Origin of the sequence: Kitasatospora sp. NPDC059812, from assembly GCF_042732075.1 — a bacterium.
Lineage (GTDB): Bacteria > Actinomycetota > Actinomycetes > Streptomycetales > Streptomycetaceae > Kitasatospora.
Genome location: NZ_JBHWIO010000005.1, coordinates 27,033 through 73,387, shown reverse-complemented (window position 1 = coordinate 73,387; position 46,355 = coordinate 27,033). Strand labels below are relative to the sequence as shown.

General features: G+C 73.8%; 47 protein-coding genes. 21 read left to right on the top strand and 26 right to left on the bottom strand.

What is annotated here, in order from left to right:
* Positions 1-103: 103 nt before the first annotated feature.
* Both ACFV6D_RS04100 and ACFV6D_RS04095 read right to left on the bottom strand, forming a co-directional pair.
* Positions 104-1,780 (bottom strand): RICIN domain-containing protein, encoded by a 1,677-nt coding sequence (locus ACFV6D_RS04100; RefSeq protein WP_380558249.1) that lies wholly within the window; start codon positions 1,778-1,780, stop codon positions 104-106.
* 232 nt (positions 1,781-2,012) lie between these two features.
* Entirely contained in the window at positions 2,013-2,252 is a 240-nt protein-coding gene (locus tag ACFV6D_RS04095) for a chaplin (protein ID WP_380491029.1), read from the bottom strand.
* Positions 2,253-2,483: 231 nt separating this feature from the next.
* Here ACFV6D_RS04095 and ACFV6D_RS04090 point away from each other — a divergent pair, with 231 nt between their 5' ends.
* The 3 genes from ACFV6D_RS04090 to ACFV6D_RS04080 all read left to right on the top strand — a co-directional run bounded on the left by ACFV6D_RS04090 (position 2,484) and on the right by ACFV6D_RS04080 (position 3,739).
* The gene (locus tag ACFV6D_RS04090) at positions 2,484-2,735 is read left to right on the top strand and encodes a chaplin (RefSeq protein ID WP_380375483.1); all 252 of its coding nucleotides are present in this window, start codon (positions 2,484-2,486) and stop codon (positions 2,733-2,735) included.
* Positions 2,736-2,970: 235 nt separating this feature from the next.
* A complete protein-coding gene (locus ACFV6D_RS04085; RefSeq protein WP_380558246.1) occupies positions 2,971-3,240 on the top strand; it encodes a chaplin in 270 nt (89 codons plus the stop codon).
* A gap of 118 nt (positions 3,241-3,358) precedes the next feature.
* The gene (locus ACFV6D_RS04080) at positions 3,359-3,739 is read left to right on the top strand and encodes a hypothetical protein (RefSeq protein ID WP_350878444.1); all 381 of its coding nucleotides are present in this window, start codon (positions 3,359-3,361) and stop codon (positions 3,737-3,739) included.
* A gap of 79 nt (positions 3,740-3,818) precedes the next feature.
* On the opposite strand, the gene ACFV6D_RS04075 is transcribed toward ACFV6D_RS04080, so the two are convergent.
* Positions 3,819-4,475: a hypothetical protein gene (locus ACFV6D_RS04075; protein ID WP_380491035.1), complete on the bottom strand. Its 657-nt coding sequence runs from the start codon at positions 4,473-4,475 to the stop codon at positions 3,819-3,821.
* Between the two features lie 302 nt (positions 4,476-4,777).
* Here ACFV6D_RS04075 and ACFV6D_RS04070 point away from each other — a divergent pair, with 302 nt between their 5' ends.
* The 3 genes from ACFV6D_RS04070 to ACFV6D_RS04060 all read left to right on the top strand — a co-directional run bounded on the left by ACFV6D_RS04070 (position 4,778) and on the right by ACFV6D_RS04060 (position 6,065).
* On the top strand, positions 4,778-5,122 hold the full coding sequence (locus ACFV6D_RS04070; RefSeq protein ID WP_031063477.1) for a hypothetical protein: 345 nt from the start codon (positions 4,778-4,780) through the stop codon (positions 5,120-5,122).
* 77 nt (positions 5,123-5,199) lie between these two features.
* Positions 5,200-5,544, top strand: a complete 345-nt coding sequence (locus tag ACFV6D_RS04065) for a rodlet layer protein (RefSeq protein ID WP_380431020.1) — start codon at positions 5,200-5,202, stop codon at positions 5,542-5,544.
* A gap of 254 nt (positions 5,545-5,798) precedes the next feature.
* Positions 5,799-6,065 (top strand): hypothetical protein, encoded by a 267-nt coding sequence (locus ACFV6D_RS04060; protein WP_380491037.1) that lies wholly within the window; start codon positions 5,799-5,801, stop codon positions 6,063-6,065.
* Between the two features lie 92 nt (positions 6,066-6,157).
* Here the strand turns inward: ACFV6D_RS04060 and hemB are convergent, their stop codons facing one another.
* From hemB to ACFV6D_RS04025, 7 genes are all read right to left on the bottom strand, one after another.
* Positions 6,158-7,138: a porphobilinogen synthase gene (gene hemB / locus ACFV6D_RS04055; RefSeq protein WP_380338110.1), complete on the bottom strand. Its 981-nt coding sequence runs from the start codon at positions 7,136-7,138 to the stop codon at positions 6,158-6,160.
* Between the two features lie 67 nt (positions 7,139-7,205).
* Positions 7,206-8,855, bottom strand: a complete 1,650-nt coding sequence (locus tag ACFV6D_RS04050; protein WP_063348857.1) for a bifunctional uroporphyrinogen-III C-methyltransferase/uroporphyrinogen-III synthase — start codon at positions 8,853-8,855, stop codon at positions 7,206-7,208.
* Complete coding sequence (gene hemC, locus ACFV6D_RS04045; RefSeq protein WP_063348856.1) at positions 8,852-9,862, bottom strand: hydroxymethylbilane synthase; 1,011 nt, start codon at positions 9,860-9,862, stop codon at positions 8,852-8,854. Before hemC ends, ACFV6D_RS04050 begins: the two co-directional genes overlap by 4 nt.
* Positions 9,863-9,903: 41 nt before the next feature.
* The gene (locus ACFV6D_RS04040) at positions 9,904-11,241 is read right to left on the bottom strand and encodes a glutamyl-tRNA reductase (protein ID WP_063348855.1); all 1,338 of its coding nucleotides are present in this window, start codon (positions 11,239-11,241) and stop codon (positions 9,904-9,906) included.
* Positions 11,242-11,341: 100 nt separating this feature from the next.
* Entirely contained in the window at positions 11,342-12,229 is an 888-nt protein-coding gene (locus tag ACFV6D_RS04035) for a redox-sensing transcriptional repressor Rex (RefSeq protein ID WP_363375013.1), read from the bottom strand.
* Between the two features lie 107 nt (positions 12,230-12,336).
* Complete coding sequence (locus ACFV6D_RS04030) at positions 12,337-13,083, bottom strand: 3'-5' exonuclease (protein WP_063348854.1); 747 nt, start codon at positions 13,081-13,083, stop codon at positions 12,337-12,339.
* Positions 13,084-13,246: 163 nt separating this feature from the next.
* The gene (locus ACFV6D_RS04025) at positions 13,247-13,531 is read right to left on the bottom strand and encodes a glutaredoxin family protein (RefSeq protein WP_063348853.1); all 285 of its coding nucleotides are present in this window, start codon (positions 13,529-13,531) and stop codon (positions 13,247-13,249) included.
* Positions 13,532-13,650: 119 nt separating this feature from the next.
* Between ACFV6D_RS04025 and ACFV6D_RS04020 the strand changes: the two genes are divergently transcribed.
* The 3 genes from ACFV6D_RS04020 (at position 13,651) to ACFV6D_RS04010 (ending at position 17,669) form a co-directional block, all read left to right on the top strand.
* Positions 13,651-14,685, top strand: coding sequence for an HAD-IB family hydrolase (locus ACFV6D_RS04020; protein ID WP_380558243.1), 1,035 nt, complete (start codon positions 13,651-13,653; stop codon positions 14,683-14,685).
* A 569-nt stretch (positions 14,686-15,254) separates the two neighbouring features.
* Positions 15,255-16,076, top strand: a complete 822-nt coding sequence (locus tag ACFV6D_RS04015; RefSeq protein WP_063351307.1) for an ECF subfamily RNA polymerase sigma factor, BldN family — start codon at positions 15,255-15,257, stop codon at positions 16,074-16,076.
* A 270-nt stretch (positions 16,077-16,346) separates the two neighbouring features.
* Entirely contained in the window at positions 16,347-17,669 is a 1,323-nt protein-coding gene (locus ACFV6D_RS04010; protein WP_380558240.1) for a DUF5667 domain-containing protein, read from the top strand.
* 129 nt (positions 17,670-17,798) lie between these two features.
* On the opposite strand, the gene ACFV6D_RS04005 is transcribed toward ACFV6D_RS04010, so the two are convergent.
* The 5 genes from ACFV6D_RS04005 to ACFV6D_RS03985 form a co-directional block, all read right to left on the bottom strand.
* Positions 17,799-18,818, bottom strand: a complete 1,020-nt coding sequence (locus ACFV6D_RS04005) for a lysophospholipid acyltransferase family protein (protein WP_063348850.1) — start codon at positions 18,816-18,818, stop codon at positions 17,799-17,801.
* 7 nt (positions 18,819-18,825) lie between these two features.
* Positions 18,826-19,938 (bottom strand): NAD-dependent epimerase/dehydratase family protein, encoded by a 1,113-nt coding sequence (locus tag ACFV6D_RS04000; RefSeq protein ID WP_063351306.1) that lies wholly within the window; start codon positions 19,936-19,938, stop codon positions 18,826-18,828.
* A 219-nt stretch (positions 19,939-20,157) separates the two neighbouring features.
* A complete protein-coding gene (locus ACFV6D_RS03995) occupies positions 20,158-20,256 on the bottom strand; it encodes a 30S ribosomal protein bS22 (RefSeq protein ID WP_003948845.1) in 99 nt (32 codons plus the stop codon).
* Between the two features lie 189 nt (positions 20,257-20,445).
* Positions 20,446-20,655: a helix-turn-helix domain-containing protein gene (locus tag ACFV6D_RS03990; protein ID WP_063351305.1), complete on the bottom strand. Its 210-nt coding sequence runs from the start codon at positions 20,653-20,655 to the stop codon at positions 20,446-20,448.
* 226 nt (positions 20,656-20,881) lie between these two features.
* Positions 20,882-22,078, bottom strand: a complete 1,197-nt coding sequence (locus ACFV6D_RS03985; RefSeq protein ID WP_063348849.1) for an acetoin utilization protein AcuC — start codon at positions 22,076-22,078, stop codon at positions 20,882-20,884.
* Positions 22,079-22,198: 120 nt separating this feature from the next.
* Here ACFV6D_RS03985 and ACFV6D_RS03980 point away from each other — a divergent pair, with 120 nt between their 5' ends.
* Positions 22,199-22,714, top strand: coding sequence for a DUF11 domain-containing protein (locus ACFV6D_RS03980; RefSeq protein ID WP_063348848.1), 516 nt, complete (start codon positions 22,199-22,201; stop codon positions 22,712-22,714).
* 28 nt (positions 22,715-22,742) lie between these two features.
* On the opposite strand, the gene ACFV6D_RS03975 is transcribed toward ACFV6D_RS03980, so the two are convergent.
* The 3 genes from ACFV6D_RS03975 to proC form a co-directional block, all read right to left on the bottom strand.
* Positions 22,743-23,939 (bottom strand): MFS transporter, encoded by a 1,197-nt coding sequence (locus ACFV6D_RS03975; RefSeq protein WP_063348847.1) that lies wholly within the window; start codon positions 23,937-23,939, stop codon positions 22,743-22,745.
* 237 nt (positions 23,940-24,176) lie between these two features.
* On the bottom strand, positions 24,177-24,827 hold the full coding sequence (locus ACFV6D_RS03970; protein ID WP_363374871.1) for an HAD family hydrolase: 651 nt from the start codon (positions 24,825-24,827) through the stop codon (positions 24,177-24,179).
* A gap of 22 nt (positions 24,828-24,849) precedes the next feature.
* Positions 24,850-25,677 carry a pyrroline-5-carboxylate reductase gene (proC, locus tag ACFV6D_RS03965; protein ID WP_063348845.1) on the bottom strand — a complete coding sequence of 276 codons (828 nt, stop codon included), beginning with the start codon at positions 25,675-25,677 and terminating at the stop codon, positions 24,850-24,852.
* 165 nt (positions 25,678-25,842) lie between these two features.
* Between proC and ACFV6D_RS03960 the strand changes: the two genes are divergently transcribed.
* Together ACFV6D_RS03960 and ACFV6D_RS03955 are read left to right on the top strand one after the other, a co-directional pair.
* Positions 25,843-26,292 carry a hypothetical protein gene (locus ACFV6D_RS03960; protein ID WP_159398487.1) on the top strand — a complete coding sequence of 150 codons (450 nt, stop codon included), beginning with the start codon at positions 25,843-25,845 and terminating at the stop codon, positions 26,290-26,292.
* Between the two features lie 142 nt (positions 26,293-26,434).
* A complete protein-coding gene (locus tag ACFV6D_RS03955; protein ID WP_380558237.1) occupies positions 26,435-27,817 on the top strand; it encodes a hypothetical protein in 1,383 nt (460 codons plus the stop codon).
* 3 nt (positions 27,818-27,820) lie between these two features.
* On the opposite strand, the gene ACFV6D_RS03950 is transcribed toward ACFV6D_RS03955, so the two are convergent.
* The 6 genes from ACFV6D_RS03950 to ACFV6D_RS03925 form a co-directional block, all read right to left on the bottom strand.
* Positions 27,821-28,351, bottom strand: coding sequence for a hypothetical protein (locus ACFV6D_RS03950; protein ID WP_380558234.1), 531 nt, complete (start codon positions 28,349-28,351; stop codon positions 27,821-27,823).
* 79 nt (positions 28,352-28,430) lie between these two features.
* Positions 28,431-30,275, bottom strand: a complete 1,845-nt coding sequence (gene ilvD, locus ACFV6D_RS03945) for a dihydroxy-acid dehydratase (protein WP_063348841.1) — start codon at positions 30,273-30,275, stop codon at positions 28,431-28,433.
* A 163-nt stretch (positions 30,276-30,438) separates the two neighbouring features.
* Positions 30,439-31,206: a class I SAM-dependent methyltransferase gene (locus ACFV6D_RS03940; protein WP_380558231.1), complete on the bottom strand. Its 768-nt coding sequence runs from the start codon at positions 31,204-31,206 to the stop codon at positions 30,439-30,441.
* A 46-nt stretch (positions 31,207-31,252) separates the two neighbouring features.
* Positions 31,253-32,080, bottom strand: a complete 828-nt coding sequence (locus ACFV6D_RS03935; RefSeq protein WP_079136295.1) for a sugar phosphate isomerase/epimerase — start codon at positions 32,078-32,080, stop codon at positions 31,253-31,255.
* Positions 32,081-32,673: 593 nt separating this feature from the next.
* Positions 32,674-33,636, bottom strand: a complete 963-nt coding sequence (locus ACFV6D_RS03930; protein ID WP_380375902.1) for a Ppx/GppA family phosphatase — start codon at positions 33,634-33,636, stop codon at positions 32,674-32,676.
* A gap of 97 nt (positions 33,637-33,733) precedes the next feature.
* On the bottom strand, positions 33,734-34,585 hold the full coding sequence (locus ACFV6D_RS03925; protein WP_380558228.1) for a glycerophosphodiester phosphodiesterase: 852 nt from the start codon (positions 34,583-34,585) through the stop codon (positions 33,734-33,736).
* Positions 34,586-34,852: 267 nt separating this feature from the next.
* Between ACFV6D_RS03925 and ACFV6D_RS03920 the strand changes: the two genes are divergently transcribed.
* Positions 34,853-35,689, top strand: coding sequence for a hypothetical protein (locus ACFV6D_RS03920; RefSeq protein WP_063348837.1), 837 nt, complete (start codon positions 34,853-34,855; stop codon positions 35,687-35,689).
* Between the two features lie 66 nt (positions 35,690-35,755).
* On the opposite strand, the gene ACFV6D_RS03915 is transcribed toward ACFV6D_RS03920, so the two are convergent.
* Both ACFV6D_RS03915 and ACFV6D_RS03910 read right to left on the bottom strand, forming a co-directional pair.
* On the bottom strand, positions 35,756-36,925 hold the full coding sequence (locus ACFV6D_RS03915; protein WP_380426389.1) for an NADH-quinone oxidoreductase subunit D: 1,170 nt from the start codon (positions 36,923-36,925) through the stop codon (positions 35,756-35,758).
* Positions 36,922-37,938, bottom strand: coding sequence for an SAM-dependent methyltransferase (locus ACFV6D_RS03910; protein WP_380558225.1), 1,017 nt, complete (start codon positions 37,936-37,938; stop codon positions 36,922-36,924). Before ACFV6D_RS03910 ends, ACFV6D_RS03915 begins: the two co-directional genes overlap by 4 nt.
* A gap of 128 nt (positions 37,939-38,066) precedes the next feature.
* Here ACFV6D_RS03910 and ACFV6D_RS03905 point away from each other — a divergent pair, with 128 nt between their 5' ends.
* The 8 genes from ACFV6D_RS03905 (at position 38,067) to ACFV6D_RS03870 (ending at position 46,232) form a co-directional block, all read left to right on the top strand.
* The gene (locus ACFV6D_RS03905) at positions 38,067-39,293 is read left to right on the top strand and encodes a sensor histidine kinase (protein ID WP_380375895.1); all 1,227 of its coding nucleotides are present in this window, start codon (positions 38,067-38,069) and stop codon (positions 39,291-39,293) included.
* Between the two features lie 37 nt (positions 39,294-39,330).
* Positions 39,331-40,020, top strand: a complete 690-nt coding sequence (locus ACFV6D_RS03900) for a response regulator transcription factor (protein WP_063348833.1) — start codon at positions 39,331-39,333, stop codon at positions 40,018-40,020.
* 258 nt (positions 40,021-40,278) lie between these two features.
* Complete coding sequence (locus tag ACFV6D_RS03895; RefSeq protein WP_380558358.1) at positions 40,279-41,142, top strand: Rossmann-like and DUF2520 domain-containing protein; 864 nt, start codon at positions 40,279-40,281, stop codon at positions 41,140-41,142.
* A 150-nt stretch (positions 41,143-41,292) separates the two neighbouring features.
* The gene (panC, locus tag ACFV6D_RS03890; protein ID WP_380558222.1) at positions 41,293-42,198 is read left to right on the top strand and encodes a pantoate--beta-alanine ligase; all 906 of its coding nucleotides are present in this window, start codon (positions 41,293-41,295) and stop codon (positions 42,196-42,198) included.
* Between the two features lie 103 nt (positions 42,199-42,301).
* On the top strand, positions 42,302-42,751 hold the full coding sequence (gene panD, locus ACFV6D_RS03885) for an aspartate 1-decarboxylase (RefSeq protein ID WP_380490810.1): 450 nt from the start codon (positions 42,302-42,304) through the stop codon (positions 42,749-42,751).
* Positions 42,752-42,767: 16 nt separating this feature from the next.
* Positions 42,768-44,441 (top strand): L-aspartate oxidase, encoded by a 1,674-nt coding sequence (locus ACFV6D_RS03880; protein ID WP_380558219.1) that lies wholly within the window; start codon positions 42,768-42,770, stop codon positions 44,439-44,441.
* Positions 44,442-44,445: 4 nt separating this feature from the next.
* A complete protein-coding gene (gene nadC, locus ACFV6D_RS03875; protein WP_063348830.1) occupies positions 44,446-45,417 on the top strand; it encodes a carboxylating nicotinate-nucleotide diphosphorylase in 972 nt (323 codons plus the stop codon).
* A 29-nt stretch (positions 45,418-45,446) separates the two neighbouring features.
* Positions 45,447-46,232, top strand: coding sequence for a type III pantothenate kinase (locus ACFV6D_RS03870; protein WP_063348829.1), 786 nt, complete (start codon positions 45,447-45,449; stop codon positions 46,230-46,232).
* The last annotated feature ends 123 nt before the right edge of the window (positions 46,233-46,355 follow it).

Genomic DNA, 46,355 nt, shown 5'->3' with positions numbered 1-46,355 from the left:
CGCGCCCCCCCAGGTCCGCCCCCCCCGCCGCCGCCCCCGCGGCGCCGCCCCCGCCGCCCGCCGCCCCCCCCGGCCCCCCCCCCCCCCGGCCCGGGGCCGGGGATCAGCCGTGGAGGTAGACGATGCCGAGTTTGGTGAGCTGCCAGAGCTGGCCGGCGGCGCCGGTGTCGGTGGCGAGTTCGACGGCGGGGTTGCCCTTGGCGTCGAAGGTGGTGCCGGGGGCGATCACCTTGGTCGGGTCCTGGGAGTCGGCGATCTTGTAGCGGCCGCCGCCGGCCGGCTTGAGGACCCAGTGCTGGTTGCCGCCGCCGTTGCAGCGCCACTGCTGGATGCGGGTGCCGGCGGCGGTGGAGGCGGCGTTGGCGTCCAGGCACATGTCCCGGTTGCCGCTGAAGTCGAGCTCGTAGCTGCCGCCGGCCTTGGCCTCCAGGACGAAGGACTGGTTGAGCCCGCCGGTGGCCGGATAGGTGATGGCGGCCCGGCCGTTGGTGGAGTCGCCGTAGGTGCCGCCGCCGGTGAGGTCGAGCGCGTTGCCGCTGGCCGCGTTGGTGAGCTGGTACCAGGAGCCGTCCTCGGGGACGTCCGCGAACGGCTGCCCGGGGGTGAGCGGCTGGATGGAGGTGGTGTTCTGCTGGTTGAGCGTGCAGTAGGCCTGCGCCAGTTCGGGCTTGGCAAAGAACTGGCCGAGGCAGACGCCCTCGCCGCGGTAGCCGGCCACCCTCAGGTGGTACGACTGGCGGACCATGTTCATGCACAGCCCGGGGATGCCGATCTGCGAGTCGCAGCCGTTGCGGGCCCACTCGGCGAGGTTGATGACGTCCCCGTTGCTGTACTCGTACGGGGAGCTGGTCCACTCCGCGCAGACCTCGTGGCCGAAGGCGACCCGCCGCTGGTCGAGGTAGCGCACGCCGGGCACCTGCTCGGCGGCGCCGCGCAGCGCGTCGCTGAAGGTCGGCACCACCCAGTTGTGGCCCCAGGCGAGGTCCTCGGGGAAGGCCGGGCAGCCGTCGGCGACCTTGCCGAGGTAGTCGTTGCGCCGGATGTCCGGAGTGATCGGATTGAAGTACGACTGGTAGACCAGCTGGTACGAGGAGTCGGCGTAGCCCGCCTTCCGCATGGTCTGCCGGATGTTCTGGAGCGCCGCGACGACCTTGGGCTGGACCCGCTTGGCGCGCTGGACGATCTCGTCGCTGCCGATGGTGTCGCGGCAGCCCTGGTCCTTGGGGATCGGGAAGTACTGCGCGAGGCAGTGCATCATGATCCCGCTGAAGTCGAAGTCGTCGTTGGCGCCGATCGTGACGACGACCATCTTCACGTCGTACTTGCCCGCCGCGTCGGCGAGTTTGACGTCCTGTTTGGGCTCGCCGAAGTCGCCGCTGCCGGAGCCGGTGACCTTGGCGAGTTCGGGGTCGCTGACCAGGTCGCCGGTCTGGGCGCCGGAGCAGGCGAGGTCGATCGGGGTGACGCCGGGGATGTCGGTGACGAAGATCTCCGACTTGGGGTGCCGGTGGCAGTAGTTGGTGGGGCTGTCGGTCTCCGGGAAGTAGCCGTCGTTGGTGTCGGTGCCGGCGCCCTCCCCGGAGATGGCGCTGTCGCCGAGGGCGACGATGGCGGCCGGGCGGGTGGCGCCGGCCGCGGGGGCCGGGTCGGCGAGGGCGGCGGGGGCGCCGGCCAGGCCGAGGGTGGCGACGAGGGCGCCGGTGGCGAGCAGCGCGCCGTACGGGGAGCGGCGCGCCACCGTCCGGGGCCGCCGCGCCGCTGTCAGTCGGGACCTGATCACACGCGACTCCTTGCGGGGGGTGGGGGGCCGCCCGGCCGGGCGCCGAGCGGCGCGGAGCAAGAAAGGTGAGCAGGTCTCATATTCTAGGTACTGACAAGTAACGCAACAAGGCTTGTGACACCGCCGGAACCTGACGCCCCGACACGCCCCCGGACATGCGGAGAGCCGCCGCCCCGCGCCCCAGGAGGGAAGCGCGGAACAGCGGCTCGTACCGGCCGAACCGGGAGCAGGATCAGCCCGCGTTGGCGCAGTGGTTGCCGAACGCCGGGTTGAGCAGGCCGATGACGTCGATGGTGTTGCCGCACAGGTTGACCGGGATGTGAACCGGAACCTGAACCTGGTTGCCCGAGATGACACCGGGGGAACCCGCGGCGACACCCTCGGCGCCGGAGCTGGCCATCGCGGTGCCGGCGCCGGCGGCCACGATGCCCACCACGGCCGCGCCGACGGCGGCGGTCTTCTTGATGCTCATACGAGCCTCCTGACTGTTCATACAGAGATGCACGGGGAGTGCGACATCAAGAACGACACCCACCCGGGCCGGTTGCGACAGTGGACGCACTGTCACCCATCCGGCCCAACGGAGACGGCGACCGGCATTCGGGTGATCAGCGGACCGGACCGTTTCCCCTCGCACGGTGCCTCGTTCTCTCTGGCGGAACACGATCCACCCGGCCCCCTTCACACGAATCGAGTACCGCCCATGCGCAAGCTCGCCCACGGCGTCGTCGGCACCGCGGCCGGCGCCGCCCTGCTCGCCGCCGGCGCCGGCGTCGCGTCCGCCCACCACCTGCACGGCGCGTCCGCCGAGGGTGTCGCGGCCGGCTCGGCCGGCGCGGTCTCGGGCAACTCGGTGGAGGTGCCCGTGCACATTCCGCTCAACGTGTGCGGCAACTCGATCGACGTGGTGGGCCTCCTGAACCCGGCGTTCGGCAATAACTGCCTCAGCGCCTGACCGGGAATTCCCCTGGTCGCACCTCTGCCCGAACCGCTCCCGGCCGTGCGGGAATTGTTCGCGAGGTGCTGGAACAACGCGGCGGCCGCGTCGACGCCCGAGCCATGGGCGAAACACGCCGGTGTGCGCCGCCGGAGCGACAATCACGGCAATCCCCAGAAACCAGCGGGTGAGTATTCGTGCTCGCCCGGCTCCCGACATTTCCCATCCGTCGGGCAGAAAACGGAGGAAAGACATGCGCAACTTCAAGAAGGCCGCCGTCCTGTCCCTGGCCGCCACCGGTCTGGTCCTCGGTGCCGCCGGCGGTGCGTTCGCCAGCTCCGGCGCCGAGGGCGTGGCCGCCGGCTCCCCCGGTGTCGTCTCCGGCAACCAGGTCCAGATCCCGGTGCACATCCCGATCAACCTGTGCGGCAACTCCATCAACGTCGTCGGCCTGCTGAACCCGGCCTTCGGCAACACCTGCGCCAACGTGGAGCTCCCCCCGCCGCCCGCGGACGACTGCTGATCCCCGATCGGCACCCGTTCCGGCCGTACTGCCCCCCGACCAGCCGGCCGGGGGGCAGTTCGGCATCCCCGGGCGGCCGGTGGCCGTCCGGCCCCCGATCCACCGAAGGGTGATCCGCATGGTTTCGAAGAAGAGCGGGGCCTGCCTGGTCGTCGCCGTCGGCGCCACGATGCTGCTCGGCGCGGGTTCGGCGCAGGCCGCCACCACGACCGGTTCGGCCCCCGCGTCGGGCCCGGCCAAGCTGGCGAAGACCGACGTCGGTCAGGCGCTGAACGGGACGACCTCCGGCCTCGGCTACGGGCTCGCGCCGGTCAAGGACCTGCGCCTGGACCCGTGGGCGAACTCCTCGGCCGACGTGCTCAACAACGGCGCGACCGTCAAGCCCGACCAGGGCCTGGCCCCGGTCGGCACCGGCGGGCTGACCGGCCCGCTGAGCGCGGGCGGCGGCATCCGGGACCTCCCGCTGGTCGGCGGGCTGACCGGCGTGCTGCCGGGCTGAGCCGCCCGGCGCAGACGGGAGCCCGGCACCCCGGTCGCGTCCGGGGTGCCGGGCTCCACCGTGCCCGGAGCCGCTGGGCTCAGAGCTGGGTCAGGTCGGTTAGGCCGGTCTGCTGCACCACGCCGGTGGTGGTCGCGGTGGTGGTCGCGGCCAGGTCGCCCACCTTGTCGGTGACCGAGATCGGGTGGTCGTCGTCGCCGAGGCTGGCGGTGGCCCCGGGGACGGCCTGCACGGTGCCGGTGACCAGTCGCGGGTCCACCTCGCCCACCTTGAGCCGGCCGTCGGCCAGCTGGCCGGTGCCGTCCTGGACGAGGGCGAGCGGCTTGCCGACGGCGAGGCCGGGGGTGTCGGCGTGCAGTGGCGCGGCCGGGGCCTCCAGCAGCACCTGGCCGAGGTCGGCGCCCTGGTCGACCAGGGGGAGCGGCAGCTGGGCCTTGGCGCTCGGGCCGACCTTCCCGGTCTGCAGCTCGGGGACCAGCCGGTCCGGGATGAGCTCGGTGCTGGTGGTGCGGCCGGGCGCCGGCGGCAGGAGCAGCGAGGTCGGGATGCCGGCCGTGACGCGGCTGCCGAGCGGGGTGAGCGGCACGTCCGCCGGGACCTGCTGGGTGGCCAGCTTGTCCTCCAGGGCACCGACCTGGTCGGGGCTGGCCTGGGCGGCACTGGCCGCTCCCTGGGAGGCGAGCATGCCCGCACCGACCGCCAACAGCATCGCGCCGGCCCGCTTGGAGAACTTCATGCTTTTCACCGTTCTGCCTGTCCGTACTGGAGATCCCTGAAGGGAGGGGCTGCGGGGCGCAGCCGGAAAGCAATCTGCCTCAACGAGTGACCGTTGGTACGGATTGCGGCGGTTAACCGGTTCGGCCTAATAATCCGACCGGAAACCACCCTACGACGCGCCTCCCGGACTCTTTTCAAAAATCCCCGTAACCTTCCGTGCCGTCATTCTTTGATCTGGACGTCAGTGACTGCAGACCGGGTCTGAGCGTTCTACGCGTTGTACGCACGGAAACCAAGAGCATTTCAGAGAGGGATCTCCCCATGATCCAGAAGTCCTTCGCCGCCGCCGGCCTGGCCGTCGCCGCGCTGGCCGCCGCCGCCGCGCCCGCTTCGGCGATCGGTGACGCGGACGGCGCCGCAGCCTCCATCGAGGGCAACGGCGGCACCAACTTCACCGGCACGGTCGGGAACAACAGCCCGAACTTCCACTTCCTGGACAACGCGAACGTCTGCCTCCCCGAGATCCACAACATCGCGGTGGGTGTGCTCGGCGTGGCCGTCCCGGTCGAGGTCCCGATCGCCAACAGCGGTGGCAAGCAGTACTGCACCCAGGGCCAGGGCACCCAGAGCCACGGCGACGCGGGCGTGTCCCACCTGGTCGGCTGACCGTTCCCCCAGCTGCACTCCCCCTGAACCACCCTTCGAATCGCTCCCCGATTCACCCCTCGAGAGGAAAACCGGAAATGATCAAGAAGTCCCTCGCCGCCGCCGGCCTGGCCGCCGCCGCCATCGCGATGTCCGCCGGCTCGGCCTCCGCCATCGTCGACGCGGACGGCGCCGCCACCTCCGTCCAGGGCAACGGTGGCACCAACCAGACCGGCACCCACGGCAACGGCAGCCCGAACTTCCACACCCTGGACAACGCGAACATCTGCCTGCCGGAGATCCACAACATCGCCGTCGCCGTGGTCGGCGTCGCGGTTCCGGTCGAGGTGCCGATCCTGAACAGCACCCCGAAGCAGATCTGCAACGTCGGCCAGAACACCCAGTCCTCGGGCGACGCGGGCGTTTCGCACCTGATCGGCTGATCAAGGGGCACGGCACGGACGGAGGGCCCGGGGAGGTACGTCTCCCCGGGCCCTCCGGGCGCTACGGGCGCTACGAGCGCCACGGGTGCTCAAGGCGCCACGGGCGAGGTGTCCGGCCGACCGCCGAACAGGTGCGGACCGGCCGGGTGAGCGGGCGTTCGGACCGGCGCGTGGGGCGCCGACCCGCACGGCCGGATGTGATCACGTGTCAGAGGCAGCGCCCGCCGGGGCGCTCCGAAAGAGAGGGCATTTCCATGAAGAGCAAGCTGGCCAAGGCCGCACTGACCGCCACCGCCGCGCTGGCGCTCGCGGGTGCCGCCACCCCGGCGTTCGCGCACGTCGGCTTCGCGGGCGGCGGCGAGTTCGTCGCCTCGGGCGACCAGCCGTTCGCGGCCGGTGCGGGCTTCGGCGTCGGCCACACCAGCGACGTCATCGCCGGCGGCTTCGGCGGCGGCGCCGCCACCTCCACCGACGTGATCGGCGGCGGCGAGGGCTTCGCGCACATCAACGGCTGGAAGTAGGACCCGGAAGGCCGGGCCGCCCCCACGGGGAGCGGCCCGGCCTTCTCGTTGCCCTGCGCCTGCTACTTGAACGCCCTGCCTTGCGGCACCGGCTACTTGAGCATCGCGGCGGCCTCGACCGCCCAGTAGGTGAGGATCTGCTCGGCCCCGGCCCGGCGGATCGAGGTGAGCGTCTCCATGATCATCCGCTCCCGGTCGATCCAGCCGTTCGCCGCGGCCGCCTCGACCATCGCGTACTCGCCGGACACCTGGTACGCGGCGACCGGCACCGGGGAGGCGTCGGCGACCTGGCGCAGGATGTCCAGGTAGGCCATGGCCGGCTTGACCATCACCAGGTCGGCGCCCTCGGCGAGGTCCTGCTCCAGCTCGCGCAGCGCCTCACGGGCGTTGGCCGGGTCCTGCTGGTAGCTCTTGCGGTCGCCCTTGAGCGAGGAGCCGACCGCCTCACGGAACGGGCCGAAGAACGCCGAGGCGTACTTGGCGGTGTAGGCGAGGATGCCCACGTCCTGGTGCCCGGCCTCGTCCAACGCCCGCCGGATCACGCCGATCTGGCCGTCCATCATGCCGGACGGGCCGACCAGGTGGACGCCCGCGTCCGCCTGCACCCGGGCCATCTCGGCGTAGCGCTCCAGGGTGGCGTCGTTGTCCACGCTGCCGTCGGCGGCCAGCACGCCGCAGTGGCCGTGGTCGGTGTACTCGTCCAGGCAGAGGTCGGACATGACCACCAGGGCGTCGCCGACCTCGGCGACCACGTCGCGGATCGCCTGCTGGAGGATGCCGTCCGGGTTGGTGCCCTCGCTGCCGGTGGCATCCTGCACGGCCGGCACGCCGAACAGCATCAGGCCGCCCAGGCCCGCCTCGGCCGCCTCCACCGCGGCCTTGCGCAGGGTGTCCCGGCTGTGCTGGACCACGCCCGGCATGGAGGTGACCGGGACGGGCCCGCTGACGCCCTCGCGGACGAACAGCGGCAGGATCAGCTCCGCCGGGTGCAGCCGGGTCTCGGCGACCAGGCGGCGCATCGCCGGACTCTGGCGCAGCCGGCGCGGGCGTACGTACGGGAATTCAGCGGACACGGCTTCTCTCTCCGAACGGTTGTGCAGTGCCGGGGGCGACGGATCGCCGCCCCCGGTCCCGAGGGTGTCAGCGGGCCTTGCGGCGCGAACCCGGACGGCGCTCGCTGGGCCGGTAGACCGGCTCGCCGGCGGCCGTGGCGGTGTCGCGGCGCTTGGCCCCGAAGTCTGCCAGCGCCTGGGCCAGCGCGGCCGCCGACGGCGCCGGGGCCATCACGTCGACCCGCAGGCCGTGCTCCTCGGCGGTCTTGGCGGTGGCCGGGCCGATGCAGGCGATGACCGTGACGTTGTGCGGCTTGCCCGCGATGCCGACCAGGTTCCGCACGGTCGAGGACGAGGTGAAGAGCACCGCGTCGAAGCCGCCGCCCTTGATCGCCTCACGGGTCTCGGCCGGCGGCGGCGAGGCGCGCACCGTCCGGTACGCCGTCACGTCGTCGACCTCCCAGCCCAGCTCGACCAGGCCGGCCACCAGGGTCTCGGTGGCGATGTCGGCGCGCGGCAGCAGCACCCGGTCGATCGGGTCGAACACCGGGTCGTACGGCGGCCAGTCCTCCAGCAGGCCGGCCGCGGACTGCTCGCCGGAGGGCACCAGGTCCGGCTTCACGCCGAAGTCCACCAGGGCCTGCGCGGTGGTCTCGCCGACCGCCGCGACCTTGATCCCGGCGAACGCGCGGGCGTCCAGGCCGTACTCCTCGAACTTCTCCCGGACCGCCCGGACCGCGTTCACCGAGGTGAAGGCGATCCACTCGTAGCGGCCGGTGACCAGGCCCTTGATGGCCCGCTCCATCTGCTGCGGGGTGCGCGGCGGCTCGACCGCGATGGTCGGCACCTCCTGCGGCACCGCGCCGTACGAGCGCAGCTGCTCGGACAGGCCGGTGGCCTGCTCCTTGGTGCGCGGCACGAGCACGTTCCAGCCGAACAGCGGCTTGGTCTCGAACCACGAGTGCGAGGACCGGTGGGCGACCTGCTCGCCCACCACGGCTATCACCGAGGTCGCCGGGTCCACCGGGGCGGAGACCGGCGAGGGCAGCACCCGGGCGGCCTTCAGGTCGGCGGCGATGCCGGACAGGGTGGAAGTGAAGGTCCGCTGGCGGGTGGTGGTGCCGGAGAGCGTGGCGCTCAGCGCCGACTCCGGCTTGCGGCCGTTGGCGACCAGGGCGCCCGCGGTGGCCGGCAGCTGGCCCAGGGTGGTCCGGACCACCAGGGTGGTCTCCGGCGCGCCCAGGTCCACCGGGCTGCCGGCCAGCAGCGCGGTGCCGTCCACGAAGCGCACGTCGGTGCCGGCCGCGCCGCGCAGCGGGACGCCCGCGTACGCCGGGACGCCGACCGACTGGGCGACGCCCGGGATCACCTCGAAGGGGATGCCGTCGCCGGCGCAGCTGAGCATCTCCTCGGCGGCGCAGCCGTCCAGGCCCGGGTCGCCGTCGACGGTGCGGACCACGTGCTTGCCGGCCCGCACGGCCTCGGCGACCAGCCGGGCCAGGTTGAAGTCCGCGCCCTCGGCGACCGGGGTGTGCACCTGCACACCGGCCGGGCAGTGGGTGCGCACGGCGACCGCGGTCAGCGGGTCGGCGACCAGGATGTCGGCCGAGGACAGCACCTCGACCGCGCGCAGGGTCAGCAGCCCCGGGTCCCCGGGGCCCGCGCCCAGGAAGGTGCACCGTCCGGTGGCGGACTGGCCGCCCGGGAACGGGGTTTCGGTGGCGGCGGTGGGGCTCATCGGGCTCGCTCCCCCATCAGGGTGGCCGCGCCCGCGTCGAGCAGCCGGGCGGCCAGCGCGCGGCCGAGGGCCGTCGCGTGCTGCTCGGCGGTCTCGTCGAGGACGATCGGACCGTTGGCGGACATCTTCAGCAGGGCGGCGCCGTCGGGGTCGCCGACCACGCCCTCCAGCCGCAGTTCGTTCGGTCGGACCCAGGTGGCCAGCGCGGCCACCGGAGCCGAGCAGCCGGCCTCCAGGGTGGCCAGCAGGGCCCGCTCGGCGACCACGGCGACCCTCGTGGGGGCGTGGTCCAGGGCGGCGAGCGCGGCGGTCAGGTCGGTGTCGGCGCTGGTGCACTCGATCGCGAGCGCGCCCTGGCCGGGGGCCGGGACCATCAGCTCCGGGTCGAGGTGCTGGGAGATCTCGGCGCTGCGGCCGAGCCGGTTGAGGCCGGCCGTGGCCAGCACCACCGCGTCCAGCTCGCCGCTGGTCACGTAGCCGATCCGGGTGTCCACGTTGCCGCGGATCGCGACGGTCTCCAGCGCGGCGCCGCGGGCGGTGGCCCAGGCGTTCAGCTGGGCCATCCGGCGCGGCGAGCCGGTGCCGATCCGGGCCGGGCGGCCGGCGCCGGCCAGCTTCTCCACCAGCTCGTCCAGGGTCAGGCCCTCGGCGGCGACCAGGGCGTCCCGGGCGTCCTCGCGCTCGGGGACGGCGGCCAGCGCCAGGCCCTCCGGCTCGGCGGTGGGCAGGTCCTTGAGCGAGTGCACGGCGAAGTCGATCCGGCCCTCCAGCAGCGCGTCCCGCAGGGCGGAGACGAACACGCCGGTGCCGCCGATCTGCGCCAGCGCCTCCCGGGAGGTGTCGCCGTAGGTGGTGATCTCGACCAGCTCGACGGGGCGCCCGGTGACCCGGGTGACCTCGCGGGCCACCATGCCCGACTGGGCCATGGCGAGCGCGCTGCGCCGGGTGCCGAGCCGCAGGGTCGCGGTGGCGGCCGGAGTCTGCTCCGTGATCGGTTGACCATTCATGAGGTGATCGTCCCGGTGGTACTCGTGGGATGGCTGACGGTTCATCTGGCGCCCCCGCCCGAGGGCTGGGGGCCGCCGACGGGTGTGCCCGACACGGCGTGCACGGCCGCCGGGTCGAGGTCGAACAGCTCGCGCAGCGCGTCCGCGTAGGAGGCGCCGCCGGGCTCGGCGGCCAGCTGCTTCACCCGGACGGTCGGGGCGTGCAGCAGCTTGTCGACGACGCGGCGGACGGTCTGGGTGATCTCCGCGCGGGAGCGCTCGTCCAGGTCGGGCAGCCGGGAGTCCAGCCGGCCCAGCTCGGCGGAGACCACGCCGGAGGCCATCGCCCGCAGCGCGACCACGGTCGGCGCGATCCGGGCGGCCCGCTGGGCGGCGCCGAAGGCGGCCACCTCGTCGGCGACGATCCGGCCGACCTGGTCCACGTCACCGGCGCCGGGGGTGGCGGCGTGCGCGTGGGAGAGGCTCTCCAGGTCCACCAGCAGGGCGCCGGGCAGCTCGTGCACGGCGTGGTCGACGTCGCGCGGCATGGCCAGGTCGAGCAGGGCGAGCGGCTGGTCGGCGGTGCGGGCGGCGACCGCGGCGGCCACGTCCCCGGCCTTGACCACCACACCGGCCGCGCCGGTGCAGGAGATCACCAGGTCGACGTCGGCCAGCGCCTCCGGCACCTTGGCCAGGTCCAGGGTGCGGGCCACGCCGGAGCCGAGGATCTCGACCAGGCGCTCGGCGCGGGCCGGCGTCCGGTTGGCGATCAGCACGTCGGTGACGCCGGAGCGGACCAGGGTGGCGGCGGCCAGCGAGCTCATCGAGCCCGCGCCGACCACCAGCGCCCGCTTGCCGGCGATCTCGCCCGCGCCCGCCGCGACCTGCTCCAGGCCGAAGGTCACCAGCGACTGGCCGGCCTTGTCGATGCCGGTCTCGCTGTGCGCCCGCTTGCCGACCCGCAGCGCCTGCTGGAACAGCTCGTTCAGGCCGCGCCCGGCGGTGTGCTCCTCCTGCGCGGTGGCCAGCGCGTCGCGCAGCTGGCCGAGGATCTGGCCCTCGCCGACCACCATCGAGTCCAGGCCGCAGGCCACCGAGAACAGGTGGTGGACGGCGCGGTCCTCGTAGTGGACGTAGAGGTGGGAGGTCAGCTCCTCCAGGTCCACCCCGCTGTGGTGGGCGAGCAGCAGCGACAGCTCGGCGACGCCGGCGTGGAACTTGTCCACGTCCGCGTACAGCTCGATCCGGTTGCAGGTGTTCAGCAGCGCGGCCTCGGCGACGGTCGCGGTGGCGGCCGCGTCGTGCAGCAGCCGGGTCGGCACCTCACCGGTCAGCGCGGCGCGCTCCAGCACGCCGACCGGCGCCGTGCGATGGCTCAGTCCAACGACGAGAAGACTCACGCCCGCCCCCAGGTCCCACGGTTGTCCGTACTCATGCGGCCGCCCCGCACCACTCGGCGGGTGCTCCGCACGAGCTGCGCCCTGCGACTGACTCGCTCGCTCATGCGGGCATCACCGCGGGGAGATCGCCCTCCCCGCCCTTGCCGGACTGGCCCTGCTCGGCCTGGTCCTTGGCCGCGGTCTCGGCGGTGCCGCGGCCCTTGCCGTTGCCCCCCGCCGCGCGGCGCAGCTTGGCGGCCGCCGCCCGGACCGGGCCCGGGGCGCGGTCCAGCACCGACTCGGTGCGGTCCGGCTCCTCGCCGGCCTTGCGCTGCTCGTGGAAGGCCAGGATCTGCAGCTCGATGGAGAGGTCGACCTTGCGCACGTCCACGCCGTCCGGGACGGTCAGCACGGTCGGGGCGAAGTTGAGGATGCTGGTGACGCCGGCCTCCACCAGCCGGTCGCAGACCTGCTGGGCGGCACCGGGCGGGGTGGTGATCACACCGATCGAGACGTGCTGGCTCTCGACGATCGACTCCAGCTCGTCCATGTGCCGCACCGGCAGGCCGGCCGCGCTGCCGCCGACCACGTTCGGGTCGGCGTCCAGCAGGGCGGCCACCCGGAAGCCGCGGGAGGCGAAGCCGCCGTAGTTGGCGAGGGCGTGGCCGAGGTTCCCGATGCCGACGATGACGACCGGCCAGTCCTGGGTCAGGCCCAGCTCGCGGGAGATCTGGTAGACGAGGTACTCGACGTCGTAGCCGACGCCGCGGGTGCCGTAGGAGCCCAGGTAGGAGAAGTCCTTGCGCAGCTTCGCCGAGTTCACGCCGGCGGCGGCGGCCAGCTCCTCGGAGGAGACCGTCGGCACCGAACGCTCGGAGAGCGCGGTGAGCGCGCGCAGGTAGAGGGGGAGGCGGGCGACGGTCGCCTCCGGGATGCCCCGGGCACGCGAGGGTCGGCGCGCGGCGCCCTGGTCGGGCGTCTGCGAACTGCTCTGTGGTGATCGGCCGATTGCCACGGTGCTCCTGTGGGTGAAGCTGGGCTTTGGCAGCCAGGCTATGCGTTTGTGAACGTGTGCACAAAGATGGTGTCCGTTTTGTCCCCACACAGTGATGCGCATCACGCCGTCGAACCCATAGCACCGCGCTCGGTCAGGAGGACGGCCGGGGCGGGCACCCCGGGCAGCCACGGGCCGTACGGCGCCTCCCGGCGCACCAGCGGGACGGGCGTGCCGGACGAACGGGAGCGGGCCCGGCCCAGCCGCGGCCAGGGCACCCGGGCCGCCTCGCGCAGCGGGCCCGCCCAGTCGTCCGGCGGGCAGGACGGGACGCCGACGCAGTGCCGCAGCAGCTCGGCGGTCACCCGGGCGTCGCCCAGCGCGGTGTGCGCCGGGTACCAGCCCAGGCCCGCCGCCTCCACGCAGGCCGCCAGGCCGTGGCCGCGGGCCTGCGGCAGGTGGGCGCGGGCCAGCCGCATCGTGCACAGCAGCGGCACGGGCGGCAGCGCGACCCCGATCCGGGCGAACTCGCGATCCAGGAATCCGTGGTCGCAGCTGACGTGGTGACCCACCAGCACCCGGCCGGCCAGCAGCTCCAGCAGCCGCGGGGCGATCTCCCGGAAGCGCGGGGCGCCCTCGACGTCCGCCTGGTGTATCCGGTGCACATGGGTCGGACCGACCGGGCCCAGCGGGTCGAGCAGGGTGGCGAACTCCGCCTCCGGTCGCAGCCGCTCGTCCAGCAGGACCACCGCGATCTCGACCACCCGGTGCCGCCACGGGCTGCGGCCGGTCGCCTCCACGTCCACCACGGCGAAGCCCCGGGCGCCCGGCGGGGCTTCGGGCGTCCCAGGGGTCGGGCCGGGAAGCATGGCGGCACTCCTCGTGTGCTCAGCCCCCCCTGGGCGCAAACGCGTTCGATCGTAAGCCGACCAACCGGCCCCGGCTCAAGCCGGACCGGGGTGTCCTTGACAACGATTCGGCGAACCGCCCCCGCCGAGCGGCGGGGGCGGCGACGGTGGCGCGCGGGAGCGGTCAGCCGCCGAGGGCGGCGCGCAGGCGGCGTTCGTCGACCCGCCAGAAGTCGTGCTGGCGGCCGTCGATCAGGGTCACCGGGATCTGCTCCCAGTAGCGCCGGTACAACTCCTCGTCCTGGGTGATGTCCTTCTCCTCGAAGGTCGCGCCCAGCTCGCCCGCCACCCGGACGATCACCTCCCGGGCGTCGTCGCACAGGTGGCAGCCGGGCTTGCCGACCAGGGTCACGGTGCGGTCGGCCGGCGCGGGCTTCGGGCTCTTGTCACGTCGCAGCAGTGGGCTCACCCGGCCATTGTCCGCCCGCCCGGCGGCCGCCCCACCGGCGCCCGGGACCGCCCGGTGTTCACCGCGCGGGCACGGCGCCGTCACGGCCGCCGCGCGCCCGGCTGGCTATGCTCGATGACATGGCCGTGCTCCGAAGGCTCACCCAGGCGAAGCGTTCCACCACCGAGCGGAGCGCCCTGGCGGGCGAGGCTGCCGCCGAGGCGGCGGCAGCTGCGCTACAGGCCGAGCCGGAGCCGGCCACCGCCCCCGCGGAGAGCACCGCGCCCACCGAGAGCACCGCTCCGACCGAGAGCTCCACCGAGAGCGCCGCGCCCGCCGCGGGCAGGCCCGGCAAGGCGCCCAAGGCCCCGGCCGAGAACCACACCCCCGAGCCGGGCGACCCGCGCGCCGCCGCGTTCTTCGACTGCGACAACACCATCCTGCGCGGGGCCGCGATCTTCTACCTCGGGGTCGGCCTCTACCGGCGCGGCTTCCTCACCCGCCGCGACATCGCCCGGTTCGCCTGGCAGCAGGCCTGGTTCCGGCTGAACGGCGCCGAGGACCCGGAGCACATCTCGGACGCCCAGCACACCGCGCTCGGCCTGGTCGCCGGGAAGCGCACCGCCGACCTGGAGGCGATCTGCGAGGAGGTCTTCGAGCAGGTCGTGGCCGACAAGATCTGGCCCGGCACCCGCGCCCTGGTCCAGATGCACCTGGACGCCGGCCAGCGGGTCTGGCTGGTCACCGCCGCCCCGCTGGAGGTGGCCCGGGTGATCGCCCGCCGGCTCGGCATGACCGGCGCCCTGGGCACCGTCGCCGAGGCCGACGGCGGCCTGTACACCGGCCGGCTGGTCGGCGAGCTGCTGCACGGCCCGGCCAAGGCGGCCGCGGTGCACGCGCTGGCCCGGCACGAGCGGCTGGACCTCGACCGCTGCGCCGCGTACAGCGACTCGGCCAACGACATCCCGATGCTCTCGCTGGTCGGCCACCCGTACGTGGTGAACCCGGACGGCGCGCTGCGCCGCCACGCCCGGGCCCAGGGCTGGCGGGTGCGGGACTTCCGGACCGGCCGGAAGGCGGCCCGGGTGGGGCTGCCGGCGGCGGCCGCGCTCGGGGTGCTCGCGGGTGCGGCGGCCGCCGGGGTGGCCCTGAACCGCCGCCGCCGCTGCGCCTGACGGGCTCCCGCCACCCCCGGTCGCGCCCCCGCCGCCGGGCCTGTCCGCGCCCTCCCCACGGCCTTCCCGCGCGGGTGGCCGGCCGTCAACCAGGCCTCTGACCTGGCCCCTCGTACGGGCGAACTCCCGTTTCCGGTACGGCTTTCCGGCCCAATGAGCGAACCTGTCAGCCGGTGACCGGTTCTGATCGTTCGCCAGACCGGGAAAGTCGGGGGTTGCCAGGCCTCAAGACTGGGAAACCACCGGCCGGACCCCCGAATTGGTCACCCTGGGCGCCCGAACGGTCACGTTGAGCCGGATGAACGATGGCAGGTCCGGTCAGAGTCAGCCGAATATGCGCGATAAATGGATCCCAAACGACCACTTCGACCACACGGTGTAGCTGTCATTGCACAAAGCGTTATTCTCTCCTGGATGCACGTCACCCACGCGCCCCGCTCGAACGGGCGGCGCGGGAGTGCTCTCCGCGCAGGCGGAGGTGATCCGTCCACAGTTCTGCCTCTGGGAGTCCCGTGTACCCACCCGTCCGGAACGACGCGCCTGCACCCTCCCGCCCGTCGTCCGCGCCCCTGCGCCCCCGCACCGGCCTCCGCGGCCGCCCCGTCGCCGACCGGCAGATCTCCACCGGCCTGGACCTGCTGCGCAACCTGCTCCGCAGCCAGCTCGCCGCCTCGCCCCAACTCGTGCCCGCCGGCGCCCCGTTCGGCCACCCGCACGGCTCCGGCCTGGCACTGCGCACCACCGCCGCCGGCTCCACCGGCACCGGCTCGCGCGGCCGCACCGGCAGCACCGGCGTCGGCCGCGGCCGCGCCCGGACCGCGCCGAGCCCCGGCTACGAGACCGAGCACAACCCGATCATGGAGCTGGTCGAGCGGGCCCAGGCCGGCGAGAGCGAGGCCTTCGGCCGGCTCTACGACCACTACGCGGACACCGTCTACCGCTACATCTACTACCGGGTCGGCAGCCGGGCCACCGCCGAGGACCTCACCAGCGAGACGTTCCTGCGCGCGCTGCGCCGGATCGGCACCTTCACCTGGCAGGGCCGGGACTTCGGCGCCTGGCTGGTGACCATCGCCCGCAACCTGGTCGCCGACCACTTCAAGTCCAGCCGCTTCCGGCTGGAGGTGACCACCGGCGAGATGCTCGATTCCAACGAGTGCGAGCGCAGCCCGGAGGAGTCGGTGCTGGAGTCGCTCTCCAACGCCGCCCTGCTGGACGCGGTGCACCGGCTCAACCCGCAGCAGCAGGAGTGCGTGACGCTCCGCTTCCTCCAGGGGCTCTCGGTGGCCGAGACCGCGCGGATCATGGGCAAGAACGAGGGTGCCATCAAGACCCTCCAGTACCGCGCCGTCCGCACCCTGGCCCGGCTGCTGCCGCCGGACGCCCGGTGAGGCCGCGGTGACCGGGGGAGGCATAGCCGGCGGGCGGCCCGACGGGCCGTCACCATCCGTACCCGACCGACACGTCCGGGTGAACGGTCGATCCGATGATCAGCCGCGCGTAACCCACCGCCCGCACCACTCGTTGGCCAGCGTGCAAGTCCCCACCAGGCGTACGGTCAAGCCGAATTGCGACCTGTCACCCGATGGAGTGGCTTTGGCCCGCCGAGGCAACCGTCCGGCAGGCCGGGGTGTCGACAACGACGAAGGGAGGTGTGGCCCGTGACGGCAAACGTGCTGGAGCACCGACGGGCGAAGGCCTTCGCCGAGGCGCTGGAGGCCCACCGGGCGGAGCAGCGCGGCGCAGCGGACGCCGAATCGGCCAACACCGCTGCCACCGGCGCCGGTTCGGTCGCGATGGCCCAACTGGTCGGCCTGACCGACGCACTGGGCGCGATGCCCGGACCAGCGCTGGACCCGGAGGTACGGACCGTCCAACGCGCGCAGCTGATGGCCGCGTTCGAGCAGGCCTTCGCCGGCGGACCGGGCGCCACAGTGCCCCGCCAACGCCGGCACCGGGCCATCCGGACGGCGCCGCGCGGCCGCTGGAGCCGCCGGTTCGCGATCGGCGGACTGGTCGCCGGACTGGCCGTCGGCAGCCTCGCCGGCGCCGCCGCCGCCAGCTCCAACGCCCTCCCCGGGGACACGCTGTACGGCATGAAGCGCGGCCTCGAAGGGCTCAGGCTCGACCTGGCGGACACCGACTCCGAGCGCGGCGAACTGCTGCTCGACAACGCCGCCACCAGGCTCGGCGAGGCCAAGACCCTGGTCGGCCACCCCGGCCCGGCCACCGGGCTCAGCCCGGGCACCGTCGAACGGGTCCGCCGCGCGCTGGACGACATGCACGCCGACGCCATCAAGGGCCGCGAGCTGCTCCGCTCGGTCTACCGCAGCAACGGCTCGCTCGGCCCGATGCGCGCCCTGGCCGGCTTCGCCCAGGGCGAGGACGGCCGCTGGACCGAACTGGCGGGCCAGCTGCCCGTCCAGCTCACCCAGCAGGCCCACCTGGTCGACCAGCTCTTCGACGACATAAGCGAGGACGTCGCGCCCCTGCGCCTGGCCCAGCCCACCGCCAAGAGCGGTGGCCCGGCCGGCACCGGAGCGGGCGGCGACACGGCCGGCCCGGCCACCGGCGGCGCCCCCGCCGACACCCCGGCGAACGGCTCCGGCACCGCGCCCGGCGAACGCCCGGCCCAGGGTGGCGGCACCGGCGCGAGCAGCGGCGGCAACAACCGCCCCGGCGGCACCGAGCGGGCCCCCGCCAGTACCGGCTCCAGCACGCCCGGCGGCATCGGCGCCAAGGGCGGCGGCCTGCCCAGCACCCTGCCCAGCAGCGCGCCGGACGCCGTCAACGGGCTCGTCGGGGACCTCACCAGCGGGCTCACCGGCGGCAAGACCTCGCCGAGCGCCGTCCCGGCCCCGCCGCAGGCACCGCAGCAGCCCTCCGGCACACCCAGCGCCCCGGCCGCCGGCCAGCCGCAGGGCGTCGAGGTGCCCCCGCTGATCCCGGGCCTGCTGCCCGGGCTGCGGCTCCTCGGCGGCTGACCGGCGGCCGACCGGACGACGCAGGGCCCCGGCGATCCCTGGAGTTCCAGGATCGCCGGGGCCCTCGGCCGTCCCTCGCGGGTCTCCCGTGCCCCGGGGGCCACGGGAGACCCAGGGGTCGCGGGAAACCTAGAAGAACACCGACCGGCGCTGCACCAGCAGCTTGTAGAGCGTGTGCTGGATCGTCTCGCGCACCTCGTCGGCCAGGTCGAAGACCAGCATCGGGTCGTCCGCCGCCTCCGCCGGGTACCCGTCGGTGGCGATCGGCTCCCCGAACCGGATGGTCCACTTGGTCGGCAGCGGCAGCACGCCCAGCGGCCCCAGCCACGGGAAGGTCGGCGTGATCGGCACGTACGGCAGGCCCAGCAGCCGGGCCAGTGTCTTCACGTTGCCGATCATCGGGTAGGTCTCCTCGGCGCCGACGATCGAGCACGGCACGATCGGCACCTTCGCGCGCAGCGCCGAGGAGACGAAGCCGCCGCGCCCGAAGCGCTGGAGCTTGTACCGCTCGGCGAACGGCTTGCCGATGCCCTTGAAGCCCTCCGGCCAGACCCCGACCACCTCGCCGCGCTCCAGCAGCGCCTGGGCGTCCTCGTTGCAGGCCAGCGTGTGGCCGGCCTTGCGGGCCAGCTCGTTGACGCCCGGCAGCACGAACACCAGGTCGGCGGCGAGCATCCGCAGGTGCCGGTGGTGCGGGTGGTGGTCGTGGATGGCGACCTGGGTCATCAGGGCGTCCAGCGGGATCGTCCCGGAGTGGTTGGCGACGATCAGCGCGCCGCCCTCGGCCGGGATGTTCTCGACGCCCTGGACCTCGATCCGGAAGTACTTCTCGGACAACGGGCGCAGCAGGGCGAGCAGCACCTCCTCGGTGAGCTCCCGGTCGAAGCCGAACTCGTCCACCTCGTAGTCGCCGGTGATCCGGCGGCGCAGGAAGGCCAGCCCGTCCGCGGCCCGGCCCTCCCAGCCCTTGCCGAACAGCCGGGTGGCCGCCGAACCGAGCTGCCCGGACAGCGCCCCGCCGACGGCGTCGGCGAGCCGGTCGGCTGGCCGGTCGGCGGGCCCGGGGTCGTCGGGCGAGGTCCAGCTGGGGGCGGACTCGATCGGGATGACCCTGGCCTCGCCCGGCGCGTTCTCGGCTGCGGCACTCATCGCGGGTTCAGCTCCTGGGTCGGCGGGGGCGGTCGGTACGGACGGTGGGGACGCCGGCGGCCGGGGCCCGCACCGGGCCGAGCAGGGCGGCCAGCCGGTCGGTGACGGCGGCCAGCCGCTCGGGCGGCAGCAGGCCGGACCCCTGCGCGGCGGCGAAGTCGGCGAAGGCCTCCGGGGTGGTGAACGCCGGGCGGTAGCCGAGCGTCTCGCGCAGTCGCGTGGTGTCCACCACCCGGCCGTGGGTGAGCAGCCGCAGCTGCTCCGGCGAGACGTCCAGCAGCCGGGTCTGCCGGGCCAGCCCGGCCATCCAGCTGACCGCGGGCAGCAGCAGCGGCACGGTCGGCCGGCCGAGCCGGCGGGCGCACTGGGAGAGCAGCAGGACGCCCTCCCCGGCCACGTTGAAGGTCCCGGTGTTGACGGTGCCCGGTTCGGCCTCGGCGGCGGCCCGGCAGAGCACCGCGACGGCGTCGTCCTCGTGCACGAACTGCAGCCGGGGGTCGTAGCCGAGGACGGTCGGCAGCACGGGCAGCGCGAAGTACTCGCTGAGCGGGGTGTCCGCGGCGGGGCCGACGATGTTGGCGAAGCGCAGGACCGTCACCGCGACGTCCGGGCGGCGCCGGGCGAAGCCGCGGACGTAGCCCTCGACCTCCGCCGCGTCCTTGGCGAAGCCGCCGCCGGGCGGGTTCTTCGGCTGGATGCGCTCGGTGAACACCGCCGGGTCGCGGGGCGCGGAGCCGTAGACGCCGGTGGTCGACTTCACCACCAACCGGCGCACCCCGGGCGCCTTCTGGCAGGCGCCGAGCAGCTGCATGGTGCCGATGACGTTGGACTCCTTCACCGCGGAGCGGTTGGTGGAGCCCAGGCCGGTGGCGCTGACGCTGAGGTGGACCACGGTGTCGACCCGGTGCTCGGCGATCACCCGGGAGACCGCCGGGCGGCGCAGGTCGAGCTGGTGGAAGCGGTACTCGGCGGCCGGTCCGTCCGGCTCCTCGACCGGCAGCCGGGGCGGCTGCACGTCCACGCCGACCACCAGGTCCACGCCCGGACGGCGGCGGACCTCGGCGGCGAAGCGGGCACCGAGATGGCGTGCCACGCCGGTGACGAGCACGACCACGCCCACGGTGTGCACCCCATTCCCTCGGCCCGAGCGGCCTGCGTGCACCGTACCGCGCCGCCCTGCCGGGCCGTGAAACGACACCGCCCGCCCAGGCCGAGGCCTGGACGGGCGGTGGAACGCCTGAACCCCGCCAAGGCGGGGCGCACTACTTCTTCCTGCGCCGTTGTACGCGAGTCCGCGACTAATCCCCGCCTGGGCGGGGCCGAAGCGCAGGCTCAGGCGTTACTTCTTGTTGCGACGCTGGACCCTGGTCCTCTTCAGAAGCTTGCGGTGCTTCTTCTTGGCCATACGCTTGCGACGCTTCTTGATGACAGAGCCCACGGAACAACCCTCGCTCACTGAGACTCGCGCCCGTGAGAGACGGAGTCCATACGACTGACGGACGGCCTAGCCTACCGTCCACGGGCCCTGGGCCGTAATCGTGCTCCCGGTGACCGGGAAACTCGCGGGGAATCCCCGGCGAACGGGGGTGGGATCCGCAGCTGCGGCCCCACCCCCGCCCACCCGGAACTACGCGCTCTCAAGCCTCACGTAGGACTCCTTGAGGTACTCGTGCACCGCCTGCTGGGGCACCCGGAAGGACCGCCCGACCCTGATGGCCGGCAGCTCTCCGCTGTGCACCAACCGGTACACCGTCATCTTCGACACCCGCATGACCGAGGCAACCTCCGCCACGGTCAGGAAGACGACTTCCTGCAAGGGGCGTTCGCCGGAACTCATGACCATCACCCGACCCTTCACCCGTGTGCAAGGCACCGGCTTCCCCTCCGGTGACTCCACCGGCACACGTGTATCCCCAGAGTAGTTATGGGTGGTACCAGTGGGAAGAGGGGAGGTGCGGTCCTCGTACGGTGAGAGATAGGACTGTTGCAGTACGTAGTCACTCGGCGGAACGCGGGAGCGGGCATACGCACGGCCCACCCGCACCTGGGCCGGGAGGCCGGTCTCAGGCCAGGAGGCCGAGGTGGGGGAACACCGCGCGGCGGCTGGCGAGGATGGCCTGATCGAGTCGGTCGGCCGGATCGTAACCCGCGTCGAAGTCGCGCCAGACCGGTCGGGCGCCGTCGGTCATCCGCAGCGGGGCGGGCCGGCGGGTGCGGCGGTAGACCTCGGCGCGCCAGGACTCGGGGGTCTCGGTGGCCGGGTCGACGGGCCGTCCGGCAGCGGTGGCGACCAGGTGGGTCCAGGTCCGCGGGACGACGTCCACGACGGCGTAGCCGCCCCCGCCGGTGGCGATCCAGCGGCCGCCGGTGAGCTGGTGGGCGAGGTCGTGCAGTTCCTCGGCGATCATCCGCTGGGCGTCCAGCGTGACGGCGAGGTGGGCGAGCGGGTCCTCCAGGTGGGTGTCGGCACCGTGCTGGGTGACCAGGACCTGCGGGCGGAAGGCGGTGAGCAGTTCGGGCACCACGGCGTGGAAGGCGCGCAGCCAGCCGGCGTCGCCGGTGCCGGCCGGCAGCGGCAGGTTGGCGGCGGAGCCGGGGGCGTCCGGGCCGCCGGTCTCGGTGGGCCAGCCGGTCTGCGGGAAGAGCGTGGCGGGGTGCTCGTGGAGCGAGATCGTGAGCACCCTGGGGTCGTTCCAGAAGACCTGCTGGACGCCGTCCCCGTGGTGGACGTCCACGTCGACGTAGGCGACCCGCTCGGCGCCGAGTTCGAGCAGCCGGGCGACGGCCAGCGCCGGGTCGTTGTAGACGCAGAAGCCCGAGGCCTTGGCGGGCATCGCGTGGTGCAGTCCGCCGGCGAAGTTCACCGCGTGCGGGGTCTCCCCGTGCCAGACCGCCTCGGCGGCGGCCACGGACTGACCGGCGATCAGCGCGGAGGCCGAATGGATTGCGGGGAAAGCCCAGTTGTCGTCGGTGCCGAGCCCGTGCCGGGGATCCGACTCGTCGGGGTGGGCGGCGGCGTATTTGACCGCCTCGACGTACTCCCGGGTGTGCACCAGCCGCAGGGTGGACTCGCCGGCGGGCGGTGCGGCCCGCACCGTCACCCCGGGCCCGGCGTCCAGTCCGAGGGCCTCGACCAGGCGCATGGTGAGCGCCAGCCGGGTCGGGTCCATCGGGTGGCCGGGGCCGAAGTCGTAGGCGGTGACGGCCTCGTCCCAGAAGAGGTGCAGGCCGCAGGGGGTGTCACGCTCGGCGTCGGGCATGGCCTCCACCGTAGCGGGTGGGGGTGGCCGGGCCTTGTCCAGGGCGCGCCGGGGGCGGGGCTCAGGGCCCCTGCGGAGGCCCTACAGACAAAACCTTCACGACTTCATATCCTCTCCGCCATGAAGCCATTCAGCGCGCAACGCCTTGGGGTAATTCTCGCTGCATTACTGGGACTTGGCCTGCTCTTTGCCGCCCAGCCGGCCTCCGCCGCGGTTAGCGGCAGCTCGTTCGCCGTCGACAAGAAGACGGCGGCACCGGGCGACCAGCTGACCCTGACGCTCTCGCTCACCAACACCGAGACCACCGACATCTACTTCGCCTACGAGTACATCCAGCCGATCTGGCCGGCCAACCAGCAGGCCGGCGCGTTCACGGTCACCGGGTGCTCCGGTGACTCCACCGACTGCGCCTTCGGCGGGAACAACGCGAACTTCCACTTCCGGGCGCCGATCGCCCCGGGCGAGACCCGCACCGTCGCGGTCACCGTCCAGATCACCTCGGCCCCGACCTGGACCGGGCCGTACACCCTGAACTGGGCACCGTACGTCTACTACGAGTACTACCAGTCGGGCGGTGGCATCAAGGACCAGCTGTGGGCCAACGGCCTGCCCGAGCTGGCCACCGTGATCGGCTGACCTCCCTTCCCGCCCCAGCTCGCCCCCGTCACACCCTGGCGGGGGCGAGCGCCGGCGCCGGGGCGAAGCGCTCGGCCAGCGGCAGGACGGCGAGCACCAGCAGCATCGGGGCGAGCAGCGCCCAGCGGTACGAACTCGCGTCGGCGATCGTCCCGACCAGCGGCGAACCGATCAGGAAACCCACGTAGTTGAAGAGGTTCAGCCGGGCCACCGCGGCGTCCGAGTCGGCCGGGAACAGCCGGCCCCCGGCCGCGAACACCTGCGGGATGATCGCGCAGATGCCGAAGCCGAGCACGGTGAAACCGGCGATCCCCACCCAGGCGGTGGGCGCGGCGGCGGCCAGCGCGAAGCCGAGCGCGGCCAGCCCGGCACCGGCCCGGACCACCGGGACGGCGCCCCAGCGCTGCACGGCGCGGTCGCCCAGCGCGCGGCCCAGCAGCATCGCGACCATGTAGCCGAGGTAGGACAGCTTGGCGACGTCCGCGGCGCTGCCCAGGCCGTCGGTGAGGTACTTGACGCTGTAGTTGGAGACCGAGGCGTCGGCGATGTACGCGAACGCCATCGCCAGGCACAGCGGCAGCAGCGGCCGCCAGGGGATGGACCGCGCGGCGGCCTCGGCGGCCTCCCGTACGGCGTCCCCGAGTTCGGCCGGTCCGGCGAATCGGGTGCCGGTCAGCAGGGCCAGCGGGACGATCACCGCCGCGGCCGTGCCGAACAGCACTGGCAGGCCGAGGTCGTAGTGCGAGCCGAGGCCGGCGAGGGCCGCCCCGAGGATGCCGCCGAGGCTGAACGCGGCGTGGAAGCCGATCATGATCGAGCGGCCGTAGCGGTGCTGCAGGCCCACCCCCAGCATGTTCATACTCGCGTCGAGCGCGCCCACCAGCAGGCCGAACACCCCGAGCGCGACGGCGAGTTGCCAGAGCGTGTCGCCGAGGCCGGCGCCCGCGAGGCTGAGGCAGACCAGCGGCTGGACGACCCGCAGCACGGCCCGCGCGCCGGTGCGCTTCACCAGCTGCTCGGAGGTGATCGAGCCGACCCCGGCGAGGATCGGCACCGCGGCCAGGAACAGCGGCAGCAGCGCGTCGCTCAGCCCGTACCGGTGCTGGATCTCCGGGATGCAGGTGACCAGCAGCGCGAAGGTGGTGCCCTGGAGCAGGAAGCTGACGGCGAGCGCGGCCCGCCCGGCGCGCAGGCCGGGCGGGATCGCGGGTGACGCGGCACTCATGACGGACCTCGCTACTGGCCGGTACGACGATGTTGGCGAGAGCGTAGGCGGTGGACCGCGATTGCGGGAGGGGTCGCGCAGGGACTTTCCGCCGTCGGACGGAAGGCCGGGCGTAGAGCCGGGCGGAACGGGTCGGAACAGGACGGGTCAGAGCGGGGCGGGTCAGAGCGGGGCGGGTCAGAGCGGAACGGGTCGGAGCGGGGCGGGTCAGAGCAGGGCGGGTCAGAGCAGGGCGGGTCAGAGCAGGGCGGTGACCTCGGAGAGGTCGGCGATCAGCCCGGTGGCCCCGGCGGCGGTCAGCTTCGCCGGGTCGGTGAGCGCGGTGTAGCCGTACACGTCCATGCCCGCGGCCCGGGCCGCCAGCACGCCGTTGGGGCTGTCCTCGACGACCAGGCAGCGGGCCGGGTCGACGCCGAGGGTACGGGCGGCGTGCAGGAAGAGGTCCGGCGCGGGCTTGCCCACGCCGACGTCCTGGGCGCTGAAGATCCGCTCCTCGGCGACGTACCCGCGCAGGCCGGTGACGTCCAGCGCGGTGCGGATCCACACGTGGTGCGCCGAGGAGGCCAGGCAGTAGGGGACGGAGCGCTGCCGCAGTTCCTTCAGCAGCTGCTCCGCACCCCGGACGGCCGTCAGCTCGGTGCCGAACGCGTCGAAGACCCGGCCGTGGAACAGCTCGTCGAAGCCCTCCGGCAACGTCGCGCCGTCGTGCCGCTCGGCGATCACGTCGTGGATGCGGTGGGCGGCGCAGCCCATGAAGTCCCGGTAGGAGTCCTCGACCGTGGTCGGGTAGCCGAGTTCGGTCAGGTACGCGGCCAGCACCCGGTTGGAGAGCGGCTCGCTGTCCACCAGGACACCGTCGTTGTCGAAGATCACCAGGTCGTAGGCCATGCCGTCGAGCCTACCCAGTCGGCTACTTGCCCCCGGAGGCGAGCTCCCGGGAGCGGTCCCGGGCCGCCTCCAGGGCGCCCAGCAGCGCGGCCCGCACCCCGTGGTTCTCCAGCTCGCGGATGGCCGCGATCGTGGTGCCGGCCGGGGAGGTGACGGCCTCGCGCAGCTTCACCGGGTGCTCGCCGGAGTCGCGCAGCATCACCGAGGCGCCGATCGCGGACTGCACGATCAGGTCGTGCGCCACCTGCCGGGGCAGGCCGAGCAGGATGCCGGCGTCGGTCATCGCCTCGACCAGGAAGTAGAAGTAGGCCGGGCCGGAGCCGGAGAGCGCGGTGGCCGCGTCCTGCTGGGCCTCGGGCAGCCGCAGCGCCTTGCCGACCGAGCTGAAGATCTCCTCGGCCCGCTCCAGGTGCTCCTCGGTGGCGTGCGAGCCGCCGGAGATGACGCTCATCCCCTCGTCCACCAGGACCGGCGTGTTGGGCATCACCCGGACCACCGGGGTGCCGGCCGCCAGCCGCTCCTCGAACCAGGCGGTGGGGATGCCGGCCGCGGCCGAGATCACCAGCCGGTCCGCGCCGACGTGCGGGGCCAGCTCCTCCAGCAGGGTGCCCATGTCCTGCGGCTTGACGGCGAGGATCAGGGTGTCGGCGAGCTTGGCGGCCTCGGCGTTGGAGGCGGCCACCACGCCGTAGCGGGCGGCGAGTTCGGCGGCGCGCTCGGGGCGGCGGGCGGTCACCAGGACGTCCGCCGGGTCCTTGCCGGCCCGCAGCAGGCCGGAGAGCAGGGCCTCGCCGATCTTGCCCGTGCCCAGGAAGGCGATCTTCTGTCCGTGTGCTGCGCTGGCGCCCATGGCCGCTCCTTACCTCGGTACTGCGGCCATCCTCGCACCGCGCGGGGGCACCCGCCGGGACCGTCCAGCCCGTGGTCGACGACGAGTTGCCCGACCTCGTCCCTAGGGAGAATCTCGGGGGTTTCCCCTATGGCCTCCGGCGCCGCGCGGGAGCACCGTGGAGTCATGGCACACGACGAAATGTCCCGACGTGAGAACCGGCAACTCGCCGTCGCCTCGGCGACCGTGGGACCGTGGCGGACGGCCGCGGGGGTCGGTGCGGTGGTGGGTGCGACCGCCCTGGGGATCGACGCGATCTCCGGGCACTGGTCACTGGGCATGCTGGCCGGGCCGGCCGGCTGGGCCCTGTTCTTCTTCTTCCTGGTCGGCACCGTCGGCGGGCAGCTGCGCCGCGACACCTCCGAACGGCGGCTGCGCCGCTGGGCGAACGACCACCCGTGGCAGTCGGCCCTCCCGGCGGCCGGCGGACTGCTGGTGCTGGACATGCTGGCGCAGCTGCTGCTCGGGGACGCGGGCCTGTTCGGCGCGTTCTTCCTGGCGCTGCTGCCGGCCGGCATCCTGCTGGCCGTCGCCGGGATCGTGGGGTCGGTGAAGCAGGCCCGCACCAAGGACTGACGCCCTCGCAGGGCGGCCCGGACTCGCCCATACCTGGCCGGAACGGCACAGGCCGGGACGGATCGCCGCGCCCGCGCACGAGTTCACCACAAGGTGTGCCCCCGATCGACGAATCGTCACACCCCGTCGGCATACTGGCGCGATGCCGATAGCCGAAGATCCACAACCGCGCCCCGCCGAGGGCCGTGAGCCGGGCGGGTCCGACCCGTCCGGAGCGGGTGAGAAGGACCCGTTCGCCGACCTCGTCCTGGACGAGGAGTTCGTCAAGGGGGCCGCCGTCACCGAGCAGTCCGGGCGCACCCGGATGCTGGCCGCCCGATGGAAGCACACCCCGCCGGTCGACCCGGGCGGCCGCCGCTCGGTCAACGACGGCCCGGCCAAGGCCGGCCGCCGGTTCGGCCGCACGCCGAAGCCCCCGGTGACCGACCCCTGGGGCAACCCGCGCCCGCGCCGCCGCCGGCTGGACTGGCGCGCGCCGCTGTACGTCGTGCTGACCATCGCGGTGCTGCTCGCGGCCCTGAACCTCGACGGGCTGCGCAGCTGGTACTCCGACCACTACGGCGGGGGCTCCTCGAACGCCCATACCCCCGTGCCCACCGTCGCCCCGGAGACGGCCCAGCCGACCGCCGCGCCGCCGAAGGTCGACGAGCAGCAGCCGACCGTGGACCACCCGTGGGCCGGTTCCGTCGCCGAGGGCTGGCCGAGCGGCGCGGAGGCCTTCGTCCTGCCCGACGCCCGGGCCACCGGCGTGTTCTCCGCCGAACAGGTCGGTGCCCAGCTGCAGTTGGTCAAGGACTACCTGACCGCCGCCAACCTGGACCCGCAGGTGATCGCGGGCGGCCGGCCGGAAGCCGCCCTGGCGCTGCTGGACCGGGAGGACCGGGACCGCGCGATCAACGCGCTGGCCAACCCCGCCAAGGACACCGACCCGACCACCTGGTTCAGCCGCTTCGACCAGCGCGAGGCCGTCCAGGTGGGCGACACGGTCAAGGTGCAGGGCCGGATCACCTTCGAGGGCGACGGGGACAAGGGCCTCCTCGTCCACGCCGACTTCAGCTACGTGTACGCGATGCGCCCCGGCCCGGACGCCGCCAAGCGCGCCGCGTCACCCCAGCCGCCGACGGGCGGGCAGCCGCCGACGAAGCCGGCCGCGCCGAAGGACGGCACGGCCAAGCCGGTGGGTCTGCTGGTGCCGGTGGGTCTGCTGGTGCCGACGGCCGACGTGGCCGGGGACACCTGGACCACGCGCACGATCGTGCGCCGGGTCGAGAACTTCCGCTTCTACGACCCGGCCCGCTACCGGGTCAACCCGAAGAAGCTCGTGTTCGGCGAGGGCGGCGGGTCGGAGTCCGCCAACTCGTCCTGCGACGTCTACGACGGCTACTACCACCCGGAGTTCGACCAGTTCGCGGCGCAGTCGCCGGACGCCCCGGGCAGCCGTCCGACCGGCCCCACGACCGACCCGTACGACCGCCGCAAGGACCTGTCGACCCGCGACGAGTGCGGCGCGGCCAGCCGCCTCTGAGGCTCAGCCCTTGCGCTTGCCCCGGCCCGGCGCCTTGGTGCCGGGCCGGCCGCTGCGGCCCGCCTGGCGCTTCTCGTACTGGGCGACGGCCCGCTCGTACGAGGAGCGCCTGACCGCCTCGCCGGGGGCCTCGACCAGGCTGCGGGCGAAGTAGGCGGCCAGGCTGCCGGCGCCGCCGATGAGCCAGACCGCGCCGAGCGACTTGTCCTCGGCCATCCAGCCGCTCAGCTGGTCCTTGCCCTCGGTGAGGACCTTCCAGGTGCGCATGACGCACATCATCGAGCAGACCGCGATCGCGGCCGTCAGCAGCCCGTTCAGGAAGCCGCCGCCGTCGGAGAGGGCGACGCCCTCGACGCCGAAGCGCAGCAGCAGGACGGCGGCGGCGGTCGTGACCAGCGCGCCGGCCGACACGGCGACGCGGCGCAGCCAGTAGCCGTTGTCCCGGTTCACCCAGCTGGTGCCGAACCAGCGGATCGGCTCCGGCTCGGGGGCGCCGGCGGGCTTGGGTGCGGGGGTGGGGGGCTGCTCGCTCACGGGGTCGATTATCACCCAACGCGCGAGGAGCCGCCCCGGCCTGCGGGACGGCTCCTGCGGTGCTGCGGTGCCGCGGGGCTCAGCCGAGCTTGGTGACGTCGCGGACGGCGCCCTTGTCGGCGGAGGTGGCCATCGCGGCGTAGGCGCGCAGGGCCTGGCTGACCTGGCGGTCGCGGTTCTTCGGGCGGTAGCCGCCCGCGGCCTCCAGGGCGCGGCGGCGCTCGGCCAGGACCTCGTCGGGCACCTCCAGGGAGATGCTCCGGCCGGGGATGTCGATGGCGATGGTGTCGCCGTCCTCGACCAGGGCGATGGTGCCGCCGGAGGCGGCCTCCGGGGAGGCGTGGCCGATGGACAGGCCGGAGGTGCCGCCGGAGAAGCGGCCGTCGGTGACCAGCGCGCAGGCCTTGCCGAGGCCGCGGCCCTTGAGGAAGGACGTCGGGTAGAGCATCTCCTGCATGCCCGGGCCGCCCTTGGGGCCCTCGTAGCGGATGACGACGACGTCGCCCTCCTTGACCCGCTTGGCGAGGATCGCCTCGACGGCGTCGTCCTGGGACTCGACGACCACGGCCGGGCCGCTGAAGGTCCAGATCGACTCGTCGACGCCGGCGGTCTTCACGATGCAGCCGTCCTCGGCGAGGTTGCCGTGCAGGACGGCGAGGCCGCCCTCGAGCGAGTAGGCGTGCTCGACGCTGCGGATGCAGCCCTTGGCGGCGTCGGTGTCCAGCGACTCCCAGCGCTCGGACTGCGAGAAGGCCTCGGCGGAGCGGACGCAGCCGGGGGCGGCGTGCCACAGTTCGACGGCCTCGGCGGAGGGCGAACCGCCGCGCACGTCCCAGGTCTTGAGCCACTCGGCGAGCGAGTCGGAGTGGACGGTGTGGACGTCCTCGTTGAGCATTCCGCCGCGGTACAGCTCGCCGAGGATGGCGGGGACGCCGCCGGCCCGGTGCACGTCCTCCATGTAGTACGAGCCGTTGGGCGCGACCTTGGACAGGCAGGGCACCCGGCGGGAGACGGCGTCAATGGCCCGCAGGTCGAAGTCCAGCTCGGCCTCCTGGGCGGCGGCGAGCAGGTGCAGGATGGTGTTGGTCGAGCCGCCCATGGCGATGTCCAGGGCCATGGCGTTCTCGAAGGCGGCGCGGGTGGCGATCGCGCGGGGCAGCACCGAGGCGTCGTCCTGGCCGTAGTGGCGGTCCGCGATCTCGACGACCGCCCGCCCGGCCCGCTCGTACAGGGCCTTGCGGGCGGTGTGGGTGGCGAGGACGGAGCCGTTGCCGGGCAGCGAGAGGCCGATGGCCTCGGTGAGGCAGTTCATCGAGTTGGCGGTGAACATGCCGGAGCACGAGCCGCAGGTGGGGCAGGCGTTCTCCTCGATGATCGCGATGTCCTCGTCGGAGACGTTCTCGTTGGCCGCCTGGGAGATCGCGTCGATCAGGTCGAGCCTGCGCACGGTGCCGTCGACGAGGGTGGCCTTGCCGGCCTCCATCGGGCCGCCGGAGACGAAGACGGTCGGGATGTTCAGGCGCAGCGCGGCCATCAGCATGCCCGGGGTGATCTTGTCGCAGTTGGAGATGCAGATCAGCGCGTCGGCGCAGTGCGCGTTGACCATGTACTCGACCGAGTCGGCGATCAGGTCGCGCGAGGGCAGCGAGTAGAGCATGCCGCTGTGGCCCATCGCGATGCCGTCGTCCACGGCGATGGTGTTGAACTCGCGCGGGATGCCGCCCGCCTGCTTGATCGCCTCGGAGACGATCCGGCCGACCGGCTGGAGGTGGGTGTGGCCCGGGACGAACTCGGTGAAGGAGTTGGCGACCGCGATGATCGGCTTGCCGAAGTCCTCGCGGGCTACGCCGGCGGCCCGGAGAAGCGCCCGGGCGCCTGCCATGTTGCGACCGTGGGTGACCGTACGGGACCTCAGCTCGGGCACTGTGCTCCACTCCTTCGGGGCTCTCGCCGGCGCCCCGCCGGTAGGAGGATGCGGGGGCCGCTGTGGCTACCGAGCCTACGCCCGCCGTCCAGGCGGCGGACGGTCCGTCCGCGATGCGGGCACGCGGGCGGGCCGTCCGGGCGCGGGTCGGGCAAGGTGCAGGTCAGGCCGGGGTGATCCCCACCGCCAGCTCCAGGACGTAGGGCTCGACCACCCAGCCGTCGGGGAACTCGGCGATCATCGCCTGCCGCTCGACGGCCAGCACCGGTTCGCGCTCGGCGGGGGACAGCGCGGCCATGAACGAGCGGGAGACCAGGTCGTCGAGCACGTGGTCGACGGTGGCCCGCCGCTCCCAGCGCAGCACCGCGCGTTCGACCGTCAGCCCGGCCGGGGCGAGGAGGGCGGTGAACTCGGCGACCCGGCCGTAGCCGTGGTAGTTGGGCAGCGCGGCGCTCAGCCGCTCCACCCGGGCCCGGACCCAGGGCACGGTCTCGTCGTGCACGTTCCACCAGACGGCGAGGGCGCCGCCGGGCCGCAGCACCCGGATCGCCTCGGGGATGGCCCGTTCGGTGCGGGTCCAGTGGAAGGACTGGGCGTAGCTGATCAGGTCCGCGGAGTCGTCGTGGAACGGCAGTTCGTCACCGCCGGCCCTGACCAGCGGCAGGCCCGGCGAGGAGGCCAGGAACTGGGCGGCCATGCCCGCGTTGGGCTCCACCGCGACGACGTCGGCGCCGCGCGCGGCCAGCAGCCGGGTGGCGATGCCGGTGCCGGCGCCGATGTCCAGCACCCGGGCGCCCTTGAGGCTGCGGCCGGACAACCGCTCCAGCGCCTCGAACAGCCCGTCCGGGTAGCCGGGGCGGCCCCGGTCGTACTCGGCGGCAACCCCGCCGAAGCTATCGGCGATCTCCCGGAAGCCCTGTTGATCCGTCATCTCTCCCCCTACCCAAGGAAGTTCGCACCCAGCCGGGCGCGGTTCCTCAGCGTACGCGCGAGGGGGTGGCCAGGTGCAAGCGGGTGAAGGCGAGCGCCTCGGCCAGGTCGGCCTCGCGTTCGGCGGGGGACGCGGAGCGGCGGGTGTTGACCTCCAGCACCACGTGGCCGTCGAAACCGGTACGGGCCAGGTGCTCCAGCAGTTCGGCACAGGGCTGCTTGCCGCGGCCCGGGATCAGGTGTTCGTCCTTGCCGGAGCCGCTGCCGTCGGCGAGGTGGATGTGGGCGAGCCGGTCGCCCATCCGCTCGACCATGGCGAACGCGTCGATCCGGGAGGTGGCGACGTGCGAGAGGTCGATGGTGAAGTGCCGGTACTCCTCGTCGGTGACGTCCCAGCCCGGCGCGTAGGCCAGCACCTCGCGGTCGCGGTAGCGCCACGGGTACATGTTCTCCACCGCGAAGCGGACGTCGGTCTCGCCCGCCATCCGGTTGATGCCCGTCACGAAGTCCCGGGCGTACTGGCGCTGCCAGCGGAACGGCGGGTGGACCACGACGGCGCTCGCGCCGAGCTTCTCGGCCGCCGCCCGGGCCCGGACCAGCTTGGTCCACGGGTCGGTGGTCCACACCCGCTGGGTGATCAGCAGGCAGGGCGCGTGCACGGCCAGGATCGGCAGCTGGTGGGCGTCGGAGAGGCGGCGCAGGGCGTCGATGTCCTGGCTGACCGGGTCGTTCCAGACCATCACCTCGACCCCGTCGTAGCCGAGCTTGGCGGCCAGCTCGAAGGCGACGGCGGTGCCCGCCGGGTACACCGACGCGGTGGACAGGACCACCTTGGTGTCGGGGATGTGCAGGGCCGGGTGCGAGGGCAGCACCAGCCGGTCGGTGGTGCGCAGCAGCGGCGGGCGGGCGGCGTCGCGCCGGGCGGCCTTGACCGAGCGCACCGACTGGACGGCGGCCTTGGCGGCGCCGGCGGCCCGGGCGGTACGGGTCTCCCGGGGGGCTGCCGTCGCGGCGGCCTTCCGCGTCCCGGGCTTCCGCGCGTCGGGCTTCCTCGCTTCGGGCTTCCTCGCTTCGGGCTTCGCCCCGGCAGGCTTCGTCCCGGCGGTCGTCTTCGCCTCGGACGTGTCCCCCGCGGGCGTCTTCGCCTCGGGCGCGGACGGCTGCTCGGCGGCCTTGCGCGCCGCGCTCTTGCGCCCGGTGCGCCGGGCCGCCTCGACGGCCTTCGCGGCCTGCGCCCCGGTGGCACCCTTGACGGCCTTGCCGAGTTTGCGGCGCGGGCCGTCCGGCCGCGGCTGCCCGTCCCCGGGAGCGCGGCCCTCCCGCGTCCCGTCCTCACCCGCTGGTTGCGCCACGGGAGACAGCGTAAGCGGACCGCGCTCCGAACGGGACCGGATCCCCGGCCGGCCCCGGCGGGAGCCGCCGGACGGGCCATGGGGCCCACGGTGTGGAGCCCTGCGGCGCGCGGGCCCTACGGGGTGAGGGCCGGGCGGCGGCGGTCGGCGGCGCCGTCCATGGCGTCCAGGCGGCGCAGGATGATGCCCTCGCGCAGCGCCCACGGGCAGACGTCCAGCTCGTCGAGGCCGAACAGGTCCATCGCGGCGTCCGCGACCAGTGCCCCGGCCAGCAGCTGCTTGGCGCGGCCCTCGGAGACGCCGGGGATCCGCGCCCGTTCCTCGACGGTCATCGAGGACAGTCGCGGCAGCCAGGCGGACAGCCCGCTGCGGGTGAGCCGGCGGTCGGCGTACGGGCCGGCGTCGGCGGGGGCGGCGCCGGTCATCCGGGCCAGCTGCTTGAAGGTCTTGGAGGTGGCGACGGCGTGCTGCGGCGCGCCGAGCCGGGCGACCTCGCCCACGACGGTGGCCATCTCGGCCCGGATGTGGCGTCTCAGCCCGCGCAGCCCGTCCGGGTCGGCGATGTCGCCGGGCAGCCAGCGGGCGGTGAGCCGGCCGGCGCCCAGCGGCAGCGAGCAGGCGACGTCGGGCTGCTCGTCCTGACCGCAGGCGATCTCCAGCGAGCCGCCGCCGATGTCCAGGTTGAGCAGTCGGCCCGAGGACCAGCCGAACCAGCGCCGGACGGCCAGGAAGGTGAGCCGGGCCTCGTCCTGCCCGGACAGCACCCGCAGCTCCACCCCGGTCTCCGTGGCGACCCGGCGCAGCACCTCCTCGCCGTTGGCGGCCTCCCGGACGGCGGAGGTGGCGAACGGCAGGATGTCGACGACGCCCTTGTCCTCCGCGACCCGCAGCGACGAGGCGATGTGGCCGACCAGCCGCTCGACGCCTGCCTCGCTTATCGCGCCGTCGTCGTCGAGCAGTTCGGCCAGCCGCAGCTCGGCCTTGTGCGAGTACGCGGGCAGCGGGGCGGCACCCGGATGGGCGTCCACCACGAGGAAGTGGACGGTGTTGGAACCTACGTCGAGTACACCGAGTCGCATAACTCTCCACGCTACGCGATCCGGCCCCGGGCGAAACCGGTCTCGACCGTCTTCACACTGGTCCCGCCCGTACCCCGCCTCCGGCGACCGGACGCCCTCAGTGGCCGCGCGGTCCGGCCCGGCGCTCGGGGCGGCAGTTGGTGTCCACCCAGCGGCGGGCCGGGCCCGGGGTGTCGGTGATCAGGCCGTCGGCGTCCCGGGCCGACATCAGCTGCCAGGACTCCTCGTCGTCGAGCGTCCAGACGTACACCTCGCGGCCCGCCTTGCGCTCGGCGGCGATCCGGGAGGCGCTGGCCAGCGCCGCGTCCAGGGCGATGCCGCGCAGCGGCAGGTCGCCCGGGTCCTCGGCGATCGCGGAGCCCTGGATCAGCACGACCGGCAGGGCGGGCGCGGCGGCGTGGGCCTGGCGCAGGTGCTCCGCCGAGAACGAGTAGAGGACGACCCGGGCACCGCTGGCGGCGGCGATCCGGGCGATCCGGGTGACGTCCTCGGCGCGCTGCCACTTGATCTCCATCAGCAGGGTGGCGTTGCTGTCGGAGAGGCGCTTGAGCAGTTCCTGGAGGGTGGGGACGGGCTCGGTGGGGCCGGGGCCGACGGTCACTCCCAGGGCGGCGATCTGGGCGGCGGTGAGGTCGGCGACGGCGCCCTTGCCGTTGGTGGTGCGGTCCACCGTGGGGTCGTGCATCAGCACCGGGACGCCGTCCCTGGTGGTCTGGACGTCGGTCTCCAGCCAGTCGGCGCCCTGGTCGAGGGCGGTTTCGAAGGAGGCCATGGTGTTCTCGGGGGCGTTGCGCGGGGCACCCCGGTGACCGATCACCACCGGGGCGTCGCACAGCGGAGCGGCGGCGGCCGTCCGGGCCCGCAGCGCGGGCGCGGAGGCGCACCCGGCGGCCAGGACCGCGAGGGCGGCGAGGACGGCCGTGTGGGCGGCGCGGGGCGAGGCGGTCACGGCTCGGTGCTCCAGTGGTGATCCGGGGTGTTCCAGGGCATCCAATACGGGTCGACGCGAGATCATCAAACTGATCTGACAACCCGACAGCGCCGCCTGGTTCCCTCCAGCCTGCGGTCGGCCGGCCCTCGCCGACGCCACGGCGCACCCCGGATCACCCGGACGGGTCCCGGCCGGCCGGCCCGAAGGCTCTACCCTTGCCGGGTGGCACCAGCAGAAACGTCCAAGAAGAAGTCCAAGGCCTCCCCCGCCCCCGTCGACCTGGCGATGCCGACCCTGCGCGGCGAGAGCCCGCTCGGCGGGATCCCCCGTGACGAGGTCCCGCTCGACTTCCCGCGCGCCTGGGTCGAGTTCGCCGACCCCGACGACGAGGAGCAGGTGTTCCGCTGTGACCTCACCTGGCTGACCTCCCGCTGGGGTTGCGTCTTCGGCCAGGGCTGCCACGGCATCCGCGAGGGCCGCGGCGAGTCGGACGGCTGCTGCACGCTGGGCGCGCACTACTCGGACGAGGACGACGAGAAGCGCGTCCTCGGCCACGCGGCGCGGCTGACGCCCGAGCTGTGGGAGAACTTCGCGCACGGCACCGACGCCGCGGGCCGGATCACGTCCGACGGCGGCATCACCATGCTCGACGAGGACGGCGACCGCCAGACCCGCCGGGTCGGCGGGGCGTGCATCTTCGTGAACAGCCCCGGCTTCGCGGGCGGCGCCGGCTGCGCGCTGCACGCGCTGGCGCTCAAGGAGGGCCGGGAGCCGCTGGAGACGAAGCCGGACGTCTGCTGGCAGCTGCCGGTCCGCCGCACCTACGACTGGATCGACCGGCCGGACGACACCCGCTACCTCCAGGTCTCGATCGGCGAGTACGACCGCCGCGGCTGGGGCCCGGGCGGCCACGACCTGCACTGGTGGTGCACCGGCAGCCCGGCGGCGCACCAGGGGCCGGACCCGGTGTACGTCAGCTACCGCCCCGAGCTGACCGAGCTGATGGGCAAGGCGGCGTACGACGTGCTGGCCGGCCTGTGCGCGGAGCGGATCGCCACCAAGGGCGACCGCAAGGTGGCCCCGCACCCGGCCGACCCGGCCAAGCGGCCGAAGAAGGGCTGAGCCCGGGAAGCACCGGGCCCGAAAAGCACGGGACCTGCGCAGGCCCGGCCCGCGAAGGGCCGGGCCCTACTTGTCGATGTCCCCGACGACGAAGAACATCGACCCGAGGATCGCCACCATGTCCGCGACCAGCGTCCCGGGCAGCAGCTCGGTCAGCGCCTGGACGTTGTTGAAGGACGCCGAGCGCAGCTTGAGCCGCCACGGCGTCTTGTCGCCGCGCGAGACCAGGTAGTAGCCGTTGATGCCGAGCGGGTTCTCGGTCCAGGAGTAGGTGCTGCCCTCGGGGGCCTTGAGCACCTTGGGCAGCCGCTGGTTGACCGGGCCGGGCGGCAGGGTGGCGATCTTGTCGAGGCAGGCGACGGCGAGGTCCAGCGAGTTGAGGGTCTGCTCCAGCAGGCACTCGAACCGGGCCAGGCAGTCGCCCTCCTCGCGGGTGACCACGGTGAGCACCTCCCGCAGCTCGTCGGAGTCGTACGCGAGGTAGGGCTCGTCGCGGCGCAGGTCGAGGTCGAGGCCGCTGGCGCGGGCGATCGGGCCGCTGACGCCGTACGCCTGGGCCTGGGCCCGGGTGAGGATGCCGACGCCGGCGGTGCGGGCGCGGAAGATCTCGTTGCCGAGGACGAGGTCCTCGAAGACCGGCAGCTGGGAGCGGACGGTGGCGACGGCGGTGCGGACGCGGCCGAGCCAGCCGGCCGGGAGGTCCTCCTTGAGGCCGCCGACCCGGTTGAACATGTAGTGCATGCGCCCGCCGGAGGCCTCCTCCAGGACGTGCTGGAGGTCCTCGCGGCCGGTGAAGGCATGGAAGATCGGGGTGATGCCGCCGAGTTCCAGCGGGTAGGAGCCGAGGAACATCAGGTGGTTGAGCACCCGGTTGAGTTCGGCGAGCAGGGTGCGGATCCACACCGCCCGCTCGGGGACCTCCATGCCGAGCATCCGCTCGACGCCGAGGACGACGCCGAGCTCGTTGCCGAAGGCGGAGAGCCAGTCGTGCCGGTTGGCCAGCATGATGATCTGCCGGTAGTCGCGGGCCTCGAACAGTTTCTCCGCGCCCCGGTGCATGTAGCCGATCACCGGCTCGGCGGTGATGATCCGCTCGCCGTCGAGCACCAGCCGCAGCCGCAGCACGCCGTGCGTGGCGGGGTGCTGCGGGCCGATGTTGAGCACCATGTCGGTGGTGCCCGCCTCGCCGGTGAAGTTCTCGGCTCCCGCCCCGATGCCGACCGTGGTCTCCCTCATGGGGTCAGAGTCTGCCACCCCGGCAGGGCGGCCAGGGCCTCCGGTACCGGCATGCGGACGGCCTGGGCGAGCCAGCCGAACGCGCCGAGCCCGGCCGGGTCGGTCAGTTCGGCGCCCTCGCCGGCCCCGCCGAGCGCCCGCAGGTAGCCGACCGGGTCGCTGGAGGCGAGCGCGAGCGGCGGCCGGGCACCGCTCACGCCGAGGGCGCGCAGGGCGTCCCGCTGGGTTGTCCACAGGCTGTGGAGACCAGGTGCGGCGACGGAGTCCAGAGCGACGTGCGCGGTGACGTCGCAGGAGCCGTCCGGCACCGGCGCCACCTCGCGGCCGCCCCGGAAGCCGGTCAGGGTGCCGAACAGCGGGCGCCGGTCGGCGGTGTGCCCGTAGTCGACGGCGACGGCCAGGCCGCGCTCCAGCCCGGCGACGGCCCGCGCCCAGGCGGCGTCCCGGGTGCCGCCGAACTCCACGGAGTCCCCGGGGTGCCCGGCCGGCCACCAGCGCTCGGCCCAGGCCGCGTCGGCCGCCGAGGCGGGCCCGCCGAGCCGCTCCCCGCCGGTCGCGGTGTCCACCTCCCGGTAGCGCAGCACCCCGCCGTCGTCGACCTCGCCGACGTCCAGCGGCACGTTGTCCAGCCATTCGTTGGCGAACAGCAGCCCGGTGACGCCGCGCGGCACCTCGTCCGTCCACAGGGCTGTGGACGGCAGGCCCGCCGGGCGCCGCGCGATCTCCACGCCGTACGGGCGCAGCCGCGCCAGCACCTCGCCGGGCAGTTCGGCCAGCACCCCGGTGAGCAGTTCACCGCGCCCGGCCCCGACGTCGACGAGGGCCAGCTCCTCCGGACGGCCTAGGGCGGCGTCAACCTCCAGCAGCAGCCGGGCCACCGCGCGGGCGAACCGCGGCGAGGCGTGCACCGAGGTGCGGAAGTGCCCGGCCGGACCCTCCGACCTGCGGTAGAAGCCGCCGTCCGGGTCGTACAGGGCCTGCTCCATGGCGGGCGCCCACCGCATCCAAGTCATAGCGCGGGACGCTACCCGCAGCCGGGCGCGCCCTCCCCACCGGTACGGTGCGTCTCCGACCTACGGAGTAGGACGGATCGCCCTACCGGCGGACCTGAACACGCCAGGTGACTGCCTAGGCTGGAGACGTGCATCGACTCAACGCCTGGCTCCGCCGTCACCCCGTGGTGGTCGACGCCGCCTGGGCTGCGATGGTGCTCTTCGTCGGCCTGCTGCCGAACGACAGTTTCAGCGACGGCTGGCGCTTCGACGCACAGATCCTGATCGCGGTGCTGCTGCCCGCGCTGATGGTCTTCCGCCGACGCTTCCCCGACGTCACCGTGGCGGCCGCCACCGGCCTCGGCCTCGGCCAGGTGGCCGCCGACGTCCTCCCGGCCGCCTCCTCCCTCGCCTACCTGGTGTTCGCGTACACCGGCGCCGCCTTCGGCCAGAAGTGGACGTCCCGGCTGGCACTGGTCGCCGGGCTGGCCGCCGGGCCCCTGGTGTTCTGGCAGCTCCACCCGCTGAAGACGGTCGCCAACGGCGCCGGGGACTACCACACCCGCCCGTACTCCTTCGGCGAGGCGGCGCTGATCACGCTGCTGATGAGCACCCCGTTCATCCTGTGCTGGGCATGGGGCCGACTGACCAGGGTGCGCCGCGCCTACCTGACCGAGCTGGAGGACCGCGCCGCCCGGCTGGAGCGCGAGCGGGACGCCCAGTCCAAGGTGGCGGTGGCCGCCGAGCGCGCCCGGATCGCCCGCGAGCTGCACGACGTGGTCGCACACAACGTCTCGGTGATGATCGTCCAGGCCGACGGCGCCGCGTACGTGCTCGACAACTCGCCGCAGCAGGCGAAGGAGGCGCTCGGCACGATCGCGTCCACCGGCCGGCAGGCGCTGGTCGAGATGCGCCGCCTGCTGGGCGTGCTGCGCACCGCCGACACCGCCGAGGAGTACGTGCCGCAGCCGGGCGTCGAGGAGCTGCCGGAACTGCTGGAGCAGGTCCGCACGGCCGGGCTGCAGGTGGACTACGCGACCTCCGGGCATCCGCGCGAGCTGCCGCGCGGCGTCGAGCTGACGGTCTACCGGATCGTCCAGGAGGCGCTGACCAACGTCCGCAAGCACGGCGGCCCCGACGTGCACGCCCGGGTCGCGGTCGACTTCGGCGAGCGCGAGCTGGCCGTCCTGGTCGAGGACGACGGCCGCGGCAGCACCGACGAGCAACTGGCCGTCGGCGGCACGGACGGCCTCGGCCACGGCCTGATCGGCATGCGCGAGCGGGTCGGCATGGTCAGCGGCAGCCTCGACGTGGGCCCCCGCCCCGGCGGCGGCTTCCGGATCCGCGCCATCCTGCCGCTCAAGGCGGCCCACTAACCCCCCGGTCCCCCCGACGCCCCCTGAAGGAGCCACCTTGACCATCCGCGTGATGCTCGTCGACGACCAGGAACTGCTGCGCACCGGCTTCCGGATGATCCTGCAGTCGCAGGGCGACATCGAGATCGTCGCCGAGGCCGGCGACGGCGCCCGGGCCCTGGAGGAGCTGCGGCACACCCAGGTGGACGTGATCCTGATGGACGTGCGGATGCCGCGCCTGGACGGGGTGCAGACCACCCGCCGGATCTGCCTGGCCGAGGACGGCAGCCCCGTACCCAACGCCCCGCACGTGCTCATCCTGACCACCTTCGACCTGGACGAGTACGCCTTCGCCGCACTCAAGGCCGGCGCCAGCGGCTTCCTGCTCAAGGACGTCCCGCCGACCGAGCTGGTGGCCGCGATCCGCGCGGTGCACGGCGGGGACGCGGTGGTCGCGCCGACCACCACCCGCCGCATGATCGACCGCTTCGCCGAGGTGCTGCCGACCCCGCAGAGCGCGCCCGGCTCGGACGCCCTCGGGCCGCTGACCGAGCGGGAGCGGGAGGTGTTCCTGCTGGTCGCCCAGGGGCTGTCGAACGGCGAGATCGCGGCCCGGCTGGTGCTCTCCGAGGCCACCGTGAAGACCCACGTCGGCCGGATCCTGGCCAAGCTCGGCCTGCGCGACCGGGTCCAGGCCGTGGTGCTCGCCTACGAGGCCGGGCTGATCCGGGCCGGGGCGACGGACTGAGCGGCCCCGGGCACCCCGGGCGTCCCGTGGAGCACCCCGTGGAGGACCGGCTGAGCGCCCGTAGAATGGGCCGGTACGTCCGGTACCCGAAGAGGACCGGAACGAGGAGCTAAGGACGAGGGCCGGGCCGTGAACACGTCCGACAGTGCCGACCACGCCGCCGACGGCGGGTTCGCCCCGCTCGCCGACGGCTTCGGCGATCCGAGCCACCCGAACTACCCCGACGACCCGACCGACCCCGGCAACCGCCCGGCCCGGCTGGCCGTCGGCGTGGTCGGCACCGGCCGGGTCGGCCCGGCACTGGGCGCCGCCCTGCAGCTCGCCGGGCACACCGTGGTCGCCGCCTCCGGGGTGTCCGCCACCTCCCGCCGCCGCGCCGAGGCACTGCTGCCGGGGGTGCGGATCGTCACCCCGCCGCAGGTGCTGGCCGCCGCCGACCTGGTGCTGCTCACCGTGCCGGACGACACGCTGGCCGACCTGGTGGCCGGCCTCGCCGCGACCGGCGCCGTCCGCCCCGGGCAGCTGCTGGTGCACACCTCCGGCGCGCACGGCGTCGGCATCCTGGAGCCCGCCACCCGGGCCGGGGCGCTGCCGCTGGCGCTGCACCCGGCGATGACCTTCACCGGCACCTCCGTCGACCTGGACCGGCTGGCCGGCTGCCCGTTCGGGGTGACCGCCCCCGAGGAACTGCGGCCGGTCGCCGAGGCGCTGGTGGTGGAGATGGGCGGCGAGCCGGAGTGGGTGCCGGAGCAGGTCCGCCCGCTCTACCACACGGCCCTCGCGCACGGCGCGAACCACCTGGTCACCCTGGTCGCGCAGGCGATGGATCTGCTGCGCACGGCCGGCGTCGCCGAGCCCGGCCGGCTGCTCGGCCCGCTGCTCGGCGCCGCCCTGGACAACAGCCTGCGCTCCGGCGACGCGGCCCTCACCGGCCCGGTCGCCCGGGGCGACGCGGGCACCGTGCGGCGCCACCTGGCGCAGCTCAGTACGGTGTCCCCGGACATCCCGGCGGCCTACCGCGCGATGGCCCGCGCCACCGCGCAGCGGGCGGTGGCGAACGGAACCCTCGCGACCGACTCTGCGGCCGCTGTGCTGGATGCTCTCAACGAGGAGAATCGCTAGTGACTCCTCCCCGGCCTGAGCCGGGGCTTCTCACTCGGTCGCCAGAGCGACCTCATGACGGACAAGCCCTGCCCGGTGCGTTACTGCACGGGACGGAGCGTAACAAGGCGGCGGAACCTCGCGCAGCCGAATGAGCGAAGGAGTGCAGGAATGGCGGGCAAAGCCCAGCGAAACAAGCCCCAGCGGGCACCGAAGGTCCACCGGGCCGTCGTCACCCGCACCGTGGACGACTTCGAGGCCGCGTTCTGGCCGGACGAGCGCCCGGTCGACAACGCCGTCGTGATGACCATGGGCGCGCTGCACGAGGGCCACGCCGCGCTGATCCGGGCCGCCCGCAAGCAGGTCGGCCAGGAGGGCCGGGTCGCGGTGACGGTCTTCGTCAACCCGCTGCAGTTCGGCCCGGCCGAGGACCTGGAGCGCTACCCGCGCAGCCTGGACGAGGACGTGAAGCTGGCCGAGGAGAACGGCGCCGACGTGGTGTTCGCGCCCTCCGTCGACGAGGTGTACCCGAACGGCCGGCCGCAGGTGCGCCTGTCGGCCGGCCCGATGGGCGAGCGCTTCGAGGGCGCCACCCGCCCCGGCCACTTCGACGGCGTGCTGACCGTCGTCGCCAAGCTGCTGCACATCACCGACCCGGACTTCGCGTTCTTCGGCGAGAAGGACGCGCAGCAGCTCGCGATCATCCAGCGGATGGTCGCCGACCTGGACTTCGACGTCGAGGTGGTCGGGGTGCCGACCGCCCGCGAGGAGGACGGGCTGGCGCGCTCCTCGCGCAACCGCTACCTCTCCGCCGACGAGCGCGAGCAGGCCCTCGCCCTCTCCAAGGCGCTGTTCGCCGGCCGGGACGCCGCCGCCCAGGGCCCGAAGGCCGTCCGCGAGGCCGCCTCGGCGGTCCTGGACGCGGCCGAGGGCATCAACCTCGACTACCTCGCCCTGGTCGACCCGCACGACTTCAGCGAAGCGGCGGACGACTTCCAGGGCGCGGCGGTGCTGGCCGTCGCCGCGACGGTGGGTTCCACCCGCCTGATCGACAACGTCCACGTCATCTGCCGCTAGGTCCTGTCCGGCCGGACAGGACCTGGGCAGCCGGCCACCCGGCACGGAACCGTTCGGTAAGAGCTCCCCTTTAGGCATGCACTCACAGGAGGCGTGACCCGCAATGCTCCGCACCATGCTCAAGTCCAAGATCCACCGGGCCACCGTGACCCAGGCCGACCTGCACTACGTCGGCTCCGTCACGGTGGACGAGGACCTGCTCGACGCCGCCGACCTGCTCCCCGGCGAGCTGGTCCACATCGTCGACATCAACAACGGCGCCCGGCTGGAGACCTACACCATCGCCGGCCCGCGCGGCTCCGGCGTGATCGGCATCAACGGCGCCGCCGCCCGCCTGGTCCACCCCGGCGACCTGGTCATACTCATCGCCTACGGGCAGATGGACACGGCCGAGGCCAAGAGCTACGCACCGAGCATCGTCTTCGTGGACGAGCGGAACCGGATCACCGGCCTGGGCGGCGGCCCCGCCGAGGCCCCGGAGGGCACCGGACTGCTCCGCGGCGACGAGGCGTACGGTGACGGCAACGGCGCGGCCCCGACCGCCGCGCGCTGAAGGAGCCACTGACGCCATGTCCGCCACGCACCGCCTCACCGCCCCGGCCCCCGGCTGGACCGCCACCACCGACGTGGTCGTGGTCGGCTCCGGGGTGGCCGGCCTCACCGTCGCCCTCAACGCCCGCAAGGCCGGTCTGCGGACCATGGTGGTCACCAAGGCGATGCTGGACGACGGCTCCACCCGCTGGGCCCAGGGCGGCATCGCGGCCGCCCTGGGCGAGGGCGACACCCCCGCGCAGCACCTGGACGACACCCTGGTGGCCGGCGCCGGGATCTGTGACGAGGAGGCCGTGCGCACCCTGGTCACCGAGGGCCCGGACGCCGTCCGCCGGCTGATCGCCGTCGGCGCCGCCTTCGACCGCGGCACCGACGGCGAGATCCTGCTCACCCGCGAGGGCGGCCACCACCGCCGCCGGATCGCGCACGCCGGCGGGGACGCCACCGGCGCCGAGATATCGCGAGCCCTGGTGGAAGCCGTCCGCAGCGACCCCGGCGTCGAGCTGATCGAGCACGCCCTCGTCCTCGACCTGCTCACCGACGCCGACGGGCACGCCGCCGGCCTCACCCTGCACGTGATGGGCGAGGGCCAGCGCGACGGCGTCGGCGCCGTCCGGGCCCGCGCGGTGGTGCTCGCCACCGGCGGCATGGGCCAGGTCTTCTCCGCCACCACCAACCCGGCGGTCTCCACCGGCGACGGCGTGGCGCTCGCCCTGCGGGCCGGCGCCGCCGTCACCGACCTGGAGTTCGTCCAGTTCCACCCGACCGTGCTCTGGCTCGGCCCGGAGGCCGAGGGCCAGCAGCCGCTGGTCTCCGAGGCGGTCCGCGGCGAGGGCGCCCACCTGGTGGACGCGCACGGCACCCGCTTCATGCTCGGGCAGCACGAGCTGGCCGAACTGGCCCCGCGCGACATCGTCGCCAAGGCGATCACCCGGCGCATGCAGGAGCAGGGCGCCGAGCACATGTACCTGGACGGGCGGCACTTCGGCGCCGAGATGTGGGAGCAGCGCTTCCCGACCATCCTCGCCTCCTGCCGCGCGCACGGCATCGACCCGGTCACCGAGCCGATCCCGGTCGCCCCGGCCGCGCACTACGCCTCCGGCGGCATCCGCACCGACCGGCACGGCCGCACCAGCGTCCCCGGCCTGTACGCCTGCGGCGAGGTCGCCTGCACCGGGGTGCACGGCGCCAACCGGCTGGCCTCCAACTCGCTGCTGGAGGGCCTGGTCTTCGCCGAGCGGATCGCCGCCGACCTCGCCGACCGGCACCACCGCGACGAACTGCCCGAGCGCGCCGTGGACGTCGCCGCCGCCCGCGCCGCACGGCCGGTGCCGCTGCCCGCCCCCGAGTCGCGCGCCGAGATCCAGCGGCTGATGTCGCGCGGCGCCGGCGTGCTGCGCTCGGCCGCCTCGATGGCCGGCGCCGCCGCCGGGCTGGCCCTGCTCGCCGAGCAGGCCCACGCGCACGTCGCCGAGGAGAAGCCCGCCGACCCGCGGGTGGAGACCTGGGAGGCCGCCAACCTGCTGCTGGTCTCCACCGCGCTGGTCGCGGCCGCCGCGCAGCGCGAGGAGACCCGCGGCTGCCACTGGCGCGAGGACTTCCCCGAGCGCGACGACGCCCACTGGCGGCGCCACCTGATCACCACCCTCACCGCCTCCGGCGACCCCGTCAGCACCCCTGAGGAGCAGTAGAACCATGACCCACTCCCACGAGGAACTCCCCCTGGCCGACGCCCAGGGCGGCTGCGGCGACGGCTGCGCCTGCGGGGACGGCGAGGGCTACGAGACCGGCCTGGACCCGCAGTTGGCCGAGCTGCTGGAGCAGGCCGGACTGGACCCGATCGAGGTCGAGGACATCGCCACCCTGGCGCTGGCCGAGGACCTGGCCGGCGGCGAGGACGTCACCTCGGTGGCCACCGTGCCCGCCGAGGCCGTCGCCACCGCCGACTTCACCGCCCGCCAGGCCGGTGTGGTGGCCGGCCTGCGGATCGCCGAGGCGGTTGTCTCGCTGATCTGCGAGGAGGAGTTCGAGGTCGAGCGGCACGTCCAGGACGGCGACCGGGTCGAGGCCGGCCAGGTGCTGCTGTCGGTCCGCTCCCGCACCCGCGACCTGCTCACCGCCGAGCGCAGCGCGCTCAACCTGCTCTGCCACCTGTCCGGCATCGCCACCGCGACCCGCGCCTGGGCCGACGCCCTGGAGGGCACCGGCGCCGTCGTCCGGGACACCCGCAAGACGACCCCGGGCCTGCGCGCGCTGGAGAAGTTCGCGGTGCGCTGCGGCGGCGGCGCCAACCACCGGATGGCCCTGTCCGACGCCGCCCTGGTCAAGGACAACCACGTGGTCGCGGCCGGCGGCGTCGCCGAGGCCTTCCGGGCCGTCAAGGCCGCCTACCCCGACCTGCCGGTCGAGATCGAGGTCGACACCCTGGAGCAGATCCCGCCGGTGCTGGCGGCCGGGGCCGACCTGATCCTGCTGGACAACTTCACCGTCCCGCAGCTGAAGGAGGCCGTCGAGCTGGTGGCCGGCCGGGCGAAGCTGGAGGCCTCCGGCGGCCTGACCCTGGCCACCGCGCGCGAGGTCGCCCAGACTGGTGTCGACTACCTGGCGGTGGGCGCGCTCACCCACTCCTCGCCGATCCTGGACATCGGCCTCGACCTGCGCGCCTGACCCTCGTCCCGACTCGCAGAAAGCGCCCCATGCTCCTCACCATCGACGTCGGCAACACCCAGACCACGCTCGGCCTGTTCGACGGCGAGGACGTGGTGGAACATTGGCGGATCTCGACCGATTCGCGCCGCACGGCCGATGAACTGGCAGTGCTGCTACAGGGGTTGATGGGCAACCACACCGCGGTCCGGGAGGCCGCGGTGGAGGGCCTGGCGATCTGCTCGTCCGTTCCCGCCGTGCTCCACGAGCTGCGCGAGGTGACCCGCCGCTACTACGGCGACGTCCCCGCGGTGATCGTGGAGCCCGGCGTGAAGACCGGGGTGCACGTCCTGATGGACAACCCCAAGGAGGTCGGCGCCGACCGGATCGTCAACGCCCTGGCCGCCAACCACCTGTACGGCGGCCCGTGCATCGTGGTCGACTTCGGCACCGCCACCACCTTCGACGCCGTCAACGCCCGCGGCGACTACGTGGGCGGCGCGATCGCCCCCGGCATCGAGATCTCGGTCGAGGCGCTCGGCCTCCGCGGCGCCCAACTGCGCAAGATCGAGCTGGCCAAGCCCCGCAACGTGATCGGCAAGAACACCGTCGAGGGCATGCAGTCCGGCATCCTGTACGGCTTCGCGGGCCAGGTCGACGGCCTGGTCGACCGGATGGCCAAGGAGCTGTCCAAGGACCCGGACGACGTCCAGGTGATCGCCACCGGCGGGCTGGCCCCCCTGGTCCTCGGCGAGGCCTCCACCATCGACGTGCACGAGCCCTGGCTCACCCTGATCGGCCTGCGCCTGGTCTTCGAGCGCAACCGCCCGGCCTGACCGGCCCCCAGGGCCCACCGTCGGGGGGGGCCCCCCCCCCCCCCCGCGCCCCCGCACCGCCCCCCCCCCCCCCCCCCCCCCCCCCCGCCCCCCCCCCGCCCGCGGGGGGCGGGGCGCGCGCGC

Excerpts from the sequence above, each read along its gene's own strand:
- ACFV6D_RS04095 (WP_380491029.1), bottom strand. The coding sequence starts at position 2,252 with ATGAGCATCAAGAAGACCGCCGCCGTCGGCGCGGCCGTGGTGGGCATC.
- ACFV6D_RS04090 (WP_380375483.1), top strand. The coding sequence starts at position 2,484 with ATGCGCAAGCTCGCCCACGGCGTCGTCGGCACCGCGGCCGGCGCCGCC.
- ACFV6D_RS04085 (WP_380558246.1), top strand. The coding sequence starts at position 2,971 with ATGCGCAACTTCAAGAAGGCCGCCGTCCTGTCCCTGGCCGCCACCGGT.
- ACFV6D_RS04080 (WP_350878444.1), top strand. The coding sequence starts at position 3,359 with ATGGTTTCGAAGAAGAGCGGGGCCTGCCTGGTCGTCGCCGTCGGCGCC.
- ACFV6D_RS04075 (WP_380491035.1), bottom strand. The coding sequence starts at position 4,475 with ATGAAGTTCTCCAAGCGGGCCGGCGCGATGCTGTTGGCGGTCGGTGCG.
- ACFV6D_RS04070 (WP_031063477.1), top strand. The coding sequence starts at position 4,778 with ATGATCCAGAAGTCCTTCGCCGCCGCCGGCCTGGCCGTCGCCGCGCTG.
- ACFV6D_RS04065 (WP_380431020.1), top strand. The coding sequence starts at position 5,200 with ATGATCAAGAAGTCCCTCGCCGCCGCCGGCCTGGCCGCCGCCGCCATC.
- ACFV6D_RS04060 (WP_380491037.1), top strand. The coding sequence starts at position 5,799 with ATGAAGAGCAAGCTGGCCAAGGCCGCACTGACCGCCACCGCCGCGCTG.
- ACFV6D_RS04050 (WP_063348857.1), bottom strand. The coding sequence starts at position 8,855 with ATGAGCCCCACCGCCGCCACCGAAACCCCGTTCCCGGGCGGCCAGTCC.
- hemC (WP_063348856.1), bottom strand. The coding sequence starts at position 9,862 with ATGAATGGTCAACCGATCACGGAGCAGACTCCGGCCGCCACCGCGACC.
- ACFV6D_RS04030 (WP_063348854.1), bottom strand. The coding sequence starts at position 13,083 with ATGCTTCCCGGCCCGACCCCTGGGACGCCCGAAGCCCCGCCGGGCGCC.
- ACFV6D_RS04020 (WP_380558243.1), top strand. The coding sequence starts at position 13,651 with ATGGCCGTGCTCCGAAGGCTCACCCAGGCGAAGCGTTCCACCACCGAG.
- ACFV6D_RS04005 (WP_063348850.1), bottom strand. The coding sequence starts at position 18,818 with ATGAGTGCCGCAGCCGAGAACGCGCCGGGCGAGGCCAGGGTCATCCCG.
- ACFV6D_RS03990 (WP_063351305.1), bottom strand. The coding sequence starts at position 20,655 with ATGAGTTCCGGCGAACGCCCCTTGCAGGAAGTCGTCTTCCTGACCGTG.
- ACFV6D_RS03985 (WP_063348849.1), bottom strand. The coding sequence starts at position 22,078 with ATGCCCGACGCCGAGCGTGACACCCCCTGCGGCCTGCACCTCTTCTGG.
- ACFV6D_RS03980 (WP_063348848.1), top strand. The coding sequence starts at position 22,199 with ATGAAGCCATTCAGCGCGCAACGCCTTGGGGTAATTCTCGCTGCATTA.
- ACFV6D_RS03975 (WP_063348847.1), bottom strand. The coding sequence starts at position 23,939 with ATGAGTGCCGCGTCACCCGCGATCCCGCCCGGCCTGCGCGCCGGGCGG.
- ACFV6D_RS03970 (WP_363374871.1), bottom strand. The coding sequence starts at position 24,827 with ATGGCCTACGACCTGGTGATCTTCGACAACGACGGTGTCCTGGTGGAC.
- proC (WP_063348845.1), bottom strand. The coding sequence starts at position 25,677 with ATGGGCGCCAGCGCAGCACACGGACAGAAGATCGCCTTCCTGGGCACG.
- ACFV6D_RS03960 (WP_159398487.1), top strand. The coding sequence starts at position 25,843 with ATGGCACACGACGAAATGTCCCGACGTGAGAACCGGCAACTCGCCGTC.
- ACFV6D_RS03955 (WP_380558237.1), top strand. The coding sequence starts at position 26,435 with ATGCCGATAGCCGAAGATCCACAACCGCGCCCCGCCGAGGGCCGTGAG.
- ACFV6D_RS03940 (WP_380558231.1), bottom strand. The coding sequence starts at position 31,206 with ATGACGGATCAACAGGGCTTCCGGGAGATCGCCGATAGCTTCGGCGGG.
- ACFV6D_RS03930 (WP_380375902.1), bottom strand. The coding sequence starts at position 33,636 with ATGCGACTCGGTGTACTCGACGTAGGTTCCAACACCGTCCACTTCCTC.
- ACFV6D_RS03920 (WP_063348837.1), top strand. The coding sequence starts at position 34,853 with ATGCCGACCCTGCGCGGCGAGAGCCCGCTCGGCGGGATCCCCCGTGAC.
- ACFV6D_RS03915 (WP_380426389.1), bottom strand. The coding sequence starts at position 36,925 with ATGAGGGAGACCACGGTCGGCATCGGGGCGGGAGCCGAGAACTTCACC.
- ACFV6D_RS03910 (WP_380558225.1), bottom strand. The coding sequence starts at position 37,938 with ATGACTTGGATGCGGTGGGCGCCCGCCATGGAGCAGGCCCTGTACGAC.
- panC (WP_380558222.1), top strand. The coding sequence starts at position 41,293 with ATGGCGGGCAAAGCCCAGCGAAACAAGCCCCAGCGGGCACCGAAGGTC.
- panD (WP_380490810.1), top strand. The coding sequence starts at position 42,302 with ATGCTCCGCACCATGCTCAAGTCCAAGATCCACCGGGCCACCGTGACC.
- ACFV6D_RS03880 (WP_380558219.1), top strand. The coding sequence starts at position 42,768 with ATGTCCGCCACGCACCGCCTCACCGCCCCGGCCCCCGGCTGGACCGCC.
- nadC (WP_063348830.1), top strand. The coding sequence starts at position 44,446 with ATGACCCACTCCCACGAGGAACTCCCCCTGGCCGACGCCCAGGGCGGC.
- ACFV6D_RS03870 (WP_063348829.1), top strand. The coding sequence starts at position 45,447 with ATGCTCCTCACCATCGACGTCGGCAACACCCAGACCACGCTCGGCCTG.